The following is a 41,713-nucleotide window of genomic DNA, read 5'->3' as shown; positions in this document are numbered from 1 at the left end:
AATAAATGTTGCACTTATTCTTGCAATTTATCTTTTAAAATACGCTTTTCTGTAATATTTTCTGTTATAATAGAGAATGGACAAAAGGAGAAGAGATGTTTATTATTGATTTTATCTTGCATATTGATGCACACATTTATAATATTGCTCATGCTGTAGGTGGCTGGACATATTTGATTTTGTTTTTGGTAATTTTTATTGAGACAGCTGCGGTAGTATTTCCATTCCTGCCGGGAGACAGCTTACTTTTTGCTGCAGGCGCTCTATCAGCTAATCCAGCAATGCATTTTAATGTTCTACTTTTTATGCTTCTATTTTTTGCGGGAGCTTTTGTTGGCGATACCTGTAATTTCTTCATTGGCAGAACCTTGGGTTATCGTTTTGTACATTATAAATTTTTCAGTAAATTGATAAAAGAAGAAAATATCAAAGAAGCAGAAGTGTATTTTGAAAAACATGGTTCTACTTCTATTATTTTAGGACGCTATATTCCCATTATTCGTACCTTTGTACCATTTGTAGCAGGCATTAGCCAATTCCCAGTTCAGTCTTTTCTGAAACGAGCTTTTATCGCAGCTTTGTCTTGGTCTTTGATTGCGACAGGGGCAGGCTATCTTTTTGGGAATATCCCCTTTGTGAAAACTCATTTTTCAGCGATTATTTTGGGAATTGTCATTGTCACCTTGCTCCCAACTGTGATAAGTGTGGTTCGAAGTGCAATGATTAAAAAGCGAAACAATCAAATGAAGAGATAAGAAAACTCTGAGATAATTTGAAAATCTCAGAGTTTTTATGTTATTTTGAAGCAATCATTTTCACACCGCCCATGTATGGACGAAGTACTTCTGGAATAGTGACGGAGCCGTCTTCATTTTGATAATTTTCAAGAATAGCTGCAACGGTACGACCAACTGCAAGACCGGAACCATTCAAAGTGTGTAGGAGTTTTACCTTGCCATCTGCTTCGTCACGGTAACGGATTTGGGCACGACGAGCTTGGAAATCTTCGGTATTGGAACAGCTAGAAATTTCACGGTAGGTATTCTGTGCTGGAATCCAGACTTCCAAGTCGTAGGTCTTCGCTGCAGAGAAGCCCATATCCCCTGTCGAAAGTGCAACAACGCGGTAAGGAAGATTTAATTTCTGAAGGATATTTTCGGCGTTAGCGGTCATTTTTTCTAATTCTTCATAAGAATGCTCTGGTTTGGCAAATTTGACCATTTCCACTTTGTGGAATTGATGCAAACGAATCAAACCACGGGTGTCACGACCGGCAGAACCAGCTTCAGAACGGAAAGACGGACTCATGGCTGTGAAGTAGATTGGCAAGTCTTTTCCGTCTAAAATTTCCCCACGGTAGTAGTTTGTCAAAGGAACTTCAGCAGTTGGAATGAGAACGTAATTTGTATCGCTCAATTCAAACGTATCTTCTTTGAATTTTGGATATTGACCAGTCCCAAACATAGAATCGTGATTAACCATGTAAGGAGGAATGACTTCTGTGTAGCCCTCTTTTTGATGCTCGTCTAACATGAAATTATAAATAGCGCGTTCTAGACGAGCTCCTAATCCTTTGTAAAAGAGGAAGCGAGCGCCGGTTACTTTTGCCCCGCGTTCCCAGTCGAGAATATCAAGATTTTCACCAAGATCCCAGTGAGCTTTTACATCAAAGTCAAACACACGTGGCGTCCCCCAACGGCGAACTTCTACATTATCGTCTTCGTCAGCACCTACCGGCACACTATCGTGAGGAATATTTGGCAAAGTCGTTGTAAACTCGGTTAATGTAGCGTCAATTTCTGCTAACTCTGCGTCTAATGCTTTAACTTCAGCAGATAATGTTTGCATGGCAGCAATTTTATCATCAGCATTGTCTTTATTACGTTTCGCTTGGGCAATTTCTGCTGAAACCGTGTTACGCTCTGCTTTTAAATTTTCAACCTTGACCAAGAGTTCACGGCGTTTGCTATCAAACTCTTTCATTTTATCAAGTGTTGCAGCGTCAACGCCACGAGTAGCTAATTTTTTTGCGATGATATCAAAATCTGTGCGAATGCGTTTAATATCTAACATCAGAACCTCCTGAAATAAAAATACACCTATGAAAGTGTTGGAGTGGCAGAGCCACGGTCCCATCCAACTTCACATAAGTGCACTTGATTGTTTATGAAATTAATATCACGGTAGAATTTCAAGCTAGCTCCCTATCTGCTCACAGCTGCCGCAGACTTTCTGAAAGAGATACTAGATTTACTTATCCGTTTCCTATGATTATACAAGAATTCTTATTTTTTTGCAAATAGATTTTTAAAAAATTGACCAATTGTTTGAATCAGTGTCGGTAATTTAATAACCTTTTCATTGCCGATATGATTTCGAGCATGTTTCAAAATAGTTCCAGCATCTTTTGAAGCGAAAAGGAATTTTCCTTTATTGGTAAAGACTTCAAAATGACGACTAATTCGTTTGCCAGACACATTGGCACCGATTTGATGGATAGTATCCCAAGGGATTTGAATATAGTCTTCGACATTGGCATCTGCATAAAATTCGAGCGCTTTATCTCCAACTAAGAATTTTCCAACTTTCCCTCCAATTCCCAGATAAGAAGTTCCTGTTGTTTGAAAATCAATTTTTGTATTTTGTGACTGTGCCATGTTCAATCCTCGTTTATCTATTATCCTCCCTATTATAGCACATTTATTGTCAATAAAAAAGAAGGCCGAAACCTTCTTTTTGTTATTTACATGATTCCGAAGAAGCGTGCCACAATACCAACGATGAAGAGACCGATGATAATTGTGATTGGAGAAACTTTCTTCTTAAGCAACCACATACATAGGAATGTAAGAAGAAGCCCCATCAAGCCAGGAATTAAAGCATCTAACTGTCCTTGAAGTGTTTGAGCTTGTATTTTATCAAGTCCAAGACCACTATTTACTTGACCAAGGATATCATGTAATTGTTGACCAGTAACATTTCCTTTAGGGAATTCAATGTAAGCACCTTTAGACAAAGTCTTAGAAGGAAGTCCTACCGTAAAGGCAATATTTACCCAACGTTCAACAAGAACGGCGATGATGAACATACCAAGGATTGAAGCTCCTTTGGTGATGTCTTGAAGGATACCACCTGACATGTCTTTTGTAATTTCAGAACCAGCTTTGTAGCCAAGTTCTTGAGTGTACCATAAGAAGGCCATACGGATAAGATTCCAAAGTACGAAGAAGAGGATTGGCCCCATCACGTTACCTGCCATAGCAAGTGAGGCACCAAGAGCACCGAGGATAGGACGAACGGTAAACCAGAAGACTGGGTCACCGATACCAGCAAGAGGTCCCATCATACCGATTTTAACCCCTTGGATAGCAGTGTTGTCAATTTCAGCCCCGTTAGCCTTTTCTTCTTCAAGGGCGAGTGTCACACCAATGATAGGAGCAGCTACGTATGGGTGAGTATTAAAGAATTCCAAGTGACGTTCAAGAGCCGCAGCACGGTCTTCTTTAGAAGTGTAAAGTTTTTTGATAGCTGGGATAAGTGCGTACGCCCAACCTAAGTTTTGCATCCGTTCATAGTTCCAAGAACCTTGCAAGAAAGTTGAACGCCACCAAACTTTTTGACGATCTGATTTTGATAATTGAATTTTTTCTGTCATGGTATTAGTAGCTCCTTTCTTAGTAGTCTTCTAAAATATCACCAATTGGGTCATTTGATGTAGCAGAACCGCCGCCACCATTTCCGCCTTTTTTAGAAAGGTTGATGTAAATCAAGGCAATTGCGACACCAATAGTACCCATAGCAATAAGAGTAAGGTTTGATAAAGCTGCAAGTGCAAAACCGATAGCAAAGAATGGCCATACTTCGCGAGTTGCCATCATGTTGATAACCATCGCGTAACCAACGGCAACGACCATACCACCACCGACAGCCATACCACCTGACAACCAAGCAGGCATAGCATTCAAGACACCTTGAACGACTGATGTTGGAACTGCAAGAAGAAGAGCAGCAGGAATAGCAATACGAAGACCTTGAAGAAGAAGTGCAACTAAGTGAGTACGTTCTACAGCACCGATGTTACCTTCTTTAGCAGCAGCATCAGCACCGTGAACAAGACCTACTGAAATTGTACGAACAATCATTGTAAGGAAGAGACCTGCAACTGCAAGAGGGATAGCAGTTGTATAAGCGAAACTGATACCTTTATCAGTGAAGTCGCCACCTTGTACCATGATGATTGCAGATGCTACAGAAGCAAGTGCAGCATCAGGAGCAACGGCAGCACCAATGTTTGCCCAACCAAGAGCAATCATTTGAAGTGTACCACCAAGGATGACACCTGCTTCCAAGTGTCCTGTTACTAGACCGATAAGGGTACAAGCAACAAGTGGTTGGTGGAATTGAAATTGGTCCAAGATTCCTTCGAGTCCAGCAAGAAAGGCAACGAAGACCACTAAAATCATAGAAATAATTGACATATTCTAAATCCTTTCCATTATTGAACGTTGGCTTTTTTAATTAAGTCAAACAAATCTTTTTTGGAGTCATTTGGCACTTTACGTACGTCAAATTCCACTCCGAGGTCACGCAATTTTTCAAAGGTTGCAACATCATCTTTGTCCATTGACAAAACGTTATTGACCATTGTTTTACCAGTTGAGTGAGCCATTGAGCCAACATTAAGTGTTTTGATTTCAACACCGCCTTCAACAGCACGGAGTGCATCTTGAGGAGTTTCAAAAAGAATCAGTGCATGTGTGTTACCAAAACGAGGGTCTTTTGCTACCGCAATCAATTTGTCAATTGGGACAACATTTGCTTTGACATTACCAGGAGCAGCTTGTTTGATCAACTCTTTACGAAGTTTATCAGCTGATACGGAGTCAGAAGCAACGATGATACGGTCTGCTTTAGAATCTGGTGTCCAAGCAGTTGCAACTTGACCGTGGAGAAGACGTGTATCAATACGAGCAAGATTGATTTTCAACTTGCCATCGCCGATAACGGTTCCTTCTGGAATAGCAGCTTGAGCAGTTGGTGCAGCTGGTGCACTTGTTACCTCAGCTACAGGATTTAGTTCTTCAGGAAGAGCTTTCACTCCATCCTTTGCTTCTTTGATGATGTTTGCGACAACAGCGTCAACGCCAGCATTGGCATCCATCATTCGTTCAGTATAAGCTTGAATCAACATTGGCAGATTCAAACCTGTAATGATCGCGAACTTACGGTCAGGATTTTCACCCATTACGCGGCTAGCTTGGTTAAATGGAGAACCACTCCACAGGTCAGCCAAAACTAGAACTTCATCGTTCGCGTCAAAAGCAGCCACAGCATCATTGAACTTAGCATACAAATCATCAGGACCTTCGTTTGGCATAAAAGTTACAACTTGAACTTTTTCTTGCTCACCAAAAATCATAGAACCTGATTGATGAATACCAGCAGCAAATTCACCATGGCTTGCAATAATGATTCCGATACTCATTATTGTCTTTCCTCCTTATAAAATGTTTGACTTAAGTTTAAGAAAAATTTAAGACTACTTAAGTATAAAACGTTTTCATGAAAAATGCAATAGTTTGAGCTAAAAAAATCAAAATCTTTCATATTTTTGACAGATTGTAAACGGACAAAACTAGCCATTTAAACAATATATTAACCTTGAAAATCGATTGGAAAAATAATGAAAATTTTGAAAAAATAATTCTATCTACACGAATTATTAAATAAGAAAAAGGAAAATCAATAAAAAATCTAGGAACATTTTAAATTTAAAAAACAAAATTTATAATATTCAATTTATAGCATAAATAAACTGATAGAAAATAATTGAAAATCAATAGCTGATGAGATCGCCCCATGATTGCTAGTGCACAATCAGTCGCAGAAAAATGAAATCTGGGAAGATGACGTGTAAATATTAAAAAGTCGGGCAGAAGACCTGTCCAACTCTAAGCATTGTTATAAAAATAGTTTCAATAATTGATGAGCCACTCCATCTTGATCATTGGTCAGTGGTAGTTGTTCATCTGCATAGGGAAGAAGTGTTTGACTAGCGTTTTTCATAGCATAGCCTGTACCGGCAAATGCTAACATCTCTGTATCATTGTGCTCGTCTCCGAAAGCAATTAAATCTTTTCGATCTACGTTCAGAATATCTAATAAATATTTTAAAGCAAAGGCTTTGTTTACACCCTTTGGAGTGCATTCAAGGATATTTAGCGGTCCTCCCCAAGTATTGATAGATAATTGTTGTTGATAAAATTGATTCAATTCATCCGCCAAAGCATATTTATCATTGGTATGCGTTTGCAAAAGGATACAGTTGGGATTTTTGGTAACCAATTCTGGATTAAATTGATTTTCAGGTTGAAAAGATTCTACACCAAATAATTTCGGGTCGGCAATCGTTTCATTGGGGGCTGTGATATAAAATTTCTTCCGATATTCTCCAGCAATGAAGTCTGCTTCAATCTCTTCCTTCCTTTTGACAATGTCTAATAGATATTCTTTATCTAAGGTGATACATCTTTCCTGTTGCCACTTTTTCTCCGGGATATGGGTCAAAGAGCCATTAAAGTTGATCATTGGAGTGTGCAGTTCCAATTCTTTATAAAATTCCCGAGCCATTCGATAAGGGCGTCCGGTTGTGATGACAACATGATGTCCTTTTTTAGAAATTTTTTTAATGGTTTCTTTTGTAAATTCAGATAGTTTGCTGTCAGAATTGAGCAAGGTTCCGTCTAAATCTACTGCAATTACTTTTTTTGTCATAGTCTACTCTTTCATTTGTGCTATTTTCTATTATAGCAGATTTTAAGATGAAAGTGCAGAATTTGTGATATAATGTTTTCTTATATAACGAAGGAGGAAATCGAGTATGCGTAAAACAATTATCATTCATATTTTCTTTGCGATTATTTCTGCTATCGTTTATGCTGAAGGAATTTTGACAAAAGGTCCAGATTTGATTTGGAATATGTTTCTAGCTTTGGTTGCCTATGATGCGGCTTTTCTAGCCATTCAGTTTAAAAAGAAATGGTTTTTCTTACCTGTAGCAATTCTTTGGCTAGTGTTTTATCCCAATACGTTCTATATGATTACGGACTTGGTACACATGCACTGGGTGAGTGACACCTTGTGGAACCGAGAAAGTCTACATCTTTTTATGGCCTTTGTTCCAAGTATTTTCTTCGGGGTTCTATGCGGAATAGAGAGCTGGAATTTGATTTCGGGCTATTTGAAGCTCAAATGGTGGCTGGAATATTTGGCTATTGGAGCCGTCTCATTTTTATCGAGTCTCGCAATTTACATTGGTCGCTATGATCGGCTCAATTCTTGGGATCTAGTCAGCCATCCTACGTTAGTCTTTGAGCGGTTGGCAGCTGCTTTGCAGAGGGAGCGCCTGTTATTCATTTTAGGGTTTACCTTGATTCAAATCATGTCCTTGGTCTTTTTGACCAAAAATCAGTCTAAATAAAGATTTTATGTATAAAACATTGAATTAATTTGTTTATTTTTAAAACTTATGTTGAAATCATGAATATTTTGTGGTATCATATCTATTATCGTTCGTAAATTTTAAGGAGATTTTTAAAAATGGATAAGTTTTTTAAACTAAAAGAAAACGGTACGACTGTTCGTACAGAAGTTCTTGCTGGTTTAACCACTTTCTTTGCAATGAGTTATATCCTCTTTGTCAACCCTGAAATGCTCAGTCAAACAGGCATGCCAGCACAAGGTGTTTTCTTAGCGACTATCATTGGGACTGTTGCAGGGACGCTGATGATGGCTTTATATGCCAACATTCCTTACGCTCAGGCGCCTGGTATGGGACTGAATGCTTTCTTTACTTATACCGTTGTTTTTGCGCTTGGTTATACTTGGCAAGAAGCACTGGCGATGGTTTTTCTTTGTGGGATTATTAGTATTATTGTCACGCTGACTAGGGTTCGTACAATTATTATTCACGCAATTCCAGAGAGTTTAAAATATGCGATTTCTGGTGGGATTGGAATTTTTCTAGCTTATATCGGAGTGAAAAAAGCGGGACTTTTGAAATTTTCAATCGATCCAGGAACCTATACTGTTGCAGGAAAAGGTGCTGATAAGGCACAAGCAGCTATTACAGCCAATGGAATGGCAACACCGGGCTTGGTAGATTTTAACAACCCAGCTGTTCTTGTAGCTTTGTTTGGAATTTTCATCACCATTTTCTTTGTCTTGAAACGTGTGCGCGGAGGTATTGTGTTATCTATTGCGGCAACCACAATCGTAGCCATTTTGGTGGGAGTTGTAGATCTTTCAAAAATCAATTTTGCTTCCAATAATATCGGTGCTGCTGTTCAGGATTTAGGAAAGATTTTTGGTGCAGCTTTAGGTAAAGATGGTTTGTTAGCTTTATTTGCAAAACCTTCTCGCATTCCAGAAGTGCTTCTAGCCATTTTGGCCTTTTCATTAACAGATATTTTTGATAATATTGGAACTTTGATTAGTACTGGTCGTAAAGCAGGTATCTTTAATATTGCAGATGAAGAAGCTGCTAAAGATTCGTCTGGGCTTCAGACTAAAATGGACAAGGCGCTGTTTTCAGACATGGTTGGGACAACGATTGGTGCGATTGCAGGAACTTCAAATGTCACGACTTATGTAGAAAGTGCAGCTGGGATTGAAGCCGGTGGTCGTACAGGTTTAACAGCACTTGTCGTTGCGGCTTTGTTTGCTATTTCAAGTTTCTTTAGTCCACTTCTTGCTATTGTCCCAACAGTAGCAGTAGCTCCTATTCTTATCATTGTCGGAATTATGATGCTTTCCAGTATGAAAGATATCGAATGGGACGATTTATCAGAAGCAGTACCAGCCTTCTTTACATCCGTTTTCATGGGCTTTACTTACAGTATTACTCATGGTATTGCTGCAGGATTCATCATGTATGCATTTGTGAAAATCATCAAAGGTGAAGCCAAGGAAGTTCACCCAATTATCTGGGTATTGGATGCTTTGTTTATCTTAAACTTTATCAGTCTAGCTTTAGCTTAATGATTGAAAAATTGCTAGTTCTTTGGAGCTAGCTTTTCTTTTGTTAAATTTCAGCAGAAAATGAAAACTTCTGGTATAATAAAAGAATGTTTAGCCATAATGAAGATGAGTTGATGGCGTGGGGCGAGAAATTAGGCGCTTTACTCCGAAAACAAGATGTGTTGATTTTAACGGGTGACTTGGGTGCTGGGAAAACAACGTTCACCAAAGGGTTAGCACGTGGACTGGGTATCAAACAAATGATCAAAAGTCCGACCTATACTATTGTACGAGAATATGACGGACGCCTACCGCTTTATCATTTGGATGCTTATCGCATTGGAGAAGATCCAGATTCTATTGATTTAGACGATTTTCTCTTTGGAGATGGAGTGACGGTTATTGAATGGGGCGAATTGTTGGGAGATAGTTTGCCAAGTGACTATCTCAAATTGACAATTTTAAGAAAAAGTGATGGTCGAGAATTGGTCTTTGATGCAAAAGGACATCGAGCTGAGAAACTGCTTGAGGAATTTGTCAATGACTGAGTTAGAGCTAGTTATAAGAGAAGCAGAACCTCAAGACGCCAAATCTTTAATTGATTTTCTTAATCAAGTTGGAAAAGAATCAGATTACATGACATTAGATGCTGCAGGGATTTTGATGACAGAAGAGCAGATGAGCTCTTTCATTCAACATCAAACTGCGTCAGATAACCAGATTTATCTAATTGCACTATTAGATAATGAAGTTGCTGGTCTTGTAAGCATTACAGCTGATTTTCATGAGCGGATTCGACATATTGGACAGGTCTTTATCGTGGTTAAAAGAGCATTTTGGAATCAAGGCTTAGGGAAATTTCTTCTAGAAGAAGCGATAGACTGGGCAGAGAATTCTGGAGTGATTCGACGATTAGAATTGACTGTACAAGCAAGAAATGAACGTGCTGTTCATTTGTATCAGGCGTTTGGGTTTGAGATTGAGGGCATTCAAAAAAGAGGAGCCTATCTTGCAGAAGGGAAATTTCTTGATGTTTATCTAATGGGAAAACTGATAGATTAGAATAATATGTTAAAAAAAATTATCTTAATGTTTTTAAGCTTGTGTCTTGTAACGGTTGCAGGACTAGGCGTTTATGGATTTACGATTTATAACCAATCAACGGATGTATTGTCTAAAACTTACAAGAGCTTTGGGAAAGATACAGATGTTATTGCAGCTACCAAACCGCTTACCTTGCTCTTAATGGGGGTGGATACGGGTAGTGGTTCACGCTCAGATCGGTGGGCTGGAAATAGTGACTCCATGATTCTCATGACGGTCAATCCTAAAACAAAAAAGACTACGATGATGAGTTTGGAGCGGGATATTCTCACCAATATAAAAAATGGCGACGAAACCATGCAAGCAAAGCTTAATGCGGCTTATGCAAATGGTGGAGCTGAGCTAGCTATTTCCACAGTGCAAAAGATGATGAATATTCACATTGACCGCTATGTGCTTATCAATATGAAAGGTCTGGTACAATTGGTTGATGCTGTTGGCGGTATCACGGTCAATAACACACTTGGTTTCCCTATTTCGATTGAAGAAAATGAACCAGAATACAAAGCAGTTGTTGAACCAGGTAAGCAACACATCAACGGAGATCAGGCGTTGGTTTATTCTCGCATGCGTTATCAAGATCCAGAAGGGGATTATGGCCGTCAAAAGCGTCAACGAGAAGTCATTCAAAAAGTAGTCCAAAAAGTGCTGAGTTTAAATAGTGTCAGCCATTATCAGGCTATTTTAAAAGCTGTTAGTAACAATATGCAGACCAATGTAGAGTTGTCTTCTGGCAGTATTCCGCAATTATTAGGTTACCAAGATGCTTTTAAAAATATTGAAAGTAAGCAATTGAAAGGTGAGGGTGCCACTTTACCAGACGGTGGATCTTACCAAATCGTAACTTCGGAGCATATGTTGGAAATGCAAAATGTTCTGAGAAAATCGCTTGGCTTGGACGAAGTGACTGAATTGGAAACCAATGCGGTTTTATATGAAGAATTGTATGGCAGTGCCGCTCCTAGTTCCAGTCAGTCAGGAAGTGGCACAACAACTGGTGTTGCTGATTCTTCTGCGTATTCCAGCAATCCTTATGGAACAGACCAAAATGGACAGTATTACGGTCAATACGGACAATGACATAATAAAAAAGAATTTAGCGTGTGTCTAAATTCTTTTTTATTTCTTAGTTGATGTCAGCCTTCCAGATATCTTGAATTTGTTGAAGTCGAGCAGTAGCGTCTTGCTCAAAAAGTTTGAATTGGTAAGTTAAATCCTGTGAAATTGTTTGGAGATTGTCTTTTTGCTCTTGAACGACTTGGAGATTTCGTTGAATGTTTTGGAGATTGTCTTGAATCCTGTCCATTAGCTCATAATTTTCAACAGCCTCGTTCATGAGTTTTTCTCTATTTTTAACAAGGAAAAAGCTGGCTGCAGCTGCACTGGTGAATAACAATAGATTACTAAGTTTCATGGTTTCTCCTTATGCTTTTGAAATTTTTTCGGCTAATTCTGCAAGAGCAGGGAAGTTTGGTTCGTGCGCCACGAAAGTCAGTTTTAAATCATCATTTTCTGTATAGCGTGGTGCTAAATGGACATGTGTATGGAAGACAGATTGACCGGCAATTTCTTCGTTGTTATTGATGATATTCATTCCCTTTGCACCAGTCGCCTTCATCACTTTACGAGCAATATCTGGAATGCGTACAAAGAGTTGACTGGCAGCTTCACCGTCCATTTCAAGCATGTTGCGGAAATGTTTTTTAGGGACAATCAAGGTATGTCCAGGAGTAACTTGTGAGATGTCTAAAAATGCTAGAATTTCATCGTCTTCATATACTTTAGAAGCTGGAATTTCTCCTGCAATAATCTTACAAAAAATGCAATCTGCCATCAAATTTACCTCTACTTTGCTAGATTTTGTTATAATATAAGAACATTATACCAGAATTTGGAGAAAATATGTTAGAAATAAAAGGGCTTACAGGGGGCTATGTGAATATCCCTGTTTTAAAAGACATCAGTTTCACAGTAGGAAATGGGAAATTGGTGGGGTTGATTGGTTTGAATGGTGCGGGTAAATCCACTACAATCAATGAAATTATCGGACTTTTAACTCCTTATAAAGGTGAAATTTTAATTGACGGTGCCAAACTGCAAGATAGTCCTACGGCTTATCGTAAGAAAATTGGTTTTATTCCGGAAACACCTAGTTTGTATGAGGAATTAACGCTGCGCGAGCATATTGAAACGGTTGCTATGGCTTATGATGTGGAGCAAAAGGTGGCTTTTGCGCGCGTGGAGAAATTATTGACCATGTTTCGCTTGAAAGAAAAATTGGATTGGTTTCCGGTGCATTTTTCTAAAGGAATGAAGCAAAAAGTCATGATTATCTGTGCATTTGTGGTTGACCCCAGCCTTTTTATCGTTGATGAACCATTTTTAGGACTTGATCCAGTTGCCATTGCTGACTTGATAGAGCTTTTGGAGGATGAAAAGGCAAAAGGCAAGTCAATTCTTATGAGTACGCATGTGCTGGATTCGGCAGAAAAGATGTGTGATTCATTCGTGATATTGCATAAGGGAGAAATCCGAGCTAAAGGCAATTTAGCAGAATTACAAGCAGAATTTGCCATGCCAGAAGCTAGTCTCAATGACATTTATCTAGCTTTGACAGAAGAGGCGAGCCTATGAGAAATCTGTTTCAAAAGCGCAGGCAAGTATTTCGCAATCAATGTTTGAAGTATTCACGCTATGTTTTTAATGACCATTTTGTCCTCTTTTTATTGGTCTTTATTGGCTTTTTAGCTGTTCAATACAGTCAACTGTTACGAAATTTTCCTAAAAATCACCTGCCAATCATTCTTGCTTTAGTGGTTCTTTTGTTCTTATTATTGCCTTTGGGACGAATCGCGACTTATATGGAAAAACCAGATAGTTTATTTTTGTTAGTCAAAGAGGAGGAATTAAAAAGCTACTTACAAGAACAAACGCGTTTATCTTATCGATTATGGGCCTTGCTTCAAACGGCTGTTCTATTGCTAGCTGCGCCACTTTTTCTTGCTTTAGGTCTGCCATTTTTGGGATGGCTTATTCTTGTATTTCTTATGTTGCTAGCAAAATGGTTCGTATTTTTGCAGAAAAGTCAAAAATTTTACCAAGGTGCAGGGGTGAATTGGGGCTATCTCATTGCTTACGAAGAAAGACGAAAACAGACGATTCTGCGTTTCTTTGCTCTCTTTACCAATGTTAAGGGAATTTCCAATAGCGTAAAACGCCGAGCATATCTTGATGGTTTGACGAATATTCTACCAAAAAGACAGTCAACTACTTGGCAAAATATGTATTTGCGTTCTTATTTGCGCAATGGTGATTTTCTTGCCTTGACTATACGGTTGCTGTTTCTGTCTCTTTTGGGAATTGGTTTTATCAGTCAATCGTGGATTGCTGCCATATTTGTGGCATTGTTAAATTATCTCCTGCTATTTCAGTTGACAGCCTTGTACCATGCCTTTGATTACCAATATTTGACGTTCTTATTCCCTTTAGAAATCAACTCAAAGTTAAAAGGAGTGAAACAAGTGATTGTTCTTATTGGCTACAGCGTGCTTTTTGTGGAAACAATGATGGCTTTGCTGTTTTTCCAAGATAGAGTAGCTTTGCTTTTTATGATAGGAATCACATTGCTACTCTATGTCATTTATTTACCATTCAAATTAAGAAGTTTGGTTGACTAAAGGAAGTAAAATTAGTAAAATAGATAGGAAACTTTTTACGGAGGGGAACAATGGACTTGGTTGATAATGAGCTAACTCTGACACCAATTGCAGGTAAAAGTGGGAAAGCCTACATGGGCACCTATCCAGATGGGGCGCGCGTTTTCGTCAAGATGAACACGACCCCAATCTTAGTAGGTTTGGCTAGAGAACAAATCGCACCGCAATTATTGTGGAGTCGTCGCATGGCAGACGGCAATGTCATGAGTGCACAGGAATGGCTATCAGGAAAAATTTTGACGCCGACTGAAATGGACAAAAAACAAATTGTAAATATTTTGACACGGCTGCATCGTTCACGTCCTTTGATGACACAGTTGCGTCGGTTGGGTTATTCCTTGGAGACGCCAGCAGATTTATTGGAATCTTGGTTAGAACACGCACCATTGGCAATTGGAAATAATCATTACTTACGGTCGGTTTTAAATGATATGCGTAGTCATTTACCACAATTTCGCGAGGATCATGCAACGATTGTGCATGGCGATGTGCGTCATAGTAACTGGATTGAAACAGATAGTGGATTGGTGTATTTAGTAGATTGGGATTCTGTTCGATTGACAGATCGTATGTTTGATGTGGCTCATATATTAAGCCATTATATTCCAGAGGTGCGTTGGAAAGAATGGTTGACCTACTATGGCTATCGCTATAATGAAACGGTATTGAAGAAATTATACTGGTATGGTCAGTATGCTTACCTATGTCAGATTGCGAAGTATTATGAAAATGCAGACTTGGAAAATGTGAATCGGGAGATTTATGCCTTGCGCAACTTCCGCTCAAAATACGGAAGAAAGGTGTCATGAGAGTTAGAAATCGCAAAGGCGCAACGGAATTACTAGAAGCAAACCCGCAATATGTGATTTTAAATCCTGCTGAAGCAAAGGGCAAGTGGCATGAGATTTTTGGGAATAAGCACCCTATTCATATTGAAGTGGGAAGTGGGAAAGGTGCGTTTGTTTCAGAAATGGCAAAAGCTCATCCAGAAATTAACTATATCGGAATTGATATTCAAAAATCTGTTTTGAGTTACTCCTTGGATAAGGTTTTAGTAGCTGATGTTCCCAATATCAAGCTCCTTTGGGTAGATGGTTCTGATTTGACCAACTACTTTGAAAATGGAGAGATTGATCGTTTGTATCTGAATTTTTCTGATCCTTGGCCCAAGAAACGCCATGAAAAACGGCGCTTGACCTACAAATCTTTTCTCGATACCTTTAAGCAAATTTTACCAGAACATGGAGAGATTCATTTCAAAACAGATAATCGTGGCCTCTTTGAATATAGCTTGGTGAGCTTTTCTCAATACGGCATGAAACTAAATGGCGTTTGGTTGGATTTGCATGCGAGCGACTTTGAGAATAATGTGATGACGGAATATGAGCAAAAATTTGCCAACAAAGGTCAAGTCATCTATCGGGTTGAGGCAGAGTTTTAAGGTGAAATAGATAATTGAAAGAGGCTGGGCAAAAAGTGTCCCAGCTTCTATCAGATTTAGTAATAAACGAATAACGCAGTAGGTGATTGTGCTCTTCATTCGCTGTTTAAGCTCGGAAGAGCACCTTTGACGAAAACTTCGTTTTCTTCATCTGCAACCTTAAACAGCTTGATAACTGTTTAAGCACCCTTGCGGAGGTGAGCTTGGGACAAAAAGATTTCAATTTTTAAAAATCTTAATTATTAAGTCCTTCTAATCTATAATTAAATGCGAAAAGCGAATAAAGCAGAATTCTGATTACCAGAAAACTAGTTTTGTTCGCTTTTTATATTTGAGGTCGGACTTCTGTCCCAGCCTCCACTCCCTTTTCTGATTTTCAGGAGAAAAGATTGCTAAAAAACAAGAGGAGCAAAAGAATATCTCAAGCGACAAAATGAACTTTAGAAGCTTCATTTAAACATTTTGTTATAAAAGCTATTAACAAAATTTACGATGGACAGTGTAGAAGATTGTGGTATCAATCAGATGACCTTTTATCATAAATATATATGTGTGTGATTTGGTAGAATAGTCTTGTTTTGAGTTTGCTAAAAAGTAAAACGTTGCTGTCCAAGTAGATGTTCAAGAAATTTTATTAAATAGTAGAACTTTTATCATTTTGTTCTTTTCTCTTGTGCTTAATTAAGTTTTTATTTATAATGATTCTAAATAAATAGAAAAGAGAGGGTTGACGATGATGAGAGAACAAGAGATTGATAAGAATTTTAGCGGTCGGCTTAATATTTTGCGAGCTGGAGTATTGGGGGCCAATGATGGTATTATTTCTATCGCGGGTGTGGTAATAGGGGTAGTAAGTGCGACAGAAAGTATTTGGATTATCTTTCTTTCTGGGTTAGCAGCAGTCTTTGCGGGAGCTTTTTCCATGGCAGGTGGTGAATATGTATCTGTCTCCACTCAAAAGGATACGGAGGAGGCCGCAGTTGTTAGAGAGCGAGATCTTTTAATGAAAAATCCAGATATTGCTAGGCAGTCGCTCTATGCAGCTTATATCCAGAATGGCGAGTGTGAGACTTCTGCCCAGCTTTTAACCAATCGAGCTTTTTTAAAGGATCCTCTCAAAGCTTTGGTAGCGGAAAAGTATGGTATTGAAATGGAAGAATTTACTAATCCTTGGCATGCAGCAATCTCCAGCTTTATCGCTTTTGTAGCAGGAGCTATCTTTCCCATGCTGAGCATTGTCTTCTTTTCTGCTAGTTATAGAATTCCGGCGACAGTAGTCATCGTTGCTTTATCACTATTGGGAACGGGATACACCAGTGCCAAGTTAGGAAAAGCACCGATAAAAAATGCCATGATTCGAAACTTAGTCATTGGACTTTTGACTATGACAGTAACTTATCTTGTAGGTCAATTATTTGCTATTTAATTTCGAAATAAAAAACCTTTATGAGGAGTGATTTTGATTGTAGGTCATTCTATTTGACTTTATAGTCAATTCTTTTTAGAATTATCTGTCAACCACAATGCTGAAATCAATTAATTTTCTTACGATTGATAAGTGTAGCATCAAATAAAATACAGGAATAAATTTTCTTGTATTTTCCTTTTTCTTATGCTATAATGTAGATAATGAATATGAAAGAGAGGCGAGGAAATATCTTCGCCTCTTATCTGTGAGGAGGTGTAGTCTTATCGCAACGATTGTAGAATTGGTAAAAGAGGTTGTCGAGCCAGTCATCCAAGAACCGTATGAATTAGTGGATATTGAGTACGGTAAGATGGGGAGCGACCATGTTCTTAGTATTTTTGTAGATAAGCCGGGAGGGATTACCGTAAATGATACGGCAGATTTGACGGACATCATCAGTCCGCTTTTGGACACGATTAAGCCGGATCCCTTTCCTGAGCAGTATTTTCTTGAAGTAACTAGCCCAGGGTTGGAACGTCCGCTGAAAACGAAAGAACAATTAGCAGATGCAGTTGGGCAATATATCCATGTTAGTCTGTATCAAGCAGTTGATAAAAGTAAAACCTTTGAAGGAACATTGCTTTCTTTTGAGGAAGATAGTTTAACAATGGAATATATGGATAAGACGCGTAAGAAAGTTGTTCAAATTCCTTACAAGCTAGTATCCAAAGCAAGATTAGCAGTCAAATTTTAGCAAGAAAAAAGAAAGGATTGCTTTTGTTTTTACAAAAGCGAAAAAAACATGAGTAAAGAAATGCTAGAGGCCTTCCGCATTTTGGAAGAAGATAAAGGAATCAAAAAAGAAGACATTATCGAAGCAGTGACAGAATCCTTACGCTCCGCTTATCGTCGCCGTTATGGTCAGTCAGATAGTGCGGCCATTGAATTTAATGAAAAAACAGGTGATTTTCGTGTCTATACAGTTCGTGAAGTGGTGGACGAAGTTTTTGATAGCCGTTTGGAAATCAGCTTAAAAGATGCTCTTGCCATTAGCTCAGCTTATGAGCTTGGTGATAAAATCAAATTTGAAGAAGCGCCGGCTGAATTTGGTCGGGTAGCAGCTCAATCTGCTAAGCAAACAATTATGGAAAAGATGCGCAAGCAAACGCGGGCGATTACTTACAATAAGTACAAAGAGCATGAAAATGAAATCATGTCAGGAACAGTCGAACGTTTTGACAATCGTTTCATCTATGTCAATCTTGGCAGCATTGAAGCGCAGTTGTCTAAACAAGACCAAATCCCTGGAGAAGTCTTTGCTTCACACGACCGCATTGAAGTTTTTGTTTATAAGGTTGAGGACAATCCTCGTGGTGTAAATGTTTTTGTTAGCCGTAGTCATCCAGAGATGATCAAACGCTTGATGGAGCAAGAAATTCCTGAAGTTTATGATGGAACGGTTGAAATTATGAGCGTTTCTCGTGAAGCAGGTGATCGAACCAAGGTTGCGGTACGCAGTCACAACCCAAATGTAGATGCAATTGGTACAATCGTTGGACGTGGTGGCGCAAACATCAAGAAAATCACTAGCAAGTTTCATCCTGCTAAGTATGATGCAAAATCAGATCGTATGATTCCTATTGAAGAAAACATCGATGTGATTGAGTGGGTAGCAGATCCTGCAGAGTTTATCTACAATGCGATTGCTCCGGCAGAAGTGGATCAAGTCATCTTTGACAGTCAAGATAGCAAGCATGCTCTTGTCGTTGTGCCAGATAACAAATTGTCTCTTGCAATCGGTCGTCGCGGACAAAACGTACGCTTGGCAGCTCATTTGACAGGTTACAGAATTGACATCAAATCTGCAAGTGAATTTGAAGCTATGGAAGAAACTGGTGAGCTTGGCGGATTTGCTGAAGAAGCAGAAGAATTTACAGCAGTTGAAAGTCCTGTAGAAGCAGAATTTGTAGAAAGTGAAGTTGAAGCAGCAGACTAAAGGAGGGAAAGAATGGCAAAAACAAGAAAAATCCCTTTACGAAAATCAGTAGTTTCTAACGAAGTCATTGACAAGCGTGATTTACTCCGCATTGTCAAAAACAAAGAAGGTCAAATTTTCATTGATCCAACAGGCAAGGCGAACGGACGTGGAGCTTATATCAAACTTGATAATGAAGAAGCGCTTCAAGCTAAGCAAAAACGAGTCTTTAATCGCAGTTTTAATATGGAAGTGGAAGACGATTTTTACGATGAGCTGATTGCTTACGTGGATCATAAAGTTAAAAGAAGAGAGCTAGGTCTTGAATAAACAAAAATTAGCCAGTTTACTTGGATTGGCACAACGAGCAGGTCGCATCATATCAGGTGAAGAACTGGTTGTTAAGGTAATACAAGATAAGAAAGCAAAGTTAGTCTTTTTAGCCAATGATGCTGCTCCAAATTTGACCAAGAAAATTACTGATAAGAGTCATTATTACAAAGTAGAAGTATCAACCGTGTTTTCAACACTGGAATTAAGCACCGCAGTAGGCAAGGCAAGAAAAGTGCTTGCCATCACTGATGCTGGATTTACAAAGAAAATGAGGTCTCTTATGGAATAGAAGAGGAGGACAAGATTTGTCTAAAGTAAGATTGTACGAAATCGCGAAAGAGCTGGGGAAAGAAAGCAAGGAAATTGTGGCGCGTGCAAAAGAGCTTGGTATTGAGGTAAAAAGTCATGCCAGCAGCGTGGAAAGTGAAATAGCAACACGTATCACAGCTAGCTTTTCTCAAGCAGCAGCTCCTAAAAAAGAAACGACTCAAAAGCCGACTCAATCGTTGCCTAAAGAGCAACCGTCAGCTTCAACGGCAGTGAAAGAAACGACCGAGGCTGAGAAGAAAGCAGAGCCGAAGGCAGTAGCTCCGACGCAAAAGTCGGAAGTGGAAATGAAGTCGGCGCCTGCAAAACCAAAAAGTCGTAATTTTAAGGCTGAACGAGAGGCAAGAGCAAAAGAGCAAGCAGAACGACGGAATAAACAGCGAGACAATCGTCCGCAAAAACAACAAAATGGGGACAAACGAAATCGAGATGAGCGCAATCAGCGTAATGATCGAAGCAATCAAAATCGCAATGACCGAGGAAATCGCAACGAACAACGCGACAATCGCAATCATCGGAACCAAGATAATCGTCACCAAGGGCAAAATCGTTCACATGCTACAAATCAAAATCGCCCTCAAATGAATCAAGGACCACGCATTGATTTTAAAGCACGTGCAGCAGCTCTGAAAGCTGAACAAAATGCTGAATATGCTCGTGGTAGTGAAGAACGTTTCAAACAAGCTCAGGCTGCGAAAGCAGCTCAACGCGAGCAGAATAAACGGAAAGAACCTGTAGAAGAATTATTTCAAGCAGCAGCTCCTATCGTGGAAGCAACAAAGCCAGCTCCACAGCCCCAAGTTGCTCCTGAAGCGAGTCAAACTCCCGCAGTTGACACTCGTCGTAAAAAACAAGCTCGACCAGACAAGAAACGCGATGACTTTGATCGTGAAGAAGATGGTCCAAGAAAACAACAAAAGAATCGAAGCAGTCAAAATCAAGTGAGAAATCAAAAGAATAGTAATTGGAATCATAACAAGAAAAATAAAAAAGGCAAGAATAATCGGAACAATAACCAAACTCCAAAACCGGTTACAGAACGTAAATTCCATGAATTGCCAAAAGAGTTTGAATATACAGAAGGCATGACCGTTGCAGAGATTGCAAAGCGGATTAAGCGCGAACCAGCTGAAATTGTCAAGAAACTCTTTATGATGGGAGTCATGGCGACCCAAAACCAATCGTTAGATGGTGACACCATTGAACTCCTCATGGTGGATTATGGTATTGAAGCTCATGCTAAAGTTGAAGTGGACAATGCAGATATTGATCGCTTCTTTGTGGATGATGATTATCTTGATCCAGATGCCTTGGTAGAGCGTCCACCGGTTGTGACCATTATGGGACACGTTGACCACGGGAAAACAACGCTTTTGGATACCTTGCGTAATTCTCGTGTTGCCACAGGTGAAGCAGGTGGTATTACACAACATATTGGTGCTTACCAGATTGAAGAAAATGGTAAGAAAATTACTTTCTTAGATACGCCAGGGCATGCGGCCTTTACTTCTATGCGGGCACGTGGTGCTTCTGTCACAGATATTACGATTCTTGTCGTGGCAGCAGATGACGGGGTAATGCCTCAAACGATTGAAGCCATTAACCACTCAAAAGCAGCAAATGTCCCTATTATTGTAGCGATTAACAAGATTGATAAGCCAGGTGCCAACCCTGAACGGGTTATCGGTGAATTGGCTGAATATGGCGTTATGTCAACTGCTTGGGGCGGTGATTCTGAATTCGTTGAAATCTCAGCGAAATTCAATCAAAATATTGAGGAGTTGCTCGAAACAGTTCTCCTTGTAGCCGAAATTCAAGAATTAAAAGCCGATCCGAATGTTCGCGCAATTGGTACGGTTATCGAAGCGCGCTTGGATAAAGGGAAAGGTGCGGTGGCAACTCTGCTCGTTCAACAAGGTACTTTGAATGTGCAGGATCCAATCGTTGTCGGAAATACCTTTGGACGTGTACGTGCCATGACCAATGACCGTGGACGCCGAGTGAAAGTTGCTGGACCGTCTACACCAGTATCTATCACGGGTCTAAATGAAACACCAATGGCTGGTGATCATTTTGCAGTGTATGAAGATGAAAAAGCAGCGCGTGCAGCTGGTGAAGAACGTGCAAAACGTGCTCTCATGAAGCAACGTCAAGCAACTCACCGTGTTAGTCTTGAAAATCTCTTTGATACCCTTAAAGCAGGTGAAGTCAAGTCTGTCAATGTTATTATCAAAGCAGATGTGCAAGGTTCTGCCGAAGCCTTGACAGCTTCCCTTCAAAAGATTGAAGTAGAAGGCGTTAAAGTCACGATTGTTCACTCAGCAGTTGGTGCTATTAACGAGTCTGACGTGACTCTTGCCGAAGCTTCAAATGCCTTTATCATTGGTTTCAACGTTCGTCCTACCCCACAAGCTCGTCAACAAGCAGAAGCCGATGATGTCGAAATTCGTCTTCACAGCATTATTTATAAAGTCATCGAAGAAGTGGAAGATGCCATGAAAGGGATGTTGGATCCAGAATACGAAGAAAAAATTATCGGTGAAGCTGTTATCCGTGAAACCTTCAAGGTTTCTAAAGTCGGTACCATTGGTGGCTTTATGGTGGTTAGCGGTAAAGTAACTCGTGATTCTAAGGTTCGTGTGATTCGTGATGGTGTTGTCATCTTTGATGGTGCGCTTGCTAGCCTTAAACATTATAAGGATGATGTGAAAGAAGTTGGCAATGGGCAAGAAGGTGGTCTCATGGTTGAGAACTACAATGACATCAAGGTTGACGACATGATTGAAGCCTACATCATGGAAGAAATCACAAAATAAAATATGAATGGAAAAGAGACAGGCTATGGTTCATTAAAGTCTGCCTCAACCTTTTTCTAAAGTAAGTGAAAGGAGATATCATGGCAAATCAATTTCGTGTGGATCGTGTGGGCATGGAAATCAAACGTGAAGTCAATGAAATTTTGCAAAAAAAAGTTCGTGATCCGCGTGTTCAAGGAATTACCATTACAGATGTGCAAATGTTAGGTGACTTGTCAATGGCAAAAGTGTACTACACGCTGATGAGCAAGCTTGCTTCTGAGCAAGAAAAAGCTCAAATTGGTTTAGAAAAAGCCAAAGGAACGATCAAACGTGAATTGGGTCACAACTTGAAGATGTATAAAATTCCTGATTTGACATTTATCAAAGATGAATCCATTGAATACGGGAATAAAATTGACCAAATGCTCCGCGATTTAGAACAAAAATAAAACGTAATTTAGCTATATCAATATATTTAAAAAGAAAGAAAATTCTATTTTTCTTTCTTTTTTTGATAAAAATGCTAAAAAAGGCTTGTTACTTTTACACTTATCCATTAAAATAGAAAAGGAGATAATCCGCTACATATTTTTCGGAGGGGAAAAGATGTCCATCAATTGGCAGCAAATTATATTTAGCTTTTTAGGCGGTTTAGGACTTTTCCTATATAGTATTAGGATGATGGGGGATGGCTTGCAGCAGGCTGCAGGTGATCGGCTTCGTTATTTTATTGATAAATATACAAGCAATCCATTTTTTGGCGTTCTAGTTGGGATTGGTCTAACAGCTCTGATTCAATCAAGTTCGGGTGTGACAGTTATTACGGTTGGATTGGTAAGCGCTGGACTATTGACTTTGAAGCAAGCGATTGGTATTGTCATGGGAGCCAATATCGGAACGACAGTGACCTCCTTTATTATTGGTTTTAAGCTAGGTGATTATGCCTTACCCATTCTCTTTTTAGGAGCAGTCTGTCTCTTCTTTACCAAAAAGCGCTCTATCAATAATATTGGTCGTGTCTTATTTGGGGTCGGTGGGATTTTCTTTGCTTTAAATCTGATGAGTGGCGCTATGGAGCCATTGAAAGATTTAGACGCTTTCCGTGAATACATGATAAAGTTAAGTGGAAATCCAGTCCTTGGTGTGTTTGTAGGAACAGGAATTACATTGCTCATTCAGGCTTCGTCCGCGACCATTGGAATTTTACAGAATCTGTATGCAAGTGGCTTGATTGAGCTAAAAGGAGCTTTGCCAGTTCTTTTTGGGGATAATATCGGGACAACGATTACAGCGATTATTGCGTCCTTAGGTGCCAATATTGCAGCAAAACGTGTGGCAGGTGCTCATGTAATGTTTAACGTGGTTGGTACCGTCTTATGTTTGATAGTATTAGGCCCATTTACGAGCTTGATTCAGTGGTTTCAAACAGCTCTCCATTTAAGTCCAGAAATGACCATTGCTTTTGCTCACGGAACTTTTAATGTCACCAATACCATTATTCAGTTTCCATTCATTGGCTTGCTGGCTACTTTGGTAACGAAGTTGATCCCAGGTGAAGATGAAGTCGTGAAATACGAGCCGCTTTATTTGGATGTAATTTTAATCAAACAAGCGCCGTCTTTAGCGCTTGGAAATGCTAAAAAAGAATTGCTTCATTTGGGTAGTTACGCGATGCGTTCATTTGAGCTAGCTTATGATTATATTGTGAACAATACTGAAAAGTCAGCAGACAAAGGGCATAAAACGGAAGAAGCAATCAACAAGATTGATGAAGATCTGACACGCTATCTGATTGATTTATCTAGTGAACCTCTTAGTCAAAAAGAAAGTGAAGTACTGACTAATATTCTGGACTCTTCACGCGATTTGGAAAGAATCGGAGATCACGGTGAAGCGCTTATCAACTTGACAGACTATATCCGTCGAAAAAAAGTAGAATTTTCTCCAGCAGCCTTGCAAGAGTTGGAGTTGATTTACAATATGACTCTTAGTTTCATTAAAGAATCTTTAGCTTCTGTAGAAAATAATGATATTGAATTGGCCAATAGTCTGGTGGCTAAGCATGAAGCGATTGATAAAATGGAACGAAAGCTGCGGAAGACGCATATCCATCGCCTGAACAGAGGAGAATGCTCTACGCAAGCAGGCGTAAACTTTATTGATATCATCTCTCACTATACGAGAGTCGCAGACCATGCCATGAACTTGGCGGAGAAAGTGCAAGCGGAACAAATTTAAGATTGAGAAACAGACTGCTGATGTAGTTTGTTTTTTGATGATTTAAAATACGCAAAATAGGTCTATACCATTTACAAAAAAAGAAGAAAGCGGTATAATAAAAGGGACATAATGAATAAATGTGAGAGTGCCTCAAAATATCAATTACAGTTGCTAGAAATTGTAACTTAATATAAACTCTCATCGAATGAAGGAGGTTTTATTATGCCTAAATACATTCAAGCTGATCAATTTTTCTATCCCCACGGTATTCGTCAAGGTGGCTATCTGGAATTGGTCGATGGCAAATTTGGAAAATGGTCCAAGGAAATTCCAGCAGATTCAGATGTGATAGATTACACAGGTTATTCTATTGCACCGGGATTGGTAGATACCCATATTCATGGCTTTGGTGGTGTTGATGTGATGGATAATAATATCGAAGGAACGCTTCACATTATGAGTGAAGGCTTATTGTCAACAGGAGTCACCAGTTTTTTACCGACAACCTTGACCTCAAGTTTTGAATTACTGCTAGCTGTGACCAAAAATATTGGTGATCATTACCAAGAAGCAACAGGTGCTAAGATTCGTGGGCTATATTTTGAAGGTCCGTATTTCACAGAAAAATACAAAGGGGCTCAAAATCCAATTTACATGAAAGATCCTCGAATGGATGAATTTCGTGCTTGGCAAAAAGCTTCAAATGGTTTGCTTAATAAAATCGCTCTAGCTCCAGAACGAGAAGGTGTTGAAGATTTTGTTCGAACCATTACTGATGAAGGCGTAACAGTTGCACTTGGGCACTCAAATGCAACTTTTGATGAAGCTAAAGTTGCGGTAGATGCTGGCGCTAGTGTCTGGGTTCATGCCTATAATGGCATGCGTGGTCTGACTCACCGTGAGCTGGGCATGGTCGGCGCTATGTACGAGCTGCCACACACTTATGCTGAGCTGATCTGTGATGGACACCATGTGGATCCAAAGGCTTGTGACATCTTGATGAAGCAAAAAGGGCATGAAAATGTTGCGCTCATCACAGACTGTATGACTGCAGGAGGCTTGGAAGACGGTGACTATATGTTGGGAGAATTTCCAGTAGTAGTCGCAAATGGAACTGCTCGACTCAAATCAACAGGTAACCTAGCCGGTTCTATCTTGAAATTGAAAGACGGGTTAAAGAACGTTGTCAAATGGGGGATTGCTAACCCACACGAAGCAGTTATGATGGCAACCCTCAATCCGGCTAAATCCGTTCATATTGAGGATGTTTGTGGTCAAATCAAGGAAGGACATGATGCAGACTTCATTGTGTTGGACAAGGATTTGGAACTGGTTGCGACCTACTTGGATGGCGAAAAGAGATACGAAGCTAAATAGAATCTTTTTATCTTGAAAGAGTTGGGAAACCGACTCTTTTCATTTTACTTTTTAAAATACATGTAGTTAAGAAAAGGTTTTTAAGGATTTGAATTGCAATAAGGGGCGTGATATAATGAGGTTATCTGAGTCGTATGCTCATGATTGTAGTTGGCATAACTTTTATTACTTATAGTTTTCTCGGCAGGGGAATGGCACCAACCAAGGAGAATGTCTTTAAACCCAAATCCTTGAAAAAGAAAGCTAAGAAATAGATTTTTTGTTGGAAGGGGTAGTTGACTGGGCTGCCTGCTTGCTTAATAAAGGAGACGGAGATGGAACGTTATCAATTAAACAATGGTGTAGAGATTCCGGTTTTGGGCTTTGGAACTTGGAAGGCTCAAGATGGTGAAGAGGCCTATCAGGCGGTGCTAACAGCACTTGAAGCAGGCTACCGACACATTGATACTGCGGCTGTTTATAAGAATGAGGGAAGTGTGGGTAGTGCAATCAAAGACAGTGGTATACCGCGAGAAGAGCTCTTTATTACGACCAAGCTCTGGAATGGTAATCATACTTATGAGGAGACTCAAGGAGCTTTTGCCCGCTCCTTAGAGCGTTTGGGGCTGGACTATCTGGACCTCTATCTTATCCACTGGCCCAATCCAAAACCTCTGCGAGAGCAGGAAGCTTGGAAGGAGCGCAATCGGGAGGTTTGGCGGGCTATGGAAGACCTCTATCGGGAGGGGAAAATCCGAGCTATCGGTGTCAGCAATTTCCTGCCTCACCACCTAGAGCCTCTGCTTGAGACAGCGCGTATTTTGCCTGCGGTCAATCAAATTCGTCTGGCGCCTGGTGTCTATCAGGCTGAAACAGTGGACTATTGTCGTAAGCATGATATTCTCCTAGAGGCTTGGGGTCCCTTCGGTCAAGGGGAACTTTTCCGCAATGAAGAAGTCAAGGCTGTGGCCGATAAATACGGCAAATCTGTCGCCCAAATCGCTCTGGCTTGGAGCCTGCAAGAGGGCTTCCTGCCCCTGCCCAAGTCGGTTACGCCTGAGCGAATCAAGAGCAATCTGGACTGCTTTGACATTACCCTCAGTCCAGCAGACCTAGAAGTGTTGAAAAACATTCAAGGTCTTGAAGGCGGCGCTCCAGATCCAGATAAGATGGATTTTTAGATGATGATTGACTGAAACTGTAATCAAAACTTTCTCTTCTGTGCGATAAAGAAATCAAAGGGCTGATTGAGGAGGTTATTGAGCTACTGGGAGTGGGAAGATAAGGAAGAAAAGAAGCAGTCAAGGCTTCAGTCAATATCATTTATCAACGTCCTACTCCAATCTAGGAGTCGAATCGTCTTCCTTACTAAAATTTGGAGGGAATCTAGCTTTCAGATAGTCCTATTTATGAAAATTTCCAAATAATCTATCCCTCGAATGACAGGATTTACTAAAATTGATTGGCATTCTATGTCTAGGATGACACTAATCACTAAAGTTTCTAGGTATTCTAAGTCTTGAATGATCGGATGATTCGTTTTTTATAGACAAATAGTCCCCGTCGGAAGGTTTACTAGCAATCAGATGGGGATTTTTGCTGCCTTTTTTCTTTGAAAAAGAGAAAAATGCCTTTTCGGAGCTTAAAAACAACATTTCAGAGTAGCCTTGCCAAAGATTTATCACCACATGCTATACTTGTTTTATCATATTTGTGGAAAGGATTATTATGACAAAAACCTACACCATTCGCCCCCTGCCTTACAGCAACTTTACTAACCGTGAGTTTGAGAGCTTGATGACGGACTCTCATCAGGTTCTTACTAGCTTTGCCAAGTCCTACAAGGATGAGGCTATGTATGATGATCATCTTGAAGTCTTTGACAGTAAGCTGGAGCAATTCCAAGCCCAGTTGGCCAGCGTAGAAAATAAACAAACCTTGAGTCTAGCAGAAGTGGATAAGGAGCGGGACAGTGCCCTAGTCGGACTGTTTACCTTGCATAGGGGCTTTGCCAAAATCAAGGAGCCCAATCTCAAAGCTGCCCACGAAACCCTAACGCCAGTCCTTGCGAAGTATAAGGACATCACCAAGCATACCAACGATGTCGCAACTGCTGAAATCAAGAGTCTCCTCAAAACCCTCAAGGAGGAACCTTATGATGCAGCAGTGACTACCTTGGGTCTTCTGCCGATGCTTACCGCCGTGGCAACAGCTCAGGAAGACTATGACCGGGCAGAAACTCTGGCGCGTGCAGCCAAGTCCAGCAAAGAAGTCGGCAAAACCAAGCAGTTGCGTACCGAGCTCTCCCGTATCTATGACCTCTTTATGCGCTATACCGCAGCCTCCGCAGAAGCCTATCCCGAAAAACTCCACTTTGCTAAACTCCTCAAAGACCTCAACACCATCCGCGACAGCAAGCGCCGCCTATCCAGTCCAAGCAAGAAAACAAAAACGGAACCAGCAGTGGAAGTGGCAGGGTAAAGTCAATCCCTTAGAATGATTTCTAGGGGATTTTTGGTGGTTTCGTGGTATAATTCTATCAAAAGAAACCTACACAAACTTGATGAAACTGCAGGTGAGTGAAAAATGGGAAGCGAATTATTATGAACGAAGAAAAATTATTGGGAAATATATCATTTATACTTTCTATTACAAGAAACGATGGAAGCAAAGCAAATTTTATATATAATAACTAATTTTACCGACGATTTTGATAATTCTGAGATATTCATACCACTTTTCCCGTTTTTATCATCAATTTGTTTAGGCTGGATTGAGAAGTTTCAAGAACAAGGAATCATTTTAGAATTACCAAACATCAGAGATGTAAACCTTGTAACCATGATGAAAAAAATTAGAATTGGCGTGAAGCTCTATTCTGATAATAAATTTGCAAAAGCTTGTAATAAGTTAAGTAATAGTGCGGTTGAAAGAAAGCGCCTATTAGAGTCGAACTATAATTTTTATCAAAAATTTTTTGTTTATTGCTTTGTGCAGCACGATTTGGGAGTTTTACTATTGATGATATTCCTTATGGAAACATTAGTCAAATGAGTATATATTTTGAGGTTAAATAAATTTACAACTATAGAAAAGTGGGAACAAGAAATAGAACCAATTTTTATTGATTATTCTCGTGATCTGTCTGCTTTTATCAATTCGGTCACTTCAAATTTTGAAAAAGATTTTAATTTAGATCCAGCAATGAAACTGGATATTTCAAGTTGTAAATTAAGACATATTGATAAGTTTTTAATGGATAACAGAAGGCAAGATATTTTACTAGGGAATCTGCCACTTGAAGTTCAATTACAGTTATTCAATATTCTATGTCAGAACAATTTTCTAAATAGCTTATTCCCGAAAGTATTCTAAAATAAAGGTAATATATTCTATCGTTCAAAAATCCAATCTTATCTAGTTAGCGTCAATTCTTTAGCAAAAATTCTAAGTAAATATTCCAAAAGTATTAATTCTGGTTTAGCAGAAAAAATACAAACTACTATTTACGTAAAAGGTAATATTTTCTTAGAGATAGTCAATTTAGAAATAATATTTTTCATTATTCTATTAAAGAAATTCCTTATTCCCAGTTTTCAACTCCGGACAATTATTTTAGGGATTTTATTGAGTATTATGTAGATATTAATTTTGACAATTTCATGAAAATAGTTGATGAAGAGATAGATAAAATTAATGAAGTTGTTGAGGAATTAATAAAATATAGATAAAGGAGAATTATTGTGGTTGATACTATTTGGATTTTGGGAATGGTTTTGATATTGTGATGGTACGAAAAACGTCTTTTCTTTATGTGTGCTAAACGAAAGAATGCTAGAAGATAATTGAAAAGTTAGGGAGAAGAGATGAATTTATTGACTATTAGAGGATTTATTGGTACAATTTTACTATTTTGTATGTATTATTTTCTAAAAAAGATTCGGATGAAAATAATTTAAGGCTTTATTTGTCCTGATATACAACATAAATCTCAGGATATATTGAATATTTTAAACGATGAATATTCTTCAAAATTTAATAAACTATTAGATGAAAAGGGTATATCAATTGATAATTAAATGAAATTTGGAGTATAGGTGATAGAAATTATTATGGATAAGGTAGATATTTGTCAAAACTTGGGTAATTTTTTAAATTCACAGTTTATCAGTTCAACGCTTGGAGCATTGGTTGGTGGTGGGATAGCTGTGTATGTCGCACATATCCAGAATAAACAACAAACAAAGCAATTACAAGAAGAACATAAGCTACAACGAGAATATTTTGATAAACAAGAGGAAAACGAACGAGAACGCATCTTCTTACAATTTACGATTGAACGAGCTGAAAGATCTTATCAAATTTTGAATGAGTTGAAAAAGGCTGAGACAATGTTTCGTGATGAGGGGATATGGTTTGTCGAAAATGTTGCAGAGCAATTGGATTTCAAAACTGAGTTCGTTAAATATTATTATAAACACTTAATTAATAAATATTATCACTATATAGATTTAAGAGATGATTTGTTATTAAGTATCGTCATTCAAGATGATGTCAAACTTTCTCAGTTAAAAACAGCAGTTAATGAGGAAGTTGTCCTATTTAGTAATTTTTTTGAAAAAATTTCTAAGGTAAATAACTTTGATGAATATACAAAAATTGCCGATGAATTCTCGGAGAAAACGAGATTAATTGAAAAATGTGATGAATTTAAAACCTACTTAACTAAATATATTAGGGATAGTACATTTAGATTAGTAACCCCAGAAAAAATGGCTGAAAAGATATTAAAACAAACAACGGGAAATTCAAAAATTCAATTTGAAATTGTGAGAAAGCAAGAAATGAATGAACAAGGTAAAAAATAGATTTGAAAACTTTAGTGAAGAGTGCAAGAAAGAAAAATTAGACACTTTTGTTGACTTTTTTTGATACCCAATGTAAAATAAAATATTTTCCTTTTACAAATTTCCTATTTCTTGCTATAATGTTTTGTATGAAAGAAGTCTCATGCAATTACTTGCTAGCGAGTCTGGGATGGTGGAAGCCAGATAAGAGCTAAATGAAGATGGAGCTTTCGGTAAATTTTAGTCCTTGATGTTATCTTAAGGCTATATTAACAATGAAGTAATAAACTAGGGTGGAACCGCGTTTTGACGCCCCTATGCAATTTGTGTAGGTGTCGTATCGATGCAGTTCCACTTTTTTGATGATAAGGGATAAGGAGTTATAAATGTCTAAAAAATTAACCTTTCAGGAAATTATTTTAACGTTGCAGCATTTTTGGAATGAACAGGGCTGTATGCTCATGCAGGCCTATGATAATGAAAAAGGTGCTGGAACCATGAGCCCATATACTTTTCTTCGTGCCATTGGACCTGAGCCATGGAATGCGGCTTATGTAGAGCCTTCACGTCGCCCAGCAGACGGTCGTTATGGGGAAAATCCAAATCGTCTTTACCAGCACCACCAGTTTCAAGTGGTGATGAAACCAAGTCCAAGCAATATTCAAGAACTGTATTTGCAGTCTTTGGAGTTATTGGGAATTGATCCGTTGGAACATGATATTCGTTTTGTCGAGGATAATTGGGAAAATCCTTCAACAGGTTCTGCAGGCCTAGGCTGGGAAGTATGGCTTGACGGTATGGAAATCACGCAGTTTACTTATTTCCAACAGGTCGGTGGTTTGCCTACCAACCCAGTGACATCTGAGGTTACCTATGGTTTGGAGCGTCTGGCATCTTATATCCAAGAGGTGGATTCTGTTTATGATATTGAATGGGCTGATGGCGTAAAATACGGAGAAATCTTCCGCCAACCAGAATTTGAACATTCAAAATACAGTTTTGAAGTGAGTGATCAAGCTTTGCTGTTGGCTAATTTTGATCATTTTGAAGCTGAGGCTAAGCGTTGTTTAGAGTATAATCTCGTTCACCCTGCTTACGATTATGTTTTAAAATGTTCGCACACCTTTAATCTATTGGATGCTCGCGGAGCTGTTTCGGTGACGGAGCGGGCAGGTTACATTGCTCGGATTCGCAATTTGGCACGTATTGTTGCTAAAACTTTTGTGGCAGAGCGCAGACGACTAGGCTATCCATTATTAGATGAAGCAACACGTGAGAAATTATTGGCTGAGGAGGAATAAAAATGACAAAGAATTTATTGGTTGAGTTAGGGCTGGAAGAAATGCCGGCCTATGTCGTAACACCAAGCATGAAGCAATTACGTGATAAAATGGCAGCCTTTTTAACAGACAATCGTTTAACTTTTGATAAGATTGAAATGTTTTCAACTCCTCGTCGCTTGGCTGTGCGCGTGTCCAATCTAAGTGAAAAGCAAACAGATTTAACAGAAGATTTTAAAGGACCAAGCAAGAAGATTGCTTTGGATGCAGATGGTCATTTTACGAAAGCTGCGCAAGGCTTTGTTCGTGGAAAAGGCTTGACGGTTGAAGATATCACTTTTCGTGACATCAAAGGCGAAGAATATGTCTATGTGACCAAGCAAGAAATCGGAAAACCTGTTGAAGAATTGATTGACGGAGTTGTTGATGTGCTGACTTCACTAAGCTTTCCGGTCAATATGCACTGGGGGAGCAATACATTTGAATATATCCGTCCCGTTCATACCCTAACTGTGTTGTTGGACGATGAGTCCTTTTTGATGAATTTGTTCGATATTGAAAGCGGACGGACAAGTCGGGGTCATCGTTTTCTCGGTCATGAAGTGAAGATTCAGTCAGCAGATTCTTATGAAGAGGACTTGCGCAAAGTTTTTGTCATTGCCAGCCCAATGGAACGCGAAAACATGATTTTGGATCAAATCAAAGAAATCGAGAAAATGCACAATGTTCATGTGGAGATTGACGAAGATTTGCTGGATGAAGTGCTGAATTTGATTGAATACCCAACCGCTTTTATCGGACGTTTTGACGAGCGTTACCTAGATGTACCTGAGGAAGTCCTTGTGACTTCCATGAAAGTCAATCAACGCTACTTTGTTGTTCGTAACGAAAATGGCAAGCTACTTCCATATTTTGTATCGGTACGTAACGGAAATGCAGAACATCTCGAAAATGTGGTCAAAGGGAATCAGAAAGTGTTGGTAGCTCGTTTGGAAGATGCAGAATTTTTCTGGCGCGAAGACCAACGATTGGTTATTTCTGATTTGGTTGAAAAGTTGAAAAATGTGACCTTCCATGAAAAAATCGGCTCTCTAGCAGAGCACATGGAGCGAACAGCAAAAATTGCAGCCCTTTTAGCAGAAAAAGCTCAGTTATCTAAGCAAGAAATGAAAGACGTAGCGCGAGCTGCAGCTATTTACAAGTTTGATTTGTTGACTGGTATGGTTGGTGAGTTTGATGAGCTGCAAGGTATCATGGGGGAAAAATATGCCCTGCTTGCAGGAGAAAACACAGCAGTAGCTAAAGCCATTCGGGAGCATTATTTGCCAACTGCCAGTGATGGTGAATTGCCAGACACGAAAATTGGTGCCATTTTAGCCATTGCAGACAAGATGGATACGATTCTTTCTTTTTTCTCAGTCGGACTCATTCCAAGCGGTTCAAATGACCCTTATGCTCTTCGTAGAGCAACGCAAGGTGTCGTGCGCATTTTGGATAAATTTGGTTGGCACATTGCTTTAGATGAATTGATAGAACAGCTCTATGCGCTGCAATTTGACAGTCTCACATATAGCAATAAAGAACAAGTGCTTGATTTCTTCCGTGCACGTATTGAAAAAATGATGGACAGCGATGTTCCAAAAGATATCGTGTCTTCTGTTTTAAATAGTTCAACGTTTGTTGTGCGGGACTTGGTTGAAGCAGCAAGTCTTTTGGCAGAAAAAGCACAAGAAGATTCTTTCAAATCGTCGGTCGAAAGTTTAGCACGTGTCTTTAACTTGGCAGAAAAAGCAGAAACGGCTAGTGTTGTGGACGAGAGCCTCTTTGAAAATGCCGAAGAAAAAGCCCTTCATGCAGCAGTAGAAAACTTAACGTTATCTGATGACTTAGCAGATAATATTGAGCAACTCTTCGCTTTAAGTCCAGTGATTGACGCTTTCTTTGACAATACTATGGTTATGGCTGAAGATGAAGCAATCCGAGCAAATCGTTTGGCACTCTTAGCTGCCTTAATGACGAAAGCCAAAAAAGTGGCACAATTTAACCAAATCAATACAAAATAATCCAAGGAGGGAAAAATGGAACCAAAGAAAATCGAACGTATCAACGAACTTGCCAAAAAGAAAAAAACAGTTGGCCTAACGCCAGAAGAAAAAGTAGAGCAAGCTAAATTACGTGAAGAATACATTGAAGGCTATCGTCGTAGCGTTCGCCACCATATTGAAGGGATTAAAATTGTGGATGAAGAGGGCAATGATGTCACGCCAGAAAAACTTCGCCAAGTCCAACGTGAAAAAGGCTTGCACGGTCGAAGTTTGGATGATCCAAATTCGTAATAAAGGTAACAAAACATCGCTGAGAAAAATTCTCAGCGATGTTTTCATCTATTTTGTAATATCTTCAAAGTGGTCAAATGTTTGACTGTCAATAACCGCCATCAACAGTTCGTCCTTTTTAAAGGTATAGTCAGGTGATGTATCAATGTTGAGAACACCGTCGGGTGTTTCTCGAAAACCAATGATATTGAGGTTGTGGTTTTGACGAAGTTTTAATTGGGCTAAATTTTTACCAATCCAAGACTGAGGTGGATAAAATTCAATAATAGATACATTTTTATCTAGTTCAATGACGTCAGTCGTAGCTTGATGCAGGATATTTTTTGCAAGTGAAATCCCTGTTTCACGCTCAGGGGAGATGCAGCGGTCTGCTCCGACCTTTAGCAAGACTTCTCTGGTTGTTTTACTTTTCACCTTGGCAATTACTTTTTCAACGCCTAACGATTTGCAGTGCATAACAGCAAGGACACTCGATTCTAGATTGTCTCCAGTAGCGACCACTACCGTATCACAGGTATCAATCCCTGCCGCCTGAAGCAAATCATGGTCTGTAATATCGCCGACCACACCTCGCGCTAAAATAGGTTCAAAATGATTGATGACATCTTCATGGTCATCGACAGCTATAATATCGCAGTTGTATTTGCGAAGTGTGTTAATGATACTGCGACCGAAAACTCCCAGCCCCAGTATACCGATTGTTCGTTTATCCATAAAATTCCTTCCTATCCAATAATAATATTTGCATTGGCAAATTTAATTGTGTCTTTTTTCTTCGGTTTTCGATTGGAAAGACTGACAATTAAGGTCAATGGTCCGATACGCCCGATAAACATCAAAAACATAATCACGGTTAAGGCGGCATGATTTAAAGTAGGTGTTAGATTTGCCGTTACGCCCACCGTTCCAAGAGCGGACATGGCTTCAAACATTAAGTAAATAAAACGATGTCCGTTATCAGCGACCATAGTCAAAAAAGTCAAGCCAATGATAAAGGTTGTTGTAAAGACAATCAAGACACTAAAGGCTTTTTGAATGGTAGAGGGAGAAAACGTATGGTGTCCAAAATTAGTATGAGGCAAGCCAAGGATTTCCGTTCGGGCAAAGGCTAATACGACCAAAAAAGTAGTGATTTTTAGTCCCCCTGCCGTTCCTCCGGGAGCACCCCCTAGAAACATTTGAATGATGTAAAGGAGAAGTGTCACTGGGCGAGCTTGTGTATAGTCAATTGTTGCAAAGCCAGCCGTCCGCATGGTGACGGTTTGAAAGAAGCTGACTAAAAGTTTCTTTTCAAAGGGAAGTCGACCAATCGTAGCTGTATTTTGATATTCTGTCAGAAATGTCAAGCAGGTTCCACTGATTAAGATGAAAGCTGTTAAAGCAAGGACCAATTTTGTGTGAAAGCGTAATTTCCGCTTGTGTCCTTTTGTCTGGATATTTGTTTTTAAGTCAAACCAAACTGAAAAACCCAAGCCTCCCATGATAATCAAGGCAGCAATGGTCAAATTGACCAAGGCATCTGTTTTATAAGCTAGCAAGCTAGTGCTTCCTAAGTTGTCAAATCCAGCATTACAAAATGCAGAGATAGCAAGGAAAATGGAGGTTAGAAGTCCTTTTCCCCATCCTAAAAGGGGGACAAAGCGAAAACTGAGGATAAATGCTCCAAGAGCTTCAATGCTGAAAGTAATGAGAAAAATGGAGCGAAGAAAGTCGCGAATAGAATTTGTCTCATCTCGACTAAGACTTTCTTGTAAAGTAGTACGATTGGAAAAACTGAGTTTCTGATTGGAGCGGACATAAATCAGCCCAATAAAGCTAATCAGCCCCAATCCGCCAATCTGAATGAGGAGCATACAGCTAATCTGTCCCCAAATATTGTAAGTATCTGCAACAGACTGCGTAAAAAGCCCCGTCACACAAACCATTGAAACTGATGTAAAGAGGTGGTCAAAATAATTAGCTTTAGAAGTCGCTGTCTGCATAAAAGGCAGATTTAAAAGAAGAGAGCCCACCACAATTACAAGGGCAAAGCTCAATAAAATGCGCCTAGCAGGAGATAATCTTGATAAAAAACGTGACATTCGTATCTTCCTTCATAGAATAATGACTTTATTTTACCACAAAGCAGCTTAAAAGACGAGAAGGAAGACGTAAGAAGTCTAGTCCTTCTTTAAAAGTTTTCGACCGAAAAATATGCAACCAGCAATCACTGCCACATCTATCCAGAACAAGATCGGATCTGTCAAGGTGAAGAAAAAGTAGAAGGAAATGATAAGGAGAATTGCTAGAAGAGGTAAGATAATTTTTTTGTATTGTTGAAGTTTCATTTGAATGTAGCCTTTCTATTTTTTACTTATTCCAAAAAAGTGTGTTTAGGTCTGTCTTTAAAGCTAGTGCTAGGTTAATGCAAAGTTCTAGTGTGGGATTATATTTGTTGTTTTCAATCATGTTAATTGTCTGCCGCGAAACGCCAATTTGTTTGGCAAGGCCTAGTTGCGAGAGTCCTAGATTTTTTCGGAAATCTTTCACGCGATTCATGCATTTCTCCTTATCCTAGTGTCAAATATAAGTGACTTTTGTCCTTTTATTATAAATATACTTGTGAAATATGTCAAATATAATTGACAAAAAACTTTACATGATTCTAAAATTCTTTTTTTAAATCTTTGTGGTATAATAGTAAAGATATGACAAATGAATTTCATCATGTAACAGTTCTTCTGCACGAAACCATTGATCAACTTGATATAAAACCAAATGGAGTCTATGTTGATGCAACATTAGGTGGAGCAGGACATAGTGAATATTTATTGAGTAAATTAGGGAAAAACGGTCATCTATATGCTTTTGATCAAGATCAGACTGCTATTGAGCATGCTCAAAAACGCTTAGCGTCGTATGTTGAACAAGGAATGGTGACTTTTATCAATGACAATTTTCGTCATTTAAAAGCTCGCTTGAATGAACTAGGTGTTGAAGAAATTGATGGTATTTGTTATGATTTAGGAGTTTCGAGTCCGCAACTTGATGAGCGTGAGCGTGGCTTTTCCTATAAACAAGATGCTCCGCTTGATATGCGAATGAATCGTGAGGCAAAGCTAACAGCTTATGAAGTAGTTAATCAATATAGCTATCATGATTTAGTGCGGATTTTTTTTAAATATGGAGAAGATAAATTTTCAAAACAAATTGCTCGTAAAATTGAGCAAATGCGTGAAAAGAAACCGATTGAAACCACTACGGAGTTGGCGGAGATTATTAAATCTGCTAAGCCTGCCAAGGAATTAAAGAAAAAAGGTCATCCAGCTAAACAGATTTTTCAAGCTATTCGTATTGAGGTCAATGATGAATTGGGCGCAGCAGATGAGTCCATTCACCAGGCTATGGATTTGTTAGCAGTTGATGGGCGGATTTCTGTGATTACCTTTCATTCGTTAGAAGACCGCTTGACCAAGCAGCTTTTTAAAGAAGCTTCAACAGTGGAGGTCCCGAAAGGTTTACCATTTATTCCAGAGGATTTACAACCTAAAATGAAATTGGTTACTCGGAAACCTATTTTACCAAGTAAAGAAGAACTAGATAACAATAATCGCGCGCATTCAGCCAAACTGCGTGTGGCACAAAAAGTACATAAGTGAGGATTAAGATGGCAAATAATAGACCAAGAACGACTAGTCAGATACTTCAGGCGCGTATTCAAAGATTTTCTCGTGTTGAAAAGGCATTTTATGGCGCTATAGTCTTGACGGCAGTTATCTTAGCAACCAGTGTTGTCTTTATGCAAACAAAATTATTGCAAGTGCAGCGCGATTTAACAACTGTCAATTCAAAAATCGAAGCAAAGCGCACAGAACTAGATGATGCTAAACAAGAAGTAAACGAATTGATCCGTAGTGAACGTTTGTCAAAATTAGCAAGTTCGCAAGAAATGACTCAGAATAATGAAAATATCAGAACGGCGGAGTAGAGCATGAATGGACTCAGAAGACGAATTTTAAACCATGCTTTGAAAAATCGTAGGAATCCTAGTTACAACCGTAGACGAGTAGGGAAAAATCTAAGCGTTTTGACGGTTTTTGTCTTTTTTGTTTTCCTAATCAATTTTGCAATTATCATTGGAACGGGAAAGAAATTTGGTGTGAATTTAGCGGAACAGGCAAGTCAAGTGCATCAAATCACAAAGATTGTCCCAGCTAAACGTGGAACTATTTATGACCGTAATGGTTTGCCAATAGCTGAAGATGCAACTTCCTATAATGTTTATGCTGTCATTGATAAAAGTTATAAGTCAGCAACAGGAGAAATTCTCTATGTAGAAGAATCTCAATACGATAAGGTAGCTGATGTATTTAACAAGTATCTTGGTATGGATAAGGACTACGTCAAAAAACAACTATCTCGAAAAAAATTACAACAAGTTTCGTTTGGTGCTCAAGGGAATGGTATCAGTTATAGCAATATGAATACCATTCGTGAGGAATTGAAAAAAGCAAAAGTAAAGGGAGTTGATTTCACAACTAGTCCAAATAGAAGCTATAAAAATGGGAATTTTGCTTCTGTTTTTGTTGGATTGGCTCAGTTACAAGAAAATAAAGATGGTAGTAAAACACTTGTTGGAACAACAGGTTTAGAAGCTGCTTTAAACAAGACGTTAGCCGGAACAAATGGTGTCATCACCTATGAAAAAGATAAAAACGGAAATATAGTACCGGGATCAGACAAGGTTTCAAGGCAAACACAAGATGGAAAAGATGTTTATACAACCTTATCCTCAGACCTACAGTCTTTCCTTGAAACGCGGATGAATGCGTTTGTGGAAAAAGCTAAGGGAACTTATGCCAGTGCCACATTAGTTAGTGCAAAAACTGGAGAAATCCTTGCAACGACGCAGCGTCCAAGTTTTGATGCTGATACGAAGCAAGATCTGACAAAAGACTTTGCTTGGTCTAGTGCTCTCTATCAAAATCAGTATGAACCTGGCTCAACGATGAAGGTCATGACACTAGCTGCAGCTATAGACAATAACACTTTCCCAGAAAATGAAACGTATAATAATAGTGGCTTACAAATTGCGGATGTAACGATTCGAGACTGGAATGTCAATATGGGACTTTCTGAAGGACAGACATTAACCTATGCTCAAGGTTTTGCTCTTTCTAGTAATGTGGGAATGGCTTCTCTTGAGAAAAAAATGGGTGACGAAAAATGGCTAGACTATCTTAGCAAGTTTAAATTTGGACTACCTACACGCTTTGGAATGAATTATGAAGATTACGGCGGTCTTCCAGCAGATAATATCGTTACGTATGCAATGAGTGCTTTTGGTCAAGGAATTTCGGTTACTCAAATACAAATGTTACGTGCTTTTTCTTCTATCGCCAATGATGGTGTAATGGTTGAACCAAAATTCATCAGTGCCATTTATGATTCCAAAAGCGGGAGTGCGCGTAAGGCTTCTACAGAAATTGTCGGGCACCCTGTTTCCAAAGATGCTGCTAAGTCAACGAGAGACCATATGGTGACTGTCGGTACAGATCCTATTTACGGAACCTTATATAGCAAGGCAGAAGGTCCGATTATCAAAGTGCCTAATCAAAATGTGGCAGTTAAATCTGGTACAGCACAAATTGCCGGAGAAAATGGCAGTGGTTATCTGACAGGGGCAAATGATTACATCTATTCTGTTGTGGCAATGACACCAGCAGAAAATCCTGATTTTATCATGTATGTAACTCTGAAACAGCCCTCAGAATCTTTCCAACCAATCTTCTGGAAAGAAGTTGTTAATCCGGTGCTAGAAGAAGCAGTGGCAATGAAAGATACGTTGAACTTGACGACGCAAACCCCTATTCTAAAGTCGGTTTCAAAAGAAATGGCTTATAAAATGCCCTCTACTAAAAATACCAGCTCTGGTGATTTAGCAGATGAGTTACGACGCAATCTTGTACAACCTATTATCCTAGGTACTAGTAAAAATATTAAGAAAGTGTCTGTAAAAACAGGTGAAGCACTGGAATCCAATCAGCAAATTCTTGTCTTAACAGATGACTTTACTGAAATGCCGGATATGTACGGTTGGACCAAGAAAAATGTTGAAACATTCGGTGAATGGTTAGGCATAAAAGTGCATGTTAAGGGCAAAGGCTCTAAGGTAGTTGCCCAAAGTGTCAAAACCAACGCATCACTCAAGAAAATAAAAGAAATAACAATTACATTAGGAGATTAGCATGTTACAAGCTATCGTCGCAGGTGTTGTGACCTTTATTCTAACTCTGGTTGGAATACCTGCTTTTATTCGTTTTTATCATAAAGCTCATATTTCTGGGCAACAAATGCACGAGGATGTGAAGCAGCACCAAGCAAAAGCGGGAACTCCAACCATGGGTGGGACTGTTTTCTTGGTAGCTTCCGTTTTGTCCAGTTTTGTGATTGCACTTATATCAAGAGAACTCTCAAGCGCTGCTTTGATGATATTGTTTATTCTTGTTTTGTACGGTATTGTTGGTTTCTTGGATGACTTTTTAAAGATTTTTCGCAAAATAAATGAAGGCTTAAATCCCAAACAAAAATTAGTTCTTCAAATTATTGGTGGTATTGTTTTTTACTTTTTCTTTGATACTCATGGTGGCGGTGACTTACTCAATGTTTTTGGTTTCCCAGTTCATTTAGGTTATCTTTATATCGCTTTTGCACTCTTTTGGCTGGTCGGTTTTTCCAACGCAGTCAATTTAACAGATGGTATTGATGGGTTAGCTAGCATTTCTGTTACAATCAGCTTAGCAGCTTATGCAGTTATTGCGACTGTTCAGCATCGTTTTGATATTTTAATTGTCATTTTGAGTATGATTGGCGGTCTGCTTGCCTTCTTCATTTTCAATCATAAACCAGCTAAAATTTTTATGGGTGATGTAGGAAGTTTAGCTCTCGGTGGTATGTTGGCAGCCATTTCGATGGCGCTTCATCAAGAATGGACGCTTCTCATCATTGGAATTGTCTATGTCTTTGAGACAACTTCGGTTATGATGCAGGTTTCTTATTTCAAATTGACCGGTGGTAAAAGGATTTTCCGGATGACACCAGTTCATCACCATTTTGAATTAGGTGGTTTGTCAGGACATGGTAAAGCTTGGAGCGAATGGAAGGTCGATTTCTTTTTCTGGGGCATTAGTCTTGTAGCTAGCTTACTAACACTTGCAATTTTATATTTATAAGAGAAACGAGGCGGGGACAATATTATTTCTGCCTCGCTTTTTTGTGACGAAAACTTCGTCCCTACCTCACTAGCCTTCTAGATTGCTGAATAACCACCCCTCTGAGAGATGGGGTTAGAAACTAAAAAATGTAAATTTTATCTCTGGATGTCTCTTTTTTTGTTTTTAAATAGCAGAAAATCCGAAAAATATATTAAAAAATCATGATTTTTCTTGTACTTATACGAAAAAAGTGTATAATAGGTTCAATATTTAGTTGAAGGAGGGGAGTAGTTGCTATCTTCATAAAGTAGAATGGCTTATTTTTTAACTTGATAAATTGCAAGAATAAGTGCAACATTTA

42 protein-coding genes are annotated in these 41,713 nt (G+C 39.0%); 31 read left to right on the top strand and 11 right to left on the bottom strand.

The features are described 5' to 3' along the window. The first annotated feature begins 95 nt into the window (after nt 1-95). Nucleotides 96-755 carry a VTT domain-containing protein gene (locus HMPREF2984_RS02920; protein WP_049533200.1) on the top strand — a complete coding sequence of 220 codons (660 nt, stop codon included), beginning with the start codon at nt 96-98 and terminating at the stop codon, nt 753-755. Between the two features lie 40 nt (nt 756-795). On the opposite strand, the gene serS is transcribed toward HMPREF2984_RS02920, so the two are convergent. The 6 genes from serS to HMPREF2984_RS02890 all read right to left on the bottom strand — a co-directional run bounded on the left by serS (nt 796) and on the right by HMPREF2984_RS02890 (nt 6,774). Beyond that, entirely contained in the window at nt 796-2,073 is a 1,278-nt protein-coding gene (serS, locus tag HMPREF2984_RS02915) for a serine--tRNA ligase (RefSeq protein WP_070670386.1), read from the bottom strand. Nucleotides 2,074-2,285: 212 nt separating this feature from the next. Then, nucleotides 2,286-2,657: a DUF956 family protein gene (locus HMPREF2984_RS02910; RefSeq protein WP_004224344.1), complete on the bottom strand. Its 372-nt coding sequence runs from the start codon at nt 2,655-2,657 to the stop codon at nt 2,286-2,288. 86 nt (nt 2,658-2,743) lie between these two features. Next, nucleotides 2,744-3,655 (bottom strand): PTS system mannose/fructose/sorbose family transporter subunit IID, encoded by a 912-nt coding sequence (locus HMPREF2984_RS02905; protein ID WP_003033774.1) that lies wholly within the window; start codon nt 3,653-3,655, stop codon nt 2,744-2,746. A 19-nt stretch (nt 3,656-3,674) separates the two neighbouring features. Continuing rightward, the gene (locus HMPREF2984_RS02900; RefSeq protein WP_003033793.1) at nt 3,675-4,478 is read right to left on the bottom strand and encodes a PTS mannose/fructose/sorbose transporter subunit IIC; all 804 of its coding nucleotides are present in this window, start codon (nt 4,476-4,478) and stop codon (nt 3,675-3,677) included. A 17-nt stretch (nt 4,479-4,495) separates the two neighbouring features. Then, entirely contained in the window at nt 4,496-5,485 is a 990-nt protein-coding gene (locus HMPREF2984_RS02895) for a PTS sugar transporter subunit IIB (RefSeq protein WP_004224338.1), read from the bottom strand. Nucleotides 5,486-5,961: 476 nt separating this feature from the next. Further along, complete coding sequence (locus HMPREF2984_RS02890) at nt 5,962-6,774, bottom strand: Cof-type HAD-IIB family hydrolase (protein ID WP_049533198.1); 813 nt, start codon at nt 6,772-6,774, stop codon at nt 5,962-5,964. 106 nt (nt 6,775-6,880) lie between these two features. Between HMPREF2984_RS02890 and HMPREF2984_RS02885 the strand changes: the two genes are divergently transcribed. From HMPREF2984_RS02885 to HMPREF2984_RS02865, 5 genes are all read left to right on the top strand, one after another. After that, nucleotides 6,881-7,480: a DUF1361 domain-containing protein gene (locus HMPREF2984_RS02885; RefSeq protein ID WP_049533197.1), complete on the top strand. Its 600-nt coding sequence runs from the start codon at nt 6,881-6,883 to the stop codon at nt 7,478-7,480. Between the two features lie 119 nt (nt 7,481-7,599). After that, complete coding sequence (locus HMPREF2984_RS02880) at nt 7,600-9,039, top strand: NCS2 family permease (RefSeq protein ID WP_070670383.1); 1,440 nt, start codon at nt 7,600-7,602, stop codon at nt 9,037-9,039. Nucleotides 9,040-9,125: 86 nt separating this feature from the next. Then, nucleotides 9,126-9,566 carry a tRNA (adenosine(37)-N6)-threonylcarbamoyltransferase complex ATPase subunit type 1 TsaE gene (gene tsaE, locus HMPREF2984_RS02875; RefSeq protein ID WP_049533195.1) on the top strand — a complete coding sequence of 147 codons (441 nt, stop codon included), beginning with the start codon at nt 9,126-9,128 and terminating at the stop codon, nt 9,564-9,566. Continuing rightward, nucleotides 9,559-10,080: a GNAT family N-acetyltransferase gene (locus tag HMPREF2984_RS02870; RefSeq protein ID WP_070670381.1), complete on the top strand. Its 522-nt coding sequence runs from the start codon at nt 9,559-9,561 to the stop codon at nt 10,078-10,080. The genes tsaE and HMPREF2984_RS02870 overlap by 8 nt, the downstream gene beginning before the upstream one ends. 6 nt (nt 10,081-10,086) lie before the next feature. Further along, on the top strand, nt 10,087-11,202 hold the full coding sequence (locus tag HMPREF2984_RS02865) for a glycopolymer--peptidoglycan transferase LytR (protein ID WP_070670378.1): 1,116 nt from the start codon (nt 10,087-10,089) through the stop codon (nt 11,200-11,202). Nucleotides 11,203-11,248: 46 nt separating this feature from the next. Here the strand turns inward: HMPREF2984_RS02865 and HMPREF2984_RS02860 are convergent, their stop codons facing one another. Together HMPREF2984_RS02860 and HMPREF2984_RS02855 are read right to left on the bottom strand one after the other, a co-directional pair. After that, nucleotides 11,249-11,536, bottom strand: coding sequence for a hypothetical protein (locus HMPREF2984_RS02860; RefSeq protein ID WP_049533192.1), 288 nt, complete (start codon nt 11,534-11,536; stop codon nt 11,249-11,251). Between the two features lie 9 nt (nt 11,537-11,545). Then, nucleotides 11,546-11,956: an HIT family protein gene (locus HMPREF2984_RS02855; RefSeq protein WP_070670376.1), complete on the bottom strand. Its 411-nt coding sequence runs from the start codon at nt 11,954-11,956 to the stop codon at nt 11,546-11,548. Between the two features lie 68 nt (nt 11,957-12,024). Here HMPREF2984_RS02855 and HMPREF2984_RS02850 point away from each other — a divergent pair, with 68 nt between their 5' ends. The 21 genes from HMPREF2984_RS02850 to HMPREF2984_RS02755 all read left to right on the top strand — a co-directional run bounded on the left by HMPREF2984_RS02850 (nt 12,025) and on the right by HMPREF2984_RS02755 (nt 34,159). Next, nucleotides 12,025-12,756, top strand: a complete 732-nt coding sequence (locus tag HMPREF2984_RS02850) for an ABC transporter ATP-binding protein (protein ID WP_070670373.1) — start codon at nt 12,025-12,027, stop codon at nt 12,754-12,756. Further along, the gene (locus HMPREF2984_RS02845; RefSeq protein WP_049533190.1) at nt 12,753-13,799 is read left to right on the top strand and encodes an ABC transporter permease; all 1,047 of its coding nucleotides are present in this window, start codon (nt 12,753-12,755) and stop codon (nt 13,797-13,799) included. Before HMPREF2984_RS02850 ends, HMPREF2984_RS02845 begins: the two co-directional genes overlap by 4 nt. A gap of 50 nt (nt 13,800-13,849) precedes the next feature. After that, nucleotides 13,850-14,647 (top strand): cell cycle regulator CcrZ, encoded by a 798-nt coding sequence (ccrZ, locus tag HMPREF2984_RS02840; RefSeq protein ID WP_003043230.1) that lies wholly within the window; start codon nt 13,850-13,852, stop codon nt 14,645-14,647. Next, entirely contained in the window at nt 14,644-15,279 is a 636-nt protein-coding gene (gene trmB / locus HMPREF2984_RS02835; RefSeq protein WP_049533189.1) for a tRNA (guanosine(46)-N7)-methyltransferase TrmB, read from the top strand. Before ccrZ ends, trmB begins: the two co-directional genes overlap by 4 nt. A 736-nt stretch (nt 15,280-16,015) precedes the next feature. Then, nucleotides 16,016-16,705, top strand: coding sequence for a VIT1/CCC1 transporter family protein (locus HMPREF2984_RS02830; RefSeq protein WP_049533334.1), 690 nt, complete (start codon nt 16,016-16,018; stop codon nt 16,703-16,705). Nucleotides 16,706-16,970: 265 nt separating this feature from the next. Next, nucleotides 16,971-17,441, top strand: a complete 471-nt coding sequence (rimP, locus tag HMPREF2984_RS02825; protein WP_306806812.1) for a ribosome maturation factor RimP — start codon at nt 16,971-16,973, stop codon at nt 17,439-17,441. A gap of 48 nt (nt 17,442-17,489) precedes the next feature. Beyond that, nucleotides 17,490-18,683: a transcription termination factor NusA gene (gene nusA / locus HMPREF2984_RS02820; RefSeq protein ID WP_070670367.1), complete on the top strand. Its 1,194-nt coding sequence runs from the start codon at nt 17,490-17,492 to the stop codon at nt 18,681-18,683. Nucleotides 18,684-18,695: 12 nt separating this feature from the next. Then, a complete protein-coding gene (rnpM, locus tag HMPREF2984_RS02815; RefSeq protein ID WP_003033741.1) occupies nt 18,696-18,992 on the top strand; it encodes an RNase P modulator RnpM in 297 nt (98 codons plus the stop codon). Further along, nucleotides 18,985-19,284 carry a YlxQ-related RNA-binding protein gene (locus tag HMPREF2984_RS02810; protein WP_003043402.1) on the top strand — a complete coding sequence of 100 codons (300 nt, stop codon included), beginning with the start codon at nt 18,985-18,987 and terminating at the stop codon, nt 19,282-19,284. Before rnpM ends, HMPREF2984_RS02810 begins: the two co-directional genes overlap by 8 nt. A gap of 16 nt (nt 19,285-19,300) precedes the next feature. Beyond that, on the top strand, nt 19,301-22,138 hold the full coding sequence (gene infB, locus HMPREF2984_RS02805) for a translation initiation factor IF-2 (RefSeq protein WP_070670363.1): 2,838 nt from the start codon (nt 19,301-19,303) through the stop codon (nt 22,136-22,138). 80 nt (nt 22,139-22,218) lie between these two features. Then, nucleotides 22,219-22,569 (top strand): 30S ribosome-binding factor RbfA, encoded by a 351-nt coding sequence (gene rbfA, locus HMPREF2984_RS02800; protein ID WP_003043380.1) that lies wholly within the window; start codon nt 22,219-22,221, stop codon nt 22,567-22,569. Nucleotides 22,570-22,726: 157 nt separating this feature from the next. Next, a complete protein-coding gene (locus HMPREF2984_RS02795) occupies nt 22,727-24,358 on the top strand; it encodes a Na/Pi cotransporter family protein (RefSeq protein WP_070670360.1) in 1,632 nt (543 codons plus the stop codon). A 204-nt stretch (nt 24,359-24,562) separates the two neighbouring features. Next, entirely contained in the window at nt 24,563-25,717 is a 1,155-nt protein-coding gene (gene nagA, locus HMPREF2984_RS02790) for an N-acetylglucosamine-6-phosphate deacetylase (RefSeq protein ID WP_070670356.1), read from the top strand. A gap of 314 nt (nt 25,718-26,031) precedes the next feature. Continuing rightward, on the top strand, nt 26,032-26,877 hold the full coding sequence (locus HMPREF2984_RS02785; protein WP_004224271.1) for an aldo/keto reductase: 846 nt from the start codon (nt 26,032-26,034) through the stop codon (nt 26,875-26,877). A 547-nt stretch (nt 26,878-27,424) separates the two neighbouring features. Further along, complete coding sequence (locus HMPREF2984_RS02780; protein WP_070670353.1) at nt 27,425-28,177, top strand: DUF6261 family protein; 753 nt, start codon at nt 27,425-27,427, stop codon at nt 28,175-28,177. Between the two features lie 180 nt (nt 28,178-28,357). After that, on the top strand, nt 28,358-28,750 hold the full coding sequence (locus tag HMPREF2984_RS09855) for a hypothetical protein (RefSeq protein ID WP_224785098.1): 393 nt from the start codon (nt 28,358-28,360) through the stop codon (nt 28,748-28,750). Between the two features lie 9 nt (nt 28,751-28,759). Then, complete coding sequence (locus HMPREF2984_RS09850; protein WP_004224255.1) at nt 28,760-29,071, top strand: hypothetical protein; 312 nt, start codon at nt 28,760-28,762, stop codon at nt 29,069-29,071. A 737-nt stretch (nt 29,072-29,808) separates the two neighbouring features. Then, nucleotides 29,809-30,564 carry a hypothetical protein gene (locus HMPREF2984_RS02770; RefSeq protein ID WP_070670389.1) on the top strand — a complete coding sequence of 252 codons (756 nt, stop codon included), beginning with the start codon at nt 29,809-29,811 and terminating at the stop codon, nt 30,562-30,564. 365 nt (nt 30,565-30,929) lie between these two features. Then, nucleotides 30,930-31,844, top strand: coding sequence for a glycine--tRNA ligase subunit alpha (glyQ, locus tag HMPREF2984_RS02765; protein ID WP_049493571.1), 915 nt, complete (start codon nt 30,930-30,932; stop codon nt 31,842-31,844). A gap of 2 nt (nt 31,845-31,846) precedes the next feature. After that, nucleotides 31,847-33,886 carry a glycine--tRNA ligase subunit beta gene (gene glyS, locus HMPREF2984_RS02760; RefSeq protein WP_070670350.1) on the top strand — a complete coding sequence of 680 codons (2,040 nt, stop codon included), beginning with the start codon at nt 31,847-31,849 and terminating at the stop codon, nt 33,884-33,886. Between the two features lie 15 nt (nt 33,887-33,901). After that, entirely contained in the window at nt 33,902-34,159 is a 258-nt protein-coding gene (locus HMPREF2984_RS02755; protein WP_070670346.1) for a DUF896 family protein, read from the top strand. Nucleotides 34,160-34,207: 48 nt separating this feature from the next. Here the strand turns inward: HMPREF2984_RS02755 and HMPREF2984_RS02750 are convergent, their stop codons facing one another. From HMPREF2984_RS02750 to HMPREF2984_RS02740, 3 genes are all read right to left on the bottom strand, one after another. Next, nucleotides 34,208-34,873 carry a potassium channel family protein gene (locus HMPREF2984_RS02750; protein ID WP_003043350.1) on the bottom strand — a complete coding sequence of 222 codons (666 nt, stop codon included), beginning with the start codon at nt 34,871-34,873 and terminating at the stop codon, nt 34,208-34,210. 11 nt (nt 34,874-34,884) lie between these two features. Beyond that, nucleotides 34,885-36,240, bottom strand: a complete 1,356-nt coding sequence (locus HMPREF2984_RS02745) for a TrkH family potassium uptake protein (protein ID WP_070670343.1) — start codon at nt 36,238-36,240, stop codon at nt 34,885-34,887. A 268-nt stretch (nt 36,241-36,508) separates the two neighbouring features. Beyond that, nucleotides 36,509-36,697 carry a helix-turn-helix transcriptional regulator gene (locus tag HMPREF2984_RS02740; protein ID WP_070670340.1) on the bottom strand — a complete coding sequence of 63 codons (189 nt, stop codon included), beginning with the start codon at nt 36,695-36,697 and terminating at the stop codon, nt 36,509-36,511. Nucleotides 36,698-36,846: 149 nt separating this feature from the next. On the opposite strand from HMPREF2984_RS02740, the gene rsmH reads away from it, so the two are divergent. From rsmH to mraY, 4 genes are read left to right on the top strand one after another with little or no spacing between them, the layout of a single operon-like run. After that, on the top strand, nt 36,847-37,797 hold the full coding sequence (gene rsmH / locus HMPREF2984_RS02735) for a 16S rRNA (cytosine(1402)-N(4))-methyltransferase RsmH (RefSeq protein ID WP_070670337.1): 951 nt from the start codon (nt 36,847-36,849) through the stop codon (nt 37,795-37,797). Between the two features lie 8 nt (nt 37,798-37,805). Continuing rightward, a complete protein-coding gene (ftsL, locus tag HMPREF2984_RS02730) occupies nt 37,806-38,126 on the top strand; it encodes a cell division protein FtsL (protein ID WP_003031041.1) in 321 nt (106 codons plus the stop codon). Nucleotides 38,127-38,129: 3 nt separating this feature from the next. After that, a complete protein-coding gene (gene pbp2X / locus HMPREF2984_RS02725) occupies nt 38,130-40,385 on the top strand; it encodes a penicillin-binding protein PBP2X (RefSeq protein WP_070670331.1) in 2,256 nt (751 codons plus the stop codon). Nucleotide 40,386: 1 nt separating this feature from the next. Continuing rightward, complete coding sequence (gene mraY / locus HMPREF2984_RS02720) at nt 40,387-41,370, top strand: phospho-N-acetylmuramoyl-pentapeptide-transferase (protein ID WP_049533333.1); 984 nt, start codon at nt 40,387-40,389, stop codon at nt 41,368-41,370. Nucleotides 41,371-41,713 lie beyond the last annotated feature (343 nt).

It is taken from the genome of Streptococcus sp. HMSC066E07 (assembly GCF_001814695.1).
Classification (GTDB): domain Bacteria; phylum Bacillota; class Bacilli; order Lactobacillales; family Streptococcaceae; genus Streptococcus; species Streptococcus hominis.
Note: the sequence above shows the minus strand (reverse complement) of the source record. Positions and strands in the feature narration are given on the sequence as shown.

Coding starts and splice junctions, on each gene's coding strand:
- HMPREF2984_RS02900 (WP_003033793.1), bottom strand. CDS start 4,478: ATGTCAATTATTTCTATGATTTTAGTGGTCTTCGTTGCCTTTCTTGCT.
- pbp2X (WP_070670331.1), top strand. CDS start 38,130: ATGAATGGACTCAGAAGACGAATTTTAAACCATGCTTTGAAAAATCGT.
- trmB (WP_049533189.1), top strand. CDS start 14,644: ATGAGAGTTAGAAATCGCAAAGGCGCAACGGAATTACTAGAAGCAAAC.
- HMPREF2984_RS02830 (WP_049533334.1), top strand. CDS start 16,016: ATGAGAGAACAAGAGATTGATAAGAATTTTAGCGGTCGGCTTAATATT.
- rnpM (WP_003033741.1), top strand. CDS start 18,696: ATGGCAAAAACAAGAAAAATCCCTTTACGAAAATCAGTAGTTTCTAAC.
- HMPREF2984_RS02850 (WP_070670373.1), top strand. CDS start 12,025: ATGTTAGAAATAAAAGGGCTTACAGGGGGCTATGTGAATATCCCTGTT.
- HMPREF2984_RS02855 (WP_070670376.1), bottom strand. CDS start 11,956: ATGGCAGATTGCATTTTTTGTAAGATTATTGCAGGAGAAATTCCAGCT.
- HMPREF2984_RS02750 (WP_003043350.1), bottom strand. CDS start 34,873: ATGGATAAACGAACAATCGGTATACTGGGGCTGGGAGTTTTCGGTCGC.
- HMPREF2984_RS02745 (WP_070670343.1), bottom strand. CDS start 36,240: ATGTCACGTTTTTTATCAAGATTATCTCCTGCTAGGCGCATTTTATTG.
- serS (WP_070670386.1), bottom strand. CDS start 2,073: ATGTTAGATATTAAACGCATTCGCACAGATTTTGATATCATCGCAAAA.
- HMPREF2984_RS02740 (WP_070670340.1), bottom strand. CDS start 36,697: ATGAATCGCGTGAAAGATTTCCGAAAAAATCTAGGACTCTCGCAACTA.
- rsmH (WP_070670337.1), top strand. CDS start 36,847: ATGACAAATGAATTTCATCATGTAACAGTTCTTCTGCACGAAACCATT.
- HMPREF2984_RS02795 (WP_070670360.1), top strand. CDS start 22,727: ATGTCCATCAATTGGCAGCAAATTATATTTAGCTTTTTAGGCGGTTTA.
- HMPREF2984_RS02905 (WP_003033774.1), bottom strand. CDS start 3,655: ATGACAGAAAAAATTCAATTATCAAAATCAGATCGTCAAAAAGTTTGG.
- HMPREF2984_RS09855 (WP_224785098.1), top strand. CDS start 28,358: ATGGAAGCAAAGCAAATTTTATATATAATAACTAATTTTACCGACGAT.
- HMPREF2984_RS02755 (WP_070670346.1), top strand. CDS start 33,902: ATGGAACCAAAGAAAATCGAACGTATCAACGAACTTGCCAAAAAGAAA.
- HMPREF2984_RS02910 (WP_004224344.1), bottom strand. CDS start 2,657: ATGGCACAGTCACAAAATACAAAAATTGATTTTCAAACAACAGGAACT.
- HMPREF2984_RS02880 (WP_070670383.1), top strand. CDS start 7,600: ATGGATAAGTTTTTTAAACTAAAAGAAAACGGTACGACTGTTCGTACA.
- ccrZ (WP_003043230.1), top strand. CDS start 13,850: ATGGACTTGGTTGATAATGAGCTAACTCTGACACCAATTGCAGGTAAA.
- HMPREF2984_RS02770 (WP_070670389.1), top strand. CDS start 29,809: ATGGATAAGGTAGATATTTGTCAAAACTTGGGTAATTTTTTAAATTCA.
- HMPREF2984_RS02845 (WP_049533190.1), top strand. CDS start 12,753: ATGAGAAATCTGTTTCAAAAGCGCAGGCAAGTATTTCGCAATCAATGT.
- HMPREF2984_RS02780 (WP_070670353.1), top strand. CDS start 27,425: ATGACAAAAACCTACACCATTCGCCCCCTGCCTTACAGCAACTTTACT.
- HMPREF2984_RS02785 (WP_004224271.1), top strand. CDS start 26,032: ATGGAACGTTATCAATTAAACAATGGTGTAGAGATTCCGGTTTTGGGC.
- HMPREF2984_RS02920 (WP_049533200.1), top strand. CDS start 96: ATGTTTATTATTGATTTTATCTTGCATATTGATGCACACATTTATAAT.
- rbfA (WP_003043380.1), top strand. CDS start 22,219: ATGGCAAATCAATTTCGTGTGGATCGTGTGGGCATGGAAATCAAACGT.
- HMPREF2984_RS02885 (WP_049533197.1), top strand. CDS start 6,881: ATGCGTAAAACAATTATCATTCATATTTTCTTTGCGATTATTTCTGCT.
- glyQ (WP_049493571.1), top strand. CDS start 30,930: ATGTCTAAAAAATTAACCTTTCAGGAAATTATTTTAACGTTGCAGCAT.
- tsaE (WP_049533195.1), top strand. CDS start 9,126: ATGTTTAGCCATAATGAAGATGAGTTGATGGCGTGGGGCGAGAAATTA.
- glyS (WP_070670350.1), top strand. CDS start 31,847: ATGACAAAGAATTTATTGGTTGAGTTAGGGCTGGAAGAAATGCCGGCC.
- HMPREF2984_RS02890 (WP_049533198.1), bottom strand. CDS start 6,774: ATGACAAAAAAAGTAATTGCAGTAGATTTAGACGGAACCTTGCTCAAT.
- HMPREF2984_RS02860 (WP_049533192.1), bottom strand. CDS start 11,536: ATGAAACTTAGTAATCTATTGTTATTCACCAGTGCAGCTGCAGCCAGC.
- HMPREF2984_RS02895 (WP_004224338.1), bottom strand. CDS start 5,485: ATGAGTATCGGAATCATTATTGCAAGCCATGGTGAATTTGCTGCTGGT.
- mraY (WP_049533333.1), top strand. CDS start 40,387: ATGTTACAAGCTATCGTCGCAGGTGTTGTGACCTTTATTCTAACTCTG.
- ftsL (WP_003031041.1), top strand. CDS start 37,806: ATGGCAAATAATAGACCAAGAACGACTAGTCAGATACTTCAGGCGCGT.
- HMPREF2984_RS02870 (WP_070670381.1), top strand. CDS start 9,559: ATGACTGAGTTAGAGCTAGTTATAAGAGAAGCAGAACCTCAAGACGCC.
- HMPREF2984_RS02865 (WP_070670378.1), top strand. CDS start 10,087: ATGTTAAAAAAAATTATCTTAATGTTTTTAAGCTTGTGTCTTGTAACG.
- nusA (WP_070670367.1), top strand. CDS start 17,490: ATGAGTAAAGAAATGCTAGAGGCCTTCCGCATTTTGGAAGAAGATAAA.
- nagA (WP_070670356.1), top strand. CDS start 24,563: ATGCCTAAATACATTCAAGCTGATCAATTTTTCTATCCCCACGGTATT.